The sequence below is a fragment of the Bradyrhizobium sp. HKCCYLS2038 genome (genome assembly GCF_051167655.1).
Classification (GTDB): Bacteria; Pseudomonadota; Alphaproteobacteria; order Rhizobiales; family Xanthobacteraceae; genus Bradyrhizobium.
This window is the reverse complement of record NZ_JBNPTM010000015.1, coordinates 1-55,865: the sequence shown is the minus strand read 5'-3', so window position 1 is coordinate 55,865 and position 55,865 is coordinate 1. Positions and strand designations below refer to the sequence as shown.

General features: G+C 60.9%; 55 protein-coding genes (1 of these 55 running past the window's edge). 40 read left to right on the top strand and 15 right to left on the bottom strand.

Going from position 1 to position 55,865, the window contains the following annotated elements; all coding sequences use genetic code 11:
• Positions 1-334, top strand: the 3' portion of a protein-coding gene (locus tag ACQR1I_RS35025; protein ID WP_434888878.1) for a hypothetical protein. It extends 131 nt beyond the left edge of the window; only the last 334 of its 465 coding nucleotides appear in the window; the start codon falls outside the window, past its left edge; the stop codon is at positions 332-334.
• A 142-nt stretch (positions 335-476) separates the two neighbouring features.
• Here ACQR1I_RS35025 and ACQR1I_RS35020 read toward each other — a convergent pair whose 3' ends face one another.
• Positions 477-3,206: a PAS domain-containing protein gene (locus tag ACQR1I_RS35020; protein WP_434888879.1), complete on the bottom strand. Its 2,730-nt coding sequence runs from the start codon at positions 3,204-3,206 to the stop codon at positions 477-479.
• 562 nt (positions 3,207-3,768) lie between these two features.
• Here ACQR1I_RS35020 and ACQR1I_RS35015 point away from each other — a divergent pair.
• On the top strand, positions 3,769-4,089 hold the full coding sequence (locus ACQR1I_RS35015) for a DUF736 domain-containing protein (RefSeq protein WP_434871242.1): 321 nt from the start codon (positions 3,769-3,771) through the stop codon (positions 4,087-4,089).
• A gap of 226 nt (positions 4,090-4,315) precedes the next feature.
• Here ACQR1I_RS35015 and ACQR1I_RS35010 read toward each other — a convergent pair whose 3' ends face one another.
• On the bottom strand, positions 4,316-4,513 hold the full coding sequence (locus tag ACQR1I_RS35010) for a hypothetical protein (protein ID WP_434871241.1): 198 nt from the start codon (positions 4,511-4,513) through the stop codon (positions 4,316-4,318).
• 274 nt (positions 4,514-4,787) lie between these two features.
• A complete protein-coding gene (locus ACQR1I_RS35005) occupies positions 4,788-5,429 on the bottom strand; it encodes a glutathione S-transferase family protein (RefSeq protein ID WP_434871240.1) in 642 nt (213 codons plus the stop codon).
• Between the two features lie 830 nt (positions 5,430-6,259).
• On the opposite strand from ACQR1I_RS35005, the gene bla reads away from it, so the two are divergent.
• Together bla and ACQR1I_RS34995 are read left to right on the top strand one after the other, a co-directional pair.
• Positions 6,260-7,207, top strand: coding sequence for a subclass B3 metallo-beta-lactamase (gene bla / locus ACQR1I_RS35000; RefSeq protein WP_434871239.1), 948 nt, complete (start codon positions 6,260-6,262; stop codon positions 7,205-7,207).
• A 12-nt stretch (positions 7,208-7,219) separates the two neighbouring features.
• Positions 7,220-8,245 carry a DUF1254 domain-containing protein gene (locus tag ACQR1I_RS34995; RefSeq protein WP_434871238.1) on the top strand — a complete coding sequence of 342 codons (1,026 nt, stop codon included), beginning with the start codon at positions 7,220-7,222 and terminating at the stop codon, positions 8,243-8,245.
• Between the two features lie 98 nt (positions 8,246-8,343).
• Here the strand turns inward: ACQR1I_RS34995 and ACQR1I_RS34990 are convergent, their stop codons facing one another.
• Entirely contained in the window at positions 8,344-9,075 is a 732-nt protein-coding gene (locus ACQR1I_RS34990; protein WP_434871237.1) for an SOS response-associated peptidase, read from the bottom strand.
• A gap of 717 nt (positions 9,076-9,792) precedes the next feature.
• The gene (locus ACQR1I_RS34985; RefSeq protein WP_434871245.1) at positions 9,793-10,050 is read right to left on the bottom strand and encodes a helix-turn-helix domain-containing protein; all 258 of its coding nucleotides are present in this window, start codon (positions 10,048-10,050) and stop codon (positions 9,793-9,795) included.
• 176 nt (positions 10,051-10,226) lie between these two features.
• Between ACQR1I_RS34985 and ACQR1I_RS34980 the strand changes: the two genes are divergently transcribed.
• From ACQR1I_RS34980 to ACQR1I_RS34950, 7 genes are all read left to right on the top strand, one after another.
• Positions 10,227-10,505: a DNA -binding domain-containing protein gene (locus tag ACQR1I_RS34980; protein WP_434871236.1), complete on the top strand. Its 279-nt coding sequence runs from the start codon at positions 10,227-10,229 to the stop codon at positions 10,503-10,505.
• Between the two features lie 167 nt (positions 10,506-10,672).
• Positions 10,673-10,861: a transcriptional regulator domain-containing protein gene (locus ACQR1I_RS34975; RefSeq protein ID WP_434871235.1), complete on the top strand. Its 189-nt coding sequence runs from the start codon at positions 10,673-10,675 to the stop codon at positions 10,859-10,861.
• A gap of 172 nt (positions 10,862-11,033) precedes the next feature.
• A complete protein-coding gene (locus ACQR1I_RS34970) occupies positions 11,034-11,441 on the top strand; it encodes a DUF2285 domain-containing protein (protein ID WP_434871234.1) in 408 nt (135 codons plus the stop codon).
• Positions 11,442-11,579: 138 nt separating this feature from the next.
• Positions 11,580-11,882 carry a helix-turn-helix transcriptional regulator gene (locus ACQR1I_RS34965; protein WP_434871233.1) on the top strand — a complete coding sequence of 101 codons (303 nt, stop codon included), beginning with the start codon at positions 11,580-11,582 and terminating at the stop codon, positions 11,880-11,882.
• Positions 11,883-11,884: 2 nt separating this feature from the next.
• Positions 11,885-12,766, top strand: coding sequence for a replication initiator protein A (locus ACQR1I_RS34960; RefSeq protein WP_434871232.1), 882 nt, complete (start codon positions 11,885-11,887; stop codon positions 12,764-12,766).
• Between the two features lie 292 nt (positions 12,767-13,058).
• The gene (locus tag ACQR1I_RS34955; protein ID WP_434871231.1) at positions 13,059-13,523 is read left to right on the top strand and encodes a DUF2840 domain-containing protein; all 465 of its coding nucleotides are present in this window, start codon (positions 13,059-13,061) and stop codon (positions 13,521-13,523) included.
• Positions 13,520-14,032, top strand: a complete 513-nt coding sequence (locus tag ACQR1I_RS34950; protein WP_434871230.1) for a S26 family signal peptidase — start codon at positions 13,520-13,522, stop codon at positions 14,030-14,032. Before ACQR1I_RS34955 ends, ACQR1I_RS34950 begins: the two co-directional genes overlap by 4 nt.
• 669 nt (positions 14,033-14,701) lie before the next feature.
• Here the strand turns inward: ACQR1I_RS34950 and tnpC are convergent.
• From tnpC to tnpA, 3 genes are all read right to left on the bottom strand, one after another.
• Complete coding sequence (gene tnpC, locus ACQR1I_RS34945) at positions 14,702-16,228, bottom strand: IS66 family transposase (protein WP_434871229.1); 1,527 nt, start codon at positions 16,226-16,228, stop codon at positions 14,702-14,704.
• 69 nt (positions 16,229-16,297) lie between these two features.
• Complete coding sequence (tnpB, locus tag ACQR1I_RS34940) at positions 16,298-16,651, bottom strand: IS66 family insertion sequence element accessory protein TnpB (RefSeq protein WP_315717967.1); 354 nt, start codon at positions 16,649-16,651, stop codon at positions 16,298-16,300.
• On the bottom strand, positions 16,648-17,544 hold the full coding sequence (tnpA, locus tag ACQR1I_RS34935) for an IS66 family insertion sequence element accessory protein TnpA (RefSeq protein WP_434871228.1): 897 nt from the start codon (positions 17,542-17,544) through the stop codon (positions 16,648-16,650). Before tnpA ends, tnpB begins: the two co-directional genes overlap by 4 nt.
• 259 nt (positions 17,545-17,803) lie before the next feature.
• On the opposite strand from tnpA, the gene ACQR1I_RS34930 reads away from it, so the two are divergent.
• The 5 genes from ACQR1I_RS34930 to ACQR1I_RS34910 all read left to right on the top strand — a co-directional run bounded on the left by ACQR1I_RS34930 (position 17,804) and on the right by ACQR1I_RS34910 (position 24,084).
• Positions 17,804-19,558, top strand: a complete 1,755-nt coding sequence (locus ACQR1I_RS34930; protein WP_434871060.1) for a relaxase/mobilization nuclease domain-containing protein — start codon at positions 17,804-17,806, stop codon at positions 19,556-19,558.
• 19 nt (positions 19,559-19,577) lie between these two features.
• Entirely contained in the window at positions 19,578-21,563 is a 1,986-nt protein-coding gene (locus tag ACQR1I_RS34925; protein ID WP_434871059.1) for a conjugal transfer protein TraG, read from the top strand.
• A 9-nt stretch (positions 21,564-21,572) separates the two neighbouring features.
• Positions 21,573-22,001, top strand: coding sequence for a CopG family transcriptional regulator (locus tag ACQR1I_RS34920; protein ID WP_434871058.1), 429 nt, complete (start codon positions 21,573-21,575; stop codon positions 21,999-22,001).
• A gap of 135 nt (positions 22,002-22,136) precedes the next feature.
• Positions 22,137-22,670, top strand: a complete 534-nt coding sequence (locus tag ACQR1I_RS34915; RefSeq protein ID WP_434871057.1) for a CopG family transcriptional regulator — start codon at positions 22,137-22,139, stop codon at positions 22,668-22,670.
• Positions 22,671-22,713: 43 nt separating this feature from the next.
• Entirely contained in the window at positions 22,714-24,084 is a 1,371-nt protein-coding gene (locus tag ACQR1I_RS34910; protein WP_434871066.1) for an MFS transporter, read from the top strand.
• Between the two features lie 55 nt (positions 24,085-24,139).
• Here the strand turns inward: ACQR1I_RS34910 and ACQR1I_RS34905 are convergent, their stop codons facing one another.
• Complete coding sequence (locus tag ACQR1I_RS34905; RefSeq protein WP_434871056.1) at positions 24,140-24,763, bottom strand: DsbA family oxidoreductase; 624 nt, start codon at positions 24,761-24,763, stop codon at positions 24,140-24,142.
• Between the two features lie 86 nt (positions 24,764-24,849).
• The gene (locus ACQR1I_RS34900) at positions 24,850-25,470 is read right to left on the bottom strand and encodes an FMN-dependent NADH-azoreductase (RefSeq protein ID WP_434871055.1); all 621 of its coding nucleotides are present in this window, start codon (positions 25,468-25,470) and stop codon (positions 24,850-24,852) included.
• A gap of 141 nt (positions 25,471-25,611) precedes the next feature.
• Between ACQR1I_RS34900 and ACQR1I_RS34895 the strand changes: the two genes are divergently transcribed.
• The 11 genes from ACQR1I_RS34895 (at position 25,612) to ACQR1I_RS34845 (ending at position 35,618) form a co-directional block, all read left to right on the top strand.
• Positions 25,612-25,935 carry a winged helix-turn-helix transcriptional regulator gene (locus tag ACQR1I_RS34895; protein ID WP_434871065.1) on the top strand — a complete coding sequence of 108 codons (324 nt, stop codon included), beginning with the start codon at positions 25,612-25,614 and terminating at the stop codon, positions 25,933-25,935.
• 649 nt (positions 25,936-26,584) lie between these two features.
• The gene (trbB, locus tag ACQR1I_RS34890) at positions 26,585-27,502 is read left to right on the top strand and encodes a P-type conjugative transfer ATPase TrbB (RefSeq protein ID WP_434871064.1); all 918 of its coding nucleotides are present in this window, start codon (positions 26,585-26,587) and stop codon (positions 27,500-27,502) included.
• Positions 27,502-27,828 (top strand): TrbC/VirB2 family protein, encoded by a 327-nt coding sequence (locus tag ACQR1I_RS34885; RefSeq protein ID WP_434871054.1) that lies wholly within the window; start codon positions 27,502-27,504, stop codon positions 27,826-27,828. Before trbB ends, ACQR1I_RS34885 begins: the two co-directional genes overlap by 1 nt.
• On the top strand, positions 27,828-28,091 hold the full coding sequence (locus ACQR1I_RS34880) for a VirB3 family type IV secretion system protein (RefSeq protein ID WP_434871053.1): 264 nt from the start codon (positions 27,828-27,830) through the stop codon (positions 28,089-28,091). The genes ACQR1I_RS34885 and ACQR1I_RS34880 overlap by 1 nt, the downstream gene beginning before the upstream one ends.
• An 8-nt stretch (positions 28,092-28,099) precedes the next feature.
• The gene (gene trbE, locus ACQR1I_RS34875; protein ID WP_434871052.1) at positions 28,100-30,541 is read left to right on the top strand and encodes a conjugal transfer protein TrbE; all 2,442 of its coding nucleotides are present in this window, start codon (positions 28,100-28,102) and stop codon (positions 30,539-30,541) included.
• Entirely contained in the window at positions 30,538-31,266 is a 729-nt protein-coding gene (gene trbJ, locus ACQR1I_RS34870; protein WP_434871051.1) for a P-type conjugative transfer protein TrbJ, read from the top strand. Before trbE ends, trbJ begins: the two co-directional genes overlap by 4 nt.
• Before the next feature lie 52 nt (positions 31,267-31,318).
• Entirely contained in the window at positions 31,319-32,542 is a 1,224-nt protein-coding gene (trbL, locus tag ACQR1I_RS34865; RefSeq protein WP_434871050.1) for a P-type conjugative transfer protein TrbL, read from the top strand.
• 1 nt (position 32,543) lies between these two features.
• On the top strand, positions 32,544-33,227 hold the full coding sequence (gene trbF / locus ACQR1I_RS34860) for a conjugal transfer protein TrbF (protein ID WP_434871049.1): 684 nt from the start codon (positions 32,544-32,546) through the stop codon (positions 33,225-33,227).
• 17 nt (positions 33,228-33,244) lie between these two features.
• Entirely contained in the window at positions 33,245-34,192 is a 948-nt protein-coding gene (trbG, locus tag ACQR1I_RS34855; protein ID WP_434871063.1) for a P-type conjugative transfer protein TrbG, read from the top strand.
• Positions 34,189-35,394: a TrbI/VirB10 family protein gene (locus ACQR1I_RS34850; protein WP_434871048.1), complete on the top strand. Its 1,206-nt coding sequence runs from the start codon at positions 34,189-34,191 to the stop codon at positions 35,392-35,394. Before trbG ends, ACQR1I_RS34850 begins: the two co-directional genes overlap by 4 nt.
• Positions 35,395-35,396: 2 nt before the next feature.
• Positions 35,397-35,618, top strand: coding sequence for a DUF2274 domain-containing protein (locus tag ACQR1I_RS34845; RefSeq protein ID WP_434871047.1), 222 nt, complete (start codon positions 35,397-35,399; stop codon positions 35,616-35,618).
• Between the two features lie 233 nt (positions 35,619-35,851).
• Here ACQR1I_RS34845 and ACQR1I_RS34840 read toward each other — a convergent pair whose 3' ends face one another.
• Positions 35,852-36,139: a DUF1330 domain-containing protein gene (locus tag ACQR1I_RS34840; RefSeq protein ID WP_434871046.1), complete on the bottom strand. Its 288-nt coding sequence runs from the start codon at positions 36,137-36,139 to the stop codon at positions 35,852-35,854.
• Between the two features lie 478 nt (positions 36,140-36,617).
• Here ACQR1I_RS34840 and ACQR1I_RS34835 point away from each other — a divergent pair, with 478 nt between their 5' ends.
• The 3 genes from ACQR1I_RS34835 to ACQR1I_RS34825 all read left to right on the top strand — a co-directional run bounded on the left by ACQR1I_RS34835 (position 36,618) and on the right by ACQR1I_RS34825 (position 40,340).
• The gene (locus tag ACQR1I_RS34835) at positions 36,618-37,796 is read left to right on the top strand and encodes a thiolase family protein (protein WP_434871045.1); all 1,179 of its coding nucleotides are present in this window, start codon (positions 36,618-36,620) and stop codon (positions 37,794-37,796) included.
• A gap of 69 nt (positions 37,797-37,865) precedes the next feature.
• Positions 37,866-39,053, top strand: coding sequence for an iron-containing alcohol dehydrogenase (locus ACQR1I_RS34830; RefSeq protein WP_434871044.1), 1,188 nt, complete (start codon positions 37,866-37,868; stop codon positions 39,051-39,053).
• Between the two features lie 75 nt (positions 39,054-39,128).
• Positions 39,129-40,340, top strand: a complete 1,212-nt coding sequence (locus ACQR1I_RS34825) for an ABC transporter substrate-binding protein (protein WP_434871043.1) — start codon at positions 39,129-39,131, stop codon at positions 40,338-40,340.
• A 714-nt stretch (positions 40,341-41,054) separates the two neighbouring features.
• Here ACQR1I_RS34825 and ACQR1I_RS34820 read toward each other — a convergent pair.
• Genes ACQR1I_RS34820 through ACQR1I_RS34810 form a run of 3 tightly spaced genes read right to left on the bottom strand, consistent with a single transcriptional unit; the run spans position 41,055 to position 44,655 of the window.
• Complete coding sequence (locus tag ACQR1I_RS34820; RefSeq protein ID WP_434871042.1) at positions 41,055-42,605, bottom strand: acyl-CoA synthetase; 1,551 nt, start codon at positions 42,603-42,605, stop codon at positions 41,055-41,057.
• Between the two features lie 58 nt (positions 42,606-42,663).
• Positions 42,664-43,752 (bottom strand): Zn-dependent alcohol dehydrogenase, encoded by a 1,089-nt coding sequence (locus ACQR1I_RS34815; RefSeq protein ID WP_434871041.1) that lies wholly within the window; start codon positions 43,750-43,752, stop codon positions 42,664-42,666.
• 57 nt (positions 43,753-43,809) lie between these two features.
• Positions 43,810-44,655 (bottom strand): MBL fold metallo-hydrolase, encoded by an 846-nt coding sequence (locus tag ACQR1I_RS34810; protein ID WP_434871040.1) that lies wholly within the window; start codon positions 44,653-44,655, stop codon positions 43,810-43,812.
• 574 nt (positions 44,656-45,229) lie between these two features.
• Here ACQR1I_RS34810 and ACQR1I_RS34805 point away from each other — a divergent pair.
• Both ACQR1I_RS34805 and ACQR1I_RS34800 read left to right on the top strand, forming a co-directional pair.
• Complete coding sequence (locus tag ACQR1I_RS34805; RefSeq protein ID WP_434871039.1) at positions 45,230-45,865, top strand: TetR/AcrR family transcriptional regulator; 636 nt, start codon at positions 45,230-45,232, stop codon at positions 45,863-45,865.
• The gene (locus ACQR1I_RS34800; protein ID WP_434871038.1) at positions 45,865-46,512 is read left to right on the top strand and encodes a TetR/AcrR family transcriptional regulator; all 648 of its coding nucleotides are present in this window, start codon (positions 45,865-45,867) and stop codon (positions 46,510-46,512) included. The genes ACQR1I_RS34805 and ACQR1I_RS34800 overlap by 1 nt, the downstream gene beginning before the upstream one ends.
• A gap of 158 nt (positions 46,513-46,670) precedes the next feature.
• On the opposite strand, the gene ACQR1I_RS34795 is transcribed toward ACQR1I_RS34800, so the two are convergent.
• Complete coding sequence (locus ACQR1I_RS34795) at positions 46,671-47,444, bottom strand: DUF2867 domain-containing protein (RefSeq protein WP_434871037.1); 774 nt, start codon at positions 47,442-47,444, stop codon at positions 46,671-46,673.
• On the opposite strand from ACQR1I_RS34795, the gene ACQR1I_RS34790 reads away from it, so the two are divergent.
• The 8 genes from ACQR1I_RS34790 to ACQR1I_RS34755 all read left to right on the top strand — a co-directional run bounded on the left by ACQR1I_RS34790 (position 47,410) and on the right by ACQR1I_RS34755 (position 55,533).
• A complete protein-coding gene (locus tag ACQR1I_RS34790) occupies positions 47,410-48,420 on the top strand; it encodes an NAD(P)H-dependent flavin oxidoreductase (RefSeq protein WP_434871036.1) in 1,011 nt (336 codons plus the stop codon). The genes ACQR1I_RS34795 and ACQR1I_RS34790 overlap by 35 nt on opposite strands.
• Positions 48,421-48,549: 129 nt before the next feature.
• Entirely contained in the window at positions 48,550-49,614 is a 1,065-nt protein-coding gene (locus ACQR1I_RS34785; RefSeq protein WP_434871035.1) for an acyl-CoA dehydrogenase family protein, read from the top strand.
• 16 nt (positions 49,615-49,630) lie between these two features.
• A complete protein-coding gene (locus ACQR1I_RS34780; protein WP_434871034.1) occupies positions 49,631-50,788 on the top strand; it encodes an acyl-CoA dehydrogenase family protein in 1,158 nt (385 codons plus the stop codon).
• A gap of 27 nt (positions 50,789-50,815) precedes the next feature.
• A complete protein-coding gene (locus ACQR1I_RS34775) occupies positions 50,816-51,592 on the top strand; it encodes an enoyl-CoA hydratase/isomerase family protein (RefSeq protein ID WP_434871033.1) in 777 nt (258 codons plus the stop codon).
• Between the two features lie 48 nt (positions 51,593-51,640).
• Positions 51,641-52,345: an NAD(P)H-dependent oxidoreductase gene (locus ACQR1I_RS34770; protein ID WP_434871032.1), complete on the top strand. Its 705-nt coding sequence runs from the start codon at positions 51,641-51,643 to the stop codon at positions 52,343-52,345.
• Between the two features lie 146 nt (positions 52,346-52,491).
• Entirely contained in the window at positions 52,492-53,283 is a 792-nt protein-coding gene (locus ACQR1I_RS34765) for an SDR family NAD(P)-dependent oxidoreductase (RefSeq protein WP_434871031.1), read from the top strand.
• Between the two features lie 73 nt (positions 53,284-53,356).
• Positions 53,357-54,592: an acyl-CoA dehydrogenase family protein gene (locus tag ACQR1I_RS34760; RefSeq protein WP_434871030.1), complete on the top strand. Its 1,236-nt coding sequence runs from the start codon at positions 53,357-53,359 to the stop codon at positions 54,590-54,592.
• A gap of 188 nt (positions 54,593-54,780) precedes the next feature.
• Complete coding sequence (locus tag ACQR1I_RS34755) at positions 54,781-55,533, top strand: SDR family NAD(P)-dependent oxidoreductase (RefSeq protein WP_434871062.1); 753 nt, start codon at positions 54,781-54,783, stop codon at positions 55,531-55,533.
• Positions 55,534-55,865 lie beyond the last annotated feature (332 nt).

The window sequence follows — 55,865 nt, the reverse complement described above, 5'->3', positions numbered from 1 at the left end:
TCTCGGCGTCGGCGCGGCATTCGCTGCCGGCATCACCGCCGCCGCTCTCACGTTGTCAATTGGCCGTCTTCTTTTCTCCGCTTCGAGATCATTTCTGCTCCGCGGGATCGTGGCAGCCGCCTTTCTCATCCCAGCAGCGGTTGCCGGTCATCAAGCCGCGTTGGGCGCTGCCTTGCTTGTCGGGCCTTCTCCGTTCTGGCGTGAGATCATTGGATGGTCAGGTGCGCTCCTGGTCGCTGGATATGCTCTGCAGCAGTTGCTCAGTCAGGATTTGCGAAGCCCTCCGCGGTCCAAGCGCGAAGGCGATTGGTCTCCTCACTCCTCGCGGCTATAGAGCTAGACTGGGACACCTAACCGGTCCCTTTGCCAAGCAGGACTCGACGAATTAGTCTGTTGTCGTATGAGTAAGAACGACTCGACGCTGCTTCAATTCAGGTGTGGAGCCAAGGCAGCTAGCGTCCCACATGGTCAAGATGTCATTGACCTAAGCTAGCCAGACTCGCAGCCAATTCCGTATTCCGAAAAGGTTTTGTCAGTCTTGGGAGATCAAGCGCAATACCGATCTCCTCGGCATAGCCTGACACGATCAGAACCTTCACGCCGGGACGCTCGGCCTGGATGTGCCGGGCCAGTTCTGTGCCAGACATTCCAGGCATCAGGTGATCCGTCACCACGACATCAGGCAAAAGGCCGCCATTCAGCAGCCGGAGCGCCTCTTCGGCCGAACCGGCTTCAACGACCTCGTGCCCGAGTTCGATCAGCATTTCGGCGGTGCTGAACCGAACGATGTCCTCGTCGTCGACGAGCAGCACGGTCCCGCGGCGCCAGGCAGCGAGCCTCGGCTCTCGATCAAGGGCAGATGGCGCCTCGGCTCGCGCGTTTCCCTGCGGCAGCCAGAGTTCGACGTTCGTGCCGATGCCCGGGGTGCTGTTGATGGTGAGAGCGCCGCCCAGCTGGGTCGCAAGGCCGTGCACCATGGACAGGCCGAGCCCTGTTCCCTTGCCAATTCCCTTCGTGGAGAAAAAGGGTTCGATCGCGCGGGAGAGCGTCAGCTCATCCATCCCGGAGCCGGTATCCGCGACTGAGAGATGCAGATAGGAGCCGGGCCTGAGGTTCGAGCGGTGCTGGCGACCGACCGTCGCGGCGCGCACCGAGATGCGCAGCGTCCCGCCGAGCGGCATCGCATCGCGCGCATTCACCGCGAGGTTCAACACCGCCATTTCGAGCTGGTTGGGATCGGCCTTGGCAGCCGGTAGGTCGGGTTCCGCATCGACGACCACCTTGATCTGCGGTCCTGTCGTGCTCGCCACCAGCTCGCCCATGCCGGCGACCAGCTGTCCGAGATCGACTGCGACCGGCTGGAGCGGCTGTCGGCGGGCGAAGGCGAGCAGGCGCTGGACCAGCGTTTTGGCTCGCTCTGCCGATTGAACCGCACCGGCGATGAGCCGCTGTTCACGCTCACCGCCGATACCTCTTCGCTGGAGCATGTCGAGTGCACCGACGATTGGGGTGAGCAGGTTGTTGAAGTCATGCGCGACGCCGCCGGTGAGCTGGCCCATCGCCTCCATCTTTCGGCTCTGGCGCAGCGCTTCATCCTGTTCGCGCTCCCTCGTGACATCGCGGCCGACGGCATAGAAGCGGTCGCCCTCCGGCACCGCGGCCCAGGCGATCCAGATCGTGTCGCCGCCGGCGGTGATCAGGCGGTTCTCGAACCGCTGCAATGGATCGCGCGCCTGGAGCGCGGCGATCACCTTGCCCACGGCGGCGAGGTCGTCGGGATGGATGACGGCTGTGAGCGGCCGTGCCAGCAGCTCAGCTCGGGAATACCCGAGCAGTCGCTCCCAGGCCGGATTGATCGTCTTGAGGAAGCCGTCGAACCCGACGACGGCGAAGAGGTCGTTACTGAGGTCGTAGATCCGGTTGCGCTCGCGTTCGCTTGCCTCGACCGCATTTTGCAGATCGCCGGCCAGCTCGCGCAGTCCTTCCTCGCGCCGGCGCTCGCCAGTCACGTCGACGTTCACGCCCACGATGCGGGTGGGCCGTCCCTGGTCATCGCGCACGGCCGCCCCGCGCGAACGCACCCACCGCAGTTCGCCCGTCTTCCCATGCGTGATCCTGAAGTCCATGCTGAAGGCTTCGCCATTCGACGCCGCAGCTCTCGCCGTCCGGTCGGCCAGGTCGCGGTCGTCGGGATGGAGAATGGCGAGCCACGCATCATAGGGCGATCCCGCATGCGTCGCCGGATCGAGCCCAAGGATGTCGTACATTTCCGGCGACCAGCTGATAGCGCCTGTGCCGACGTCCCAGTCCCACACGCCGATTCCGGCCGCCTGCTGAGCAAGCTTCAGCCGCGCTTCGCTGGCGCGGAGCGCGGCCTCGGCGCGAACGCGTTCGGTGACATCGTAGCCCTCGACGAATACGCCCGTCACGTCACCGGCCGCATCTCGGACCGGCTGATAGACGAAGTCGACCAAACGCTCACGGATCGGGTCACCGGGTGCAACCTGCATGGCATAAGGAGCGCTCGAGAAAATGAGCGCCTCTCCGGTGGCGAATGCCTTGTTCAAGTGCTCGACGTAACCCTGGGCCGCGGCGTCGGGCAGCGCCTCGGACACCGTCTTGCCGACCACGTCGCGATGGCCGATCAGCTGCTGGTACGCTGGGTTTGTGAGCGTGAAGCGATGCTCGGGCCCGCTCAACATTGCCATGAACCCCGGCGCCTGCTCGAACATTCGCTGCAGCCGCTCGCGTTCTTCCAGCGACCGACGCTCAGCAACGACCTTTGCTGTCGTCTCGTTACAGGCGCAGAACATTCCGGCGACACGGCCGGTTTCGTCCCGCACCGGCGAATAGCTGAAGGTGAACCAGGTCTGCTCCGCGAAGCCTTTGCGGTTCATGAGGAGCGGCAGATCCTCTCGATACGTCGCCTCGCCGGCCATGGCTGCGTCGATCAGAGGCTCGATGTCGGACCAGATCTCTGACCAGATGTCGAAAAAACGCCGACCCAGCGCCTTTGGATGCTTGCCACCGAGGACCTCTGCGTAGGAGTCGTTGTAGAGAAATCCCAATTCGGTTCCCCATGCAACGAACATCGGAAACTTCGAACCGAGCAGCAGCCCGACCACCGAGCGCAGGCTCTGAGGCCATCGGTCCGGCGAGCCCAACGGCGACGTCGACCAGTCGTGCGCCAGCATGAGGCGGCCCATCTCTCCGCCACCGGACAGGAAGTCGTATTGGGGCGTCCGGTCTGTTCTGTAGGCCACGCGAATTCCTCTAGCTCGAATACGCTCTTAAATGGGGAGCAACCGAAGCTTTGCCATCTTGGCGCATTGGTTTGACGGTCCGAGTGGGGCTCGCAAGCTAAGCTGTTTGGACCCATGTCATTCATCATACTGGAACGCAATCGATCAGATCACGCAACGCGCTATCCTTATCGGGGCCTTCTTATTCTTCGCCTGGTTTGGCGGACGTCTTGTATGCCGAGGTCCCCATGTCTCTCCTGAAGCTGATCGGCTCGCGACGCACCTTGCCTCTTATGGCTTGATCTGTCCGAAGACCGGCTGCGCCTCGATCGCCTGAGCGCAACGCCGCCGGCCAACTTTCTTCCCCTGTGCGAAGCCGCCCATTCCTCGCGGGACCAAGAAAGTTCGCCGCCGGCGTCCTCCGCTGCCGCTTCAGCCCTTCGGGTGCGCCGTCGATCGCCTTCGGCCCGACATGCGCCATCGAGGCCGCGGTGGTCGCGGCCCGAACCAGCCAAGGAGAGACAACATGGCTTCCATCGGTTCCTTCAAGAAGGTCGGCGACGATTTCCAGGGCGAGATCATCACCCTGAGCCTCAAGGCCAAGGGCGTGCGCATCGTCCCCGAAGCCACCCGCTCCAGCGACAACGCACCCAGCCACCGCGTCTACGCCGGCCGGGTCGAGATCGGCGCCGCCTGGGCACGCCGCTCCGAGGAGGGCCGCGACTATCTCTCGCTCAAGCTTGACGACCCCTCGTTCAACGCCCCGATCTACGCCAACCTGTTCGACGACGAAGGCGGCGAGGGCTACACGCTCCTCTGGTCGCGGCCGCGCAAGACGGCGGATTGAGGAAGCGATCGCGTCCCGCCCGGATCGACCGGGCGGGGCACGATCGAAGCGCGTCAAAATCGAGTTCGGACGAGATTCGCATAGTCATGCAAGGCTAGATTTGGAACCAAGTGAGTGAATGCTAGTACAGGGGCCAAGAGCAGACGTCGCCAGCTTCGGCATGAGAGTCCGCGATGGGCCAAGAGCCGAGCTCGTTAATAGTCTGCAAACCTTCCAATGATGGGAATCAGTCGGGCGGCTTTAACCCCGGAGAACGTAGCCACTCGCTCATGTGGGAGCCGGTTTCGGCTTGGCGGGCTCTGCGTAGCACCTCATCGCGTGCCGGCCCGTGGGGAAGTAGTTCGGCCTCGGCGCGAAGGCGCTTGGCTTCTTCGGCCAGGCGCTCTTCAAGAGAGTGCGTTTGCTTCACCCTACGGCGTTCCATGCTCCTCCTCCCGACGTCGTGGAACGGGATTCAGAACGTCGCAGCCAAGGGGCAGTTCCGGCCTTTGAACCAATCAGACGCTCCCAAAATCGGCAAGACATTGAGGCAAATACGGACAGCACCCACCCGCTGTATTTGAAGAATCGTGATGCCAGCACGGATTGAGAACGTTCAGCAGTTCCGTTCGGGTCAAGGTCGCAGGGGGATTGATCTATTTATCCTGTCAGCGCGGCGCCAATCCTGTGAATTCGATCGGCCTTACACGCAACGAGCCCTACAATCCAGGTGATCTCGCGGCCCAAGCCTTGGTCACCTGGCAGCTTTCCATCGCTTGGGCGTAGGCAGGGCGTGCTGTCGTGCGGGCGAGATAATCCCGCTCGACAGGACCGGGGACGTAGTTGCCAGTACGCAGGCCAAGCAGGAGTGCGTAGCTCACGGAGATGTCCGCAGCAGTGAACCGGTCGCCAGCGAGATAAGGATAATCTGCGAGGCGGCGGATGACCAATCCCAGCCGGCTCTCGAAGGTCTCTAGTGCCCAGCGGGTAGTTTGGGCATTTCGCTCAGCTTCGGGTGCCAGCTCGCGACCGACAAAGACGGCGTTCATCGGCCCGGCGAGCCCGGCCTCGCCCATGTGGAGGAATTGCAGATACGGCGCGAATGCGGGATCGTTTGGGGCAACGGCAAGCGAAGCTGAGCCGTGGCGGGCGAGCAGATACTGAAGAATCGCGATTGATTCGAGGATGATCGTCTCGCCGTCCTGGAGTGCGGGAATGAAACCGGCCGGGTTGATCGCAAGGAATTCGCGATCATTCTCGACGGTAAGCAGATCGACCGGGCGCAGCCGATAAGCCAACCCTAATTCCTCGAGCAGCCAAACAACGCGGAAGCCACGACCTTCGCCATAGACTGTAAACATACCCGTCACTCTCGCTCGCGAAAAGGTAGATGGATGTCCCGTTCAGCGATTGGCTTGCCGCCGTACAGCTCGCAGGTTTGAGACCTCACCGTCAGGGGCGACGCCACTGGCGGTCTCCATCCATTCCACGATGAAACCAACGATAGAACCCGCAGGTGATGTCGGCAATGGGTCAGAACAGGCTTGGTCGGGGCTGCCCGCTCGCGAGCCAGACGATAGGCCCGAGAAGGACGCATCGTAGCTCCGCGTGATTTAAGCGAAAGCGCGCGTCCAAGCAGGGGCGACCGCGCCTCTCACTCGGGCAAACCGGCCGGCCGTAAGCCGTTTGTGAGAATGGCCCGATGCTCCGGCCGCCGGATTGGTGTCAAGTCGTCAAGCTCGGAGATGCGAAACGCAGGATCGAGCCCGGGCAATTGGGTCGCTGCTTCCTAAGCCTTCTCCATTTGTCCGGAAAGCGCATGGCACGCGGCAAGGGCGAGCTCCGTGCAACTGGCGCGCTACATTGCGGTAGGTCCTTCCAAATCACAGTCGTTCCACTGGTCCACCCCGTCTGGGGCTTAGGGCTGCACGACCGCAGCGTATGCCGGCTTGAAGGTAAACGTCGCGGCGCCTAGCGTTTCGATGTTGCTTTGCCGGCTCGGGGAATTCACCAAATGAGCACGCTAATGACTTTGCTTCGTCAGATGTAGTTCCCAACCAGAAGTTCCTCTCTTGGAGTGTGCAGTGCAGCGCTCGCGATCCTATGGTCGGGTCTGGAAAAAACGCCAAGTAGGGCTGCCGGCGCGGGCAAATCGAGGTAGGGTGATCTTGCAGTGATGGAGAAGGCGATCATGTCCAATCCAATCCGTGCAATAGCTTTGACGCTCTTTTTCACGATCGTCGTTCCGGCCGCGGGACAGACGCTGCCGCCGAACGTGCCTTCGAAGGAGCAGCTCGCGAACGACAACAATCTCTTCGTTTCCTTGGCCAAGAAGACCTTGAAATGGGAAGAGCCGACTGAGCCCGTCAGGATCGTCGGGCCTATCTACTTCGTCGGCACCAAGGGATTGGGAGTATTCCTGTTCACGACGTCAGAGGGCCACGTCCTGATGAATACGGGCATGCCGTCCTCAGGCCCGATGATCGTAGACTCGATCCGCAAGCTTGGTTTCAAGCCCGAGGACATCAAGGTCATGATCAATGGCCACGCCCACATCGACCATGCCGGAGCCTTCGCGGCCCTGAAGCGGCAGTTCGGAGCTCAACTGGCGGTGATGAAGGACGATGTTGCTGCAATGGAGAGCGGTGACCGTGATGACTTCAAGTACGGAAACGATCTGACCTACGAAGGCGTCAAGGTCGACCGCGTTCTGCGCGACGGCGACACCGTCAAACTAGGCGATGTGCTTCTGACGGCCTACCACACTCCCGGCCACACGCGTGGGGCCACCACCTGGATCGCGAACCTCGTGGTCGATGGTAAGGCCTACGTGGTGGCCTTTCCGGACGGAGCCGGCTTCAATCCCGGGTATCGCTTGGCCAAGGGTCCTTCCTACCCTGGGATCGCTGAAGACTACCGCAACACACACCATGCGCTCGAGATGCTCAAGCCGGACATTTGGCTGGCACAGCACAACGAGTATTACGACCTCGAAGGCAAGCGGAAGCGGGCAGAGACGGAGGGCGTCAACGCCTGGGTCGATCCTGAGGGTTACAGACGCTTTATCGCCGGCAAGAAGCGTGCGTTCGAGGACGAGGTCGACGAGGAGCTCGGTGTTCCCCAGGCAGCGTCCAAGTAGGGAGCTTCAGCAATGAATTCTCCATCCCTTTCTACAGTTGCTCTCATGCTCCTGATGCCCGCTAGTGCCGTGATCGCTCAGGACGCCAGACCAAACCTGGTCAACGTCCACAATTTCGTTCGCGCGGAGACGGACCTCTACTTCCGCAAGGCGGCCGTCGGCGACGATTCGTTTGGCAAGCTCACGCACCGCCGCGAGATGGCGTCGATAGACAAGCAGGACGTGGTGCGCATGAACCGCGACACCCTGTACTCGCATGGGGTCTTCGACCTGGAAGCGGGACCGCTCACGATCACGCTGCCGGACGCGGGCAAGCGTTTCATGTCGATGCAGGTGATCTCGCAGGATCACTATACGACCGAGGTCGTCTACGGTCCTGGCAAGTTCGCCTATGATAAGGACAAGGTAGGTACCCGCTACGCCTACGTCATCATCCGCACGCTTGCCAATCCGGAAGACCCGCAGGACGTGAAAGCCGCGAACGCCGTGCAGGACGCGATCGAGGTACGACAGGCAGGCGTGGGAAAATTCGACGTGCCGGACTGGGATCAGTCTTCGCAGACCAAGGCCAGGGCCGCGCTCGAGAGCCTCGGGTCGCTCGGAGGTACAGTCGATCGCTTCGGCAGGAAGGATGAAGTCGATCCGATCGATCATCTCATTGGGACCGCGATCGGCTGGGGCGGCAACCCGCGTTATGCGGCAGATTACCAGAGTGTGTTCCCGGAAAGAAACGACGGCAAGACGGCTTATCGCTTGACGCTCAAGGATGTGCCGGTCGACGGGTTCTGGTCGATCAGCGTCTACAACGGACAAGGCTTCTTCGAGAAGAACGCGCTCGGGGCCTACTCGCTCAACAATCTCACAGCCAAACCGGACGCCATGGGCGCCTATGTGATTCAGTTCGGAGGTTGCAGCAAGAACACCCCGAACTGCCTGCCGATCGTGGAGGGCTGGAATTTCACGATGCGGCTTTACCGCCCTCGCAAGGAAATTCTTAACGGCTCCTGGAGGTTGCCCGAGCTTCAGCCGGCATCTTGATGGTCTGGCGAGTGGGCCAACGCCTCATTTTCAGCGTCTGAGAAGAGACCGCGGCCCCTCTTTGCGTTGGCCTCTAGCCGGTCTACTCGAAGGCCGGGCTACGCAAGCTCGGGATCTTCTCGTTCGCCTCGTGCGACGACACGCAGAGTTTCATCGGGGAGCGGTCGCTGCAGCGTTGCAGCCTCGTTCCAGGGGGTACGCAGCCAGACGTCGTGCTCTTCTTCGGTGGTCAGGATCACCGGCATTGCTTTCGGGTGGATCGGGGCGACCACCGCGTTTGGCTCAATGGTCAGGAAGCCAAAGAGATCACAGGTGACCTCGCCCTCCCTGATCTTGCGCACTGACGTCCAGTTGGTCCAAAGCCCAGCGAAACAGAGCAGGGGGCGGCTCTCGTCGGCAGCGAACCACACCGGCACTTTCTTGCCGTCGATGGTGTCGTACTCGCTGAACGATGTGAATGGCACCAGACAACGGTTCGCTGGCGTTAGCCAGCGCTTCCAATGGGCGCTTTTGACGTTGCGAATGTTGGCCGTGCCGCTATCCGGCTCCATCCGGAGCAACTGCTTGAAGTCGACCGTCTTGCCCTTCGCTTCGAGATTCTCGGCCCGGCGCTTCGTTGCATCCATCAGCGCCCTCTGCGACGAGGGCATGCCCCAGCGCGCCATCACCAGCTCGCGCGCAGCCTCGCCATTCCTGATAATCGGAGCGGGGTAGTCGGGGAAGATGCCGGGCGGGCTTGGCAGGTTGCCGGTGTGGTCGTCGGCCGGCGAGACACCAAAAAGCCGTCGGATCGCATCGGCGTTCTTGGTCATGGAGTAGAGATTGCACATCGGGATCTGTATCCGCGGTCCGCACTATCGCGGTGAGGTCATGTGGCTTGAGAAGATGTGGTGATCAGTTGTGCGCAAGTCGATCTCTGCGCCGCAGAAGCAGCGTGACCGGCCTGTGGAGCTCTGGGTCGGAAGGCGGCAGCCGGCGTCCCACATGGCGTATTTCCACCTGGTCCAATCCCGGTCGCGACGCCAAGCATCGAAATCGGACGGCGAGCGCCGGGCGACGAAGACGCCCCAAGCCGTCTGGAATTCAGATCGGGCTTTTTCGTACGACGCCGCCGTACCGAGGGTCTGCTCACCCGGGTGGCTGCCAGGGTAGAAACCGCAAAACCACTGCCAGGCCGGTGTTCCCGAAGGACCTGCCGTGCACTTCGCAATTGTGCCGGCTTGGACATCTCCGAAATAGATGCGCCAAGTCTCGTTCGAGGCTTGAGGATCGCGGCGGCGGGTGAGGGCGGTCATGCCTCATTGATTCCAGCCGACCTCGGTGAAGGGAAGCCGCTACGCCTTGGGGCGGCCGCCCCGTCTTGCCGCTACCCCTGGCGAGTCAGTACGGACCATCGATCCCTCGGGCGTCGGAACGGTCTGACGGCTGGCCAGAGGATCTGCTGGGCGGTCAGCAGGGAGCTGCCCTTGCTGCGACCGGATGAGCGCCCGTTGGCGCGATCAACGAACTTCCCTCGGCCAACGCCAAATTTTGAGCACGCTTTGGCATTACCGGTTTCTAATACGTCGCCCCTTCTTGTTGAGATCCACTGCCGGCGGCGTCGGCTTCAACAGGTCTGCCGGCTCGACGCCGAGGCCAGCCGCGAGAGCGGCGAGCACGTCGATCGAAACGGCATTGCGGCTTCTCTCAACCAAGCTGATATAGGTCCGATCGATATCGGCGCGGTGGGCGAGTTCTTCCTGCGAAACGCCTTTGGTTCGGCGCAAGCGCTTCAAGTTGGCGGCCAAGACGTCTCGGATGTTCATCTCCAAGACAGCACAGGCTTGTCGAGTATTTCACCACGGAGTATTTTCTACAAATCGGGACCAAGCGATTGATTACGTTGGCTAATGGTGCCTTGTCCCGGTCTGCTGTAGGGCTGCTCCCGTTTCTATCGTCGGCCAAGAGCGAGCGTTGTGTTTGACTTTGTAGGTTTTGACCAATGTCCTTTCCCCCGCTTGATCCTGATGTCGCCGATACGGCTCCGAGCGATCCTGTTCTGACCCGGTATGACGAGGAGCACCTCGTCACCTATCTCCGTCTTCTCGATGCCGAGAAGGCCGGCGCTGACTGGGAGGAGGTCGCGCAGATCGTTCTGCACATTGATCCGGTCCGCGAACCCGAACGCGCGCGCCGCGCATTCGACAGTCATCTGGCGCGTGCAAAGTGGCTGTCGGAGGAAGGTTACAAGGGCTTCCTACGTAGTCCCCCAGAGACCTGAAGTTGTGCAACCAGGACGGAACTCGATCGTCTCAAGCAATCGTGTAGTTGGGTTGGGCTGTAGCCCGCATCAATTTACCTATGCGAGTCGAGAATCTCTTCAACAATCTTAAATGGCGCCATCATTGGCCTATTGCGTTGCAGTCCTAACCTGATGAGGACAGCACGATGTCGGAATTCGATTGGCGCTCACCCAAGGCCTACGCGAACATTCATCGCGCGGACCGTCCAGGCTTTGCTTGGGAGGGTGTTCGCCGATCACCGAACTACTGTGCGCAGTTCTCAGCGATCGCCCATCCTGATCGCAATGCGCCTGCCAACTTCCGGAAGCATTGGGGGTTGATATTTCGCAGCTGATCCAGCGCTGCCTTTCGATGCCCAGTCGGTGTTCTGGGCGCCTGAGGAGCTGTCGACTGTCTTGGCGCTTGTCGAACTCGGCACGCGTGTGCCGGTTGTCGCGCCGATCGTAAAGCTTCCCTCGTTCACGCCGGATCAGCTCCGACGAGCGACGGACGGCTGGCATGTCGTCGTGCAGATCGGCACGAGCCAGCACCGTGTGTGGCTGCGCAGGAAGCCGTTGAGCACGGTGTCCTACGCGGTGCTGCTGCCGTACGATCGCGACTTCAAGATGCGTAACGAGGCCGCCGACCGTCTCTGGCGTGCTCTGCGCGCGCAGCCGCTTGGACCCGCCTCCGACGGCTTGACGCAGCAGCGCCGCACGCGCCTGGTGCTGATCTTGCGCGCGCTCGACGGTTGGCAGCAGGGCAATAGTCATCGGACGATTGCGGAAGTGCTGTTCGGCGCAGCGCGCATTCCCGCGCGCGCTTGGAAGACGAGCGATGTGCGCAGCCTTACCAGACGTCTGGTTGAGGACGGCCTGTCCTTGATCCGCGGGGGATATCGGCAACTCCTGCGACCGCCGCGCAAGGACGAATAGCTTCACGGAAATTGAGGAGGTGGCCGGAAACGGCCCCCTCGATCTGCGGCCTCCCCCTACGCTGGCTTACGCCTCCATGCTGACCGTCGACGCGCTGCACTACGCGCAGGCGCGCAGGTCTGTCCTGGAGGTTGCCAGATGTCCGATTCCTTGGCCGGTCTTCCGCCGCGCTTTCTTCGCACACCCGAGGCTGCGCGTTATCTCGGCCTGTCCGGCCGCACGCTCGAGAAGCATCGGACCTACGGCACTGGCCCGACCTATCGCAAGATCGGCGGCCGCGTCGTCTATGCGCTCGACGACCTCAAGTCTTGGGTCGATCGCGGCACCAAAACGTCGACCGCCGATCCCGGGCAGGGGACGGTTCTGCCGGCGAAGCGACATCCCGGCCTCGTTCCCTATGCGGGCAAAGAGCGCCGTACGCAGCGGGCTGTGCGGGCGTGAGCATGCGTCATTTGCGCACATCCGAGCGCGCGCAGCTCGATCTGTTTCGCGCGCTGCCGGGCGATCTCGCGCCACGCGATGCGCAGGATCTGATGGCTTATCCGTTCTTCTCGCTGGCAAAAGCCAAGCGCGTGGTCCCGATCGATTTCCGCGCAGGCACCGTCGCGATCCGTGTCGAGGCCGTCCCCGAGCATGGCATGGCGACCATCTGGGATGCGGATGTTCTGATCTGGGCAGCGTCGCAGATCGTCGAAGCGCGTGACGCCGGACTGAGGACGTCGCGCCTGATGGCGGCGACGCCGTATGAAATCCTGAACTTCGTCGGACGCGGCACAAGCGTGCGCGATTACGACCGTCTGAAAGCAGGTCTTGACCGTCTGCAATCGACGACCGTGCTGACCTCAATCCGCCAGCCGACGGAGCGGCGGCGGCATCGCTTCTCCTGGATCAACGAGTGGAAGGAGACCGCCGATGTGCATGGCAAGCCCTCCGGACTGCAGCTGATCCTGCCGGATTGGTTCTATTCGGGCGTCATTGACGATGCGCTCGTGCTGACGATCGACCGCCAATATTTTGCACTGACAGGCGGTCTGGAGCGCTGGCTGTATCGTCTCGTGCGCAAGCATGGCGGTCATCAGGACGGCGGCTGGAGCTTCGATCTCGGCTATCTCCACGCCAAGTCCGGCAGCCTCTCACCGCTCAAACATTTCGCCTATGACCTGCGCGAGATCGTCCGCCGCCAGGCTTTGCCGGGCTACGAGCTCGTGCTGACCCGCGATCCGAACGGAACCGAGCGGCTGAACTTCACGGCCGCCATGACGGATCCCGTCGCTCGGCGCTTCGCCAAGCATCACTCACCGAGCGCTGCGGGGGACAAGCTGTGAATTGTCTCGTGCTATCGGGGACCGCAAGGCTCGTGCTATCGGGGACCGGATCCTCGTGCTATCGGGGACCAAAATCGGCTTTAAGCCGCTCTGCCGGCTCAGCTTTTCGGCCCCTTAACTTACCTAACTGCAAAATCCTTCGGATTTTGTCTAACGGGCACCGTCAGCGCCGCGCCGGTGGACGCATGCCGCCTTTGTGTGAGCCGTCCTCAGGGGTGCTCGAGCAGCCCTCTGTGCGCTCGTGCCGGGCCCTCCAGCGCCTCCCAATCCTGTCCAATCGAGAGATGATCCGATGAGCGAGCTGACACGCGTGCAGCTGCTATGGCTGCAGGGCAAGATCGAGAACCGCATCCGTTTCGGCCGAACCGTTCAAGACCAGCGGCTCGATCACTATCGTCGCGTGGTCTCATTCACGCCGGGCAGCGTCTTTGCGTTCGTCCGCTGGTCGTCGAATGACTACGGCACGGTGCTGTCGCGGATCGACATTCTGCAGGCTGTCCGCGCCGGCGAGGCCTGCGCGACCGTGCCGTTCGTCGGACCAGGAGCCGCCATCCTGCTGCAAATATTCGGCTGGCCGAAGGTCGAACGCGTGTTGCAGCACATCGACGCGATCGAGGCGCTCGGCATCGATCCGGCGGATGTCGCACCGGATCATTGGCGGCACGTTCAAAACCGCTTCACGGCCAATGAACCGCCGCGGCCATACACGCTACTGCGGCACCGGGCATGGCTGCATCGCCGGAGCATCATGCCATGAGACGGCGCTTCTCCATTGCCGTGGCGATGCTTTCCGGCGTGTCACTTCTGCTCGGAACGAGTGCGCTCAATCCGCGGCCGCGCTTGATCTGGAATGCCTCTGAAAGCGTGCCAATCGGACTCTACGCGGTGCAGCAGGTCCGCGACTGGTACGTCACCGAGCTAGTCGTTGTGAGGCCTGATCAGCAGCTAGCGACGCTGCTCGCTGCCGGCGGTTACTTGCCGGTCGGCGTGCCGATTCTGAAGCGGATCCTTGCCCTTCCCGGCCAAACCGTCTGTCGCCACGAGCTTGCGATCATTGTTGATGATGTCGAGGTCGGAGCCGCGCAACAGACTGATCGGAGGGGCCATCCGCTGCCGGATTGGCAGGGCTGCCGCATCGTCGGCGACGGTCAGATCTTCCTGATGAACTGGCAGTCGGATGTCTCGCTGGATGGCCGATATTTCGGTTTGACGGCGATGTCGGACATCATCGGACGCGCAGTTCCTATGTGGACGAGGGAGCCGTGATGTTGCGCTCGATCTGCGCTCCGCGTGCAAAGCAACTGCAGGAACTCGTGGAGTCTTGCTGCGGTTCAGGCGCCCTTAGCAGCGCTGCTAGCACTAGTGCTAACGCCAATGTTGGCGTCCTGACCGGCAGGATTGAGACCGCCGGACGCCAGCTCACGGTGAACCTATCTCTGTGCCGACCGGCGGGGTGGAACGGCTCCGCAACGCACGGCGAGCCAATGTTCATTGTGGGCTTAGGCTGCAGAAATGGTCATTGTTCGACCACGGAACATTGCAGGTTTGAGCGCGCTTTCTGTCGCGAATATACCCCTCCGCAAGCATCTCCGGCGCGGCCCAATGTGCTCCGTTTGTCGCCTCGGGTGCTGCGGTTTCTGCAACTACTCTACGGACTTTGGTGCAGTTCTCCCGTCAAATGGATGCCGTTCATCGCCATCTCCGATGTGCGTCGGCCGATGATCCGGAAGGCTTCGGGCCCGACATCGGACGAACGGATCGGCCCAAATCGTGAGCCATTGGCGGTCGCGAGCGTTCTCGACTTGTTTCAAGATCGCCGTGTCTTCTCGGGACTATCCGAGAGTACGACACAAAGCGCGAACGCACGAACTAATAGGATCGCGAAGGTCAGGTCAGACTCGGGCGATCGTAAGCGTCCGGCCGTTGCACATGGCTTCAGGTCTTGACATGATCAGCCAGCTTCCAGCTCCACGGCAGCAATTCGTCGAGGCGGTTGGCGGGATGTCCGTCGATCATCCGCTGCAGGACGTCCCGGAGGTAAGCGTAGGGCTCGACGTCGTTCAGCTTGCACGTCGTGATCAGCGAACTGACCACTGCCCAACGATGTCCGCCACCATCGCTGCCAGCGAACAGGTGGTTCTTGCGGCCGAGGGTGATAGGACGGATCGCGCGTTCGACCGGATTGGTATCGAGCTCGACGCGGCCATCGTTCAGGAAGCGCGTCAGGCCGTGCCAGCGCGAGAGCGCGTAGCGGATCGCTTCAGCGAGCGTGCTGCGGCCGGAGACCAAGCGGAGCTGTGCATCGAGCCAGACGTTCAGAGCGTCGACGATCGGCTTGGAGAACGTCCTGCGCTCGGCAAGACGGTGGGCGGGAGATTGTCCGCGGACGCGAGCCTCGATCGCATAGAGCTCGCCGATCCGGCGCAAGGCTTCTGTGGCCACGGGCGATGCGGTGGCTTCGGCCACGTCGTAGAACTTGCGCCGCGTATGGCTCCAGCATGCGGCGAGCGTGATGTTGCTCTTGTCGGCCAGTTGCTCAAAGCCGGCGTATCCGTCGACATGCAGGATGCCCTTGAAGGCGGCAAGATGTGCGGCTGGACGTTCGGCTTTGCGGTCCGGCGCGAACAGATAGATGGCTGCCGGAGGTTCGGGTCCGCTCCATGGTCGCTGTTCGCGTGCGTAGACCCAGAGCCTTCCCGTCTTGGTTCGTCCACGGCCTGGATCGAGCACCGGGATCGGCGTGTCGTCAGCAAAGAGATGGTTGGAGGCGAACAGGTTCTTGCACAGTCGTTCGTGCAGAGCCTCGAGCCACCAGCATGCGCCGCCGACCCAGCCAGCGAGCGTCGAACGGCCGAGATCGATGCCGTAACGGTTGAAGATCTGCGACTGTCGATAGAGAGGAAGGTGGTCGCAATACTTGCTGATCAACACGTGCGCGAGCAGCGCGGGCGTGGCCAAACCACCTGCGATCAGCCTTTCCGGCGCGCCGGCTTGCACCACCGCGTTGCAGGTGCGGCAGGCGTATTTCGGACGCGTGGTGCGCACGACGCGAAGCTGAGCGGGCATCCAATCCAGCATCTCGCTGACGCTCTCGCCGATCAGATGAAGAGCACCTCCACAGCAGCTGCAGAGTCTGCTGTCGATGTCGAGAAGAACATCTTCTCTCTGCAGGTGATCTGGCAGCGCGCGACGTCGCGGTGGCGCTTTTGCTTCCGGAGTGACCTTCGGTTGCGCTTCCTCTACGCGGCCGATGTCGCTGTCGAGATCCTCCAAACCGAGTGCAAGCTGGTCGGGATCAATACGCTCGGAGCTGCGACCGAACTGCATCCGCTGCAGCTGTTTGATGATGGACTTGAGACGCTCAATCTCGGTGTCGCGATGATCAATCGCAGCAGCAATGTCGCGCACCAGGCGCTGCAGAAGCTCAGGATCGGAGGGGAGATTGGTGAGATCGATCTGCATGTCCGATGGTACTCGAACACGCTGATTCGAAGAAGAATCGCAACTCAGTTCAGCACCGGTTTTTGCAGATCATCCTGCAATCGCAGGCTTCCATACGCGTTCTGGCGCGCGCCAGTCGATGCCTTCGATCAGCATCGCGAGCTGCGCCGGCGTGAGCGTGATCGAGCCATCATAGCCCGCCATCACCGGCCACACGAAGCCGCCCTGGTCGATGCGTTTGGTGAACAGGCACAGCCCGTTCCCGTCCCAGAACAGGACCTTCAGGATCGATGCCTTCTTGCCGCGGAAGGCAAACAGATGACCGGAGAACGGATCCTTCTTCAGCGTGTCCTGCACCAGCATCGCGAGGCCATCCATGCCTTTCCGCATGTCGGTGTAGCCAAGCGCCAGGTGCACCTTCACGCCAGCCGGAACGAACATCATTGTGCGGCCTCTTTGATCTCGATCTGCGCTCGCACGGCATCCGGATCGCTGCCGGCGGGAGCGAAGACACGCCGTCCGTCAGCGAGGTCGACGGCCATCATGCCCTCCGGTGGACGCACGAGATCGAGCAGGGCGCGTGCGGCCGGTATGTCGTCAGGCAGCACGACACGGGCGAGCTTGGAGCGCTTCTTTTGCGCGATGCCGAACTGCGCGCGCCAGCGGAACAGCAGCCCGGTGACGATGCCGTGCTTGCGCGCGACGGCAGAGACCTTGGCGCCCGGCAGCTCGGTTTCCCTGGCAATCGCGAGCTTCTCCTCGTCGCTGAAGAAGCGCCTAGCTGGTGCCTTGGGCGCGGCCGGATCGCCGATTTCGACGGCTGTCAAGCGGCGTTCGGGCTGTGAGTTCCTAGCACTAGTGCTAACAACGGGACGGGCGGAGGGATGAAGATGGGCGCGCCAGTCGATCGTGACCTCGCCGGTGGCCAGTCGGTCGCGCCATTTGCGCAGCGAATGCGGCGACAGCTGCATCGCCGCAGCGTAGGCGCGGAGCTCCATTCCGCTCCAGTTCAGCGCCTCGACGTGCATCGCCCAGAACGCCTGAGACGCCCGATTGCGCACATCCGAAGTGACCGTGAACCTGCGCTGCTTCTGTTTTCGCAGCGCCTTTTCCCGCTCTTCCCGGGCGCGCTCGCGGCGCAATTCCGTCTGATATTTCTCGAGCTTAAGCGCTGTCTCGTTGCCGGCCAACCGCTTCAGCCAACGCCGCAGAGTGTTCTCGGTCAGACGTTGTTGCTGGCAGTATTTGCGGATCCCGAGACCGCTCCGACGCCATGCTTCGATGTGCAGCGACCACCATTCGCGGCGCGCTTTGTTCTCGAAATGTTTGGATCCCACCGGAGATTCTCCACAGCAGCAGAGAACCCGAAATGGAGCGACAACGTACTACCGAAAAGACGTGCAAGGTCCGGACGCTTACGGGCGATCTTCTAGGGCAAGATAAAAGCGGCTCGCCTGTTGAACGCCAAGCCATTGACATGGCTTGTGTTCAACCGTGCCGGTCGGTCGGAGCGCGTGCCGCGCTCGGGGTTTTTGGTAGCACGATCAATATTGTTTTCGGCACTATGGGTGGTTTTGCGGCTCAGAGGCGCTTTGCATGAGCACCAGTGAGCGCGAGTTCCGTATCCGGCCCGGGCGCATTCGCCACGGGCGAGGCACCAAGAGCTTCATCAATCGTGTGCTGCGGGCCGCCAATGCAGCCGGTCACGTCGCGCGCTTGCCGACGATCAATGGACGTCATGCGGTGCGGGCTCACTCGACCTTCGGGCGCGGCCGGCTCAGCTTCAGCCGCGAGCGTCTGTTTGCCCCCGTGCGTCGCGTCGCCGTGAAGGCGCGGATCGCGAGGCACACGGGGCGCGCGTTTCGGTCAGCGCCTCTTGCGACCCATCTTGCCTATCTCAAGCGCGACGGGGTGACCCGCAATGGTGAGCCGGCCACGATGTTCGATGCGGCTGGCGATCGGGCGGACGATGCGGGATTCGAAGCGAGGGGCAGGGGTGACCGGCATCATTTCCGCTTCATCGTCTCGCCCGAGGGCGCCGCCGACATGGTGGACCTCCGGGCCTTCACCCGGGATCTTATGCGACAGATGGAGGCCGATCTTTCGACGCGGCTGGAGTGGATCGCGGTCGATCACTGGAACACGGACAATCCGCACATCCATGTCCTCGTGCGTGGCGTCGACGAGAGCGGCGCGGACCTCGTCATCTCCCGCGACTACATCAGCCGCGGCCTGCGCTCGCGCGCCGAAGAGCTGGTCGCAATCGAACTTGGCCCGAAGCCGGAACATGAGATCCGTAACGCGCTCGAGAAGGAGATCACCGCTGATCGCTGGACGCGGCTCGATCGCGAGATCCGGATGGCGGCGGACGAGGTCGGCGCCATCGACCTTCGGCAGGACGCGGCGGGGCTTCCGGATCCCGCGGTGGCCCGGCTCATGCGTGGGCGCCTGCAATATCTGGAACGTTTGGGGCTAGCGAGCGCCGCCGGCCCCAACGAGTGGATGCTCGAGCTCGGTGCAGAGCGGAAGCTTCGCGAGCTCGGCTTGCGCGGGGACATCATCAAAACGATGCACCAAGCCTTCGCGGCGCGCGGGGAAGAGCGGTCGGTTGCGGATTACGCGATTGAGGGATCGGATGCTCGGTCGCCGATCATCGGCCGGCTGGTCGACCGCGGGCTGCAGGATGAACTGACCGGCGAGGCCTACGCCGTGATCGATGGCGTCGACGGCCGGGCGCATCATGTCCGGTTCCGTGGGGCCGAGGCCTTCGCCCAGGCGCCGCCGGTTGGTGGCGTCGTCGAGGTCAGGCGATTTGGTGGGCCGGACGAGGCGCGGCCGACCCTGCTGCTCGCGACGCGTTCCGATCTCGGTCTCGCCGAGCAGATCACTGCGGAGGGCGCGACCTGGCTCGATCATCGCCTCGTCGAGCGCGATCCGATGCCGCTGGCGCTTGGTGGGTTCGGCGCCGAGGCCCGGGATGCTCTCCGTGCGCGGGCCGAGTATCTCGCGGACCAGGGTCTGGCGCGGCGCCAAGGCCAGCGGATCATCGTGCAGCGCGATCTCTTGAAGACCTTGCGACAGCGCGAGCTTGACGCAGTCGGTGCGCGGTTGTCGGCCCAGTTCAATCTGCCGCCTCTACCGGTGTCGCCAGGCGCACCAGTCGCCGGAACCTATCGCCAGCGCCTCGCGCTTGCCTCCGGGCGCTTCGCGATGATCGACAATGGGCTCGGCTTCTACCTGGTCCCGTGGTCGCGCGAGCTCGACAGCCGGCTCGGCAAGACCGTCACCGGCCTCGCCAAGGCCAGCGGCATCGAATGGCAACTCGGTCGCAAGCGCGACCTCAGCCTCTGATCAAATCAGGAGAGCATCCATGCCGGCGACCCGAATCCTCTGGGGCCAAATCCTTGCGGTGTCACTGATCGTGTTGATTGCGCTCTGGGGCGCGACGGAATGGACGGCCTGGCGACTGGCGTTCCAGCCGCGATTGGGACCACCCTGGTTTTGGCTTGCAGGATGGCCGGTCTATTGGCCGCCGGCATTCTTCTGGTGGTGGTTCGTCTACGATGCCTATGCGCCTCGCGTGTTCACCGAGGGCGCGGCCATCGCGGCGCTCGGCAGTCTCTTGGCCGTTGTTGCCGCGATCGGCATGTCGCTCTGGCGGGCCCGGGAAGCGAGGATCGTTGCGACCTACGGATCTGCGCGCTGGGCCGAGCCTGGTGAGGTCGAGAAAGCCGGGCTGCTCGGCGAGGACGGTGTCGTGCTGGGCCGGCTGGGGCCGCGCTATCTCCGCCACGACGGACCCGAGCACGTCCTTTGCTTTGCGCCGACGCGGTCGGGCAAGGGTGTGGGTCTCGTCGTGCCTTCGCTGCTGACCTGGTCGGGGTCGGCCATCGTTCACGACATCAAGGGCGAGAACTGGCAACTGACAGCCGGCTTCCGGGCGCGGCACGGCCGGGTCCTGCTGTTCGATCCGACCAACCCGAAGGCCTCGGCCTACAACCCGCTGCTCGAGGTCAGGCGCGGAGCGTTCGAGGTCCGGGACGTCCAGAACGTCGCCGACGTCCTGGTCGACCCCGAAGGCTCGCTCGACAAGCGCAACCATTGGGAAAAGACCAGTCATTCGCTACTGGTCGGCGCCATCCTGCACGTCCTCTACGCGGAGGTGGACAAGACCTTGGCTGGTGTTGCGGCCTTCCTGTCCGATCCCAGGCGGCCGATCGAGACGACGCTGATGGCCATGATGGCAACGCCGCATCTGGGCGAGGCGGGCCCGCATCCCGTCATCGCATCGACCGCGCGCGAGCTTCTGAACAAATCCGAGAACGAACGGTCAGGCGTGCTTTCGACGGCGATGTCGTTCCTTGGACTCTACCGCGATCCCGTCGTGGCCGAGGTCACAGGCCGCTGCGACTGGCGTATCGCGGACCTGATTGCGGGTGACGAGCCGGCGACGCTGTATCTGGTCGTGCCGCCTTCAGACATCTCGAGGACCAAGCCGCTCATTCGGCTTGTGCTGAACCAGATCGGCCGGCGGCTGACCGAGGATCTACAAGCGCGAGAGCGCCGGCATCGCGTGCTGATGATGCTGGACGAATTCCCAGCACTCGGGCGGCTCGACTTCTTCGAGTCTGCGCTGGCCTTCATGGCTGGCTACGGAATCAAGAGCTTTCTGATCGCCCAATCGCTCAATCAAATCGAGAAAGCCTATGGGCCGAACAATGCGATCCTCGACAATTGCCACGTCCGCGTGAGTTTCGCGACAAACGACGAGCGGACCGCCAAACGTGTGTCCGACGCGCTCGGCACTGCCACCGAGATGCGTGCGATGAAGAACTATGCCGGCCATCGGCTTGCGCCTTGGCTTGGACATCTCATGGTCTCGCGCCAGGAAACGCCGCGGGCGCTCCTGACGCCGGGCGAGGTGATGCAGCTGCCGGCAGCGGATGAGATCGTGATGGTCGCTGGCGCGCCGCCGATCCGGGCGAAGAAAGTCCGCTACTTCGAAGACCCAAGACTGATCGCGCGTGTTCTGCCGCCCCCAGACATCGCGAGGTCCGTTCTGACGCGAGGAGCGGATGTATGGTCGGCGCTGGCGCCGATATTCCCGGCTCTGTCCAAATCCGAAGATCCATCGCCCGCTCGCGAAGATCAGGCCAATGGCGGTTTGCGCCGGGAGCCCGAGCTGCCGGAGCACGTCGCGATCGCGAGTGAGGCCACCATCGTCGAGCCAGCAGACGAGTTCTCGCTGATGCTCGACGATGATCAGGCGACGCTCCCGAATAACGCGCGCGATCCGACCATGACGGGTGTCGCGCGCCAGGCGGCGCTCGATCCAGGCGACGACATGGGTCTGTGAGGACGGTCGATGCGTGATCGCATGAATGTCTATTTTCCGCCGGAGCTCCTGAAGCAGATCACGGAGCTCGCGGATCGCAAGAAGCTGTCGCGCTCGGCGATCGTGGAGGCGGCAGTTCTGTCGTTCCTGTCGCCTGATGGCGCCGACCGGCGCGAGGCCGCGTTCACCCGAAGACTCGACAGGCTATCTCGCCAGATGCAGCGGCTGGAGCGGGATGTCGGAATTCTCGCGGAGACGTTGGCGCTGTTCGTCCGCTTCTGGCTGACCGTTACGCCGCCGCTTCCAAACGAGGCTCAGTCGGCGGCGCAGATCAAGGGACGCGAGAGGTTCGAGGGCTTCGTCGAGGCACTCGGGCGGCGTCTCCAGAAGGGCCAGAGCTTTCTACGCGAGATCCCGGAGGATTTCGTGCGGAAGGAGCCGGAGGAGCCAAGCAGCTGATAGGCGGCTTCGATTGTCGCCAAGCAGGCGTCTACGCCAGAGCTTCTTTTTCTGCGCCTGACCGCGAATGCCAGGTCGCCATGGATGCCTTCCAGCGGAGGGTCGCTTATCGACGGACCAAATAGGGTCCGTACGATGAAGAAAAAGATCACGCTGCAGCTTTCCGACGAGATCCTCGGTCGCTTGAAGAGGGCGACTGAGGAGCGATGTGTCAACCGCGCCGTTCTGATCGAAAAAGCCTTGGAGCGCTTTCTCGCCGAGCCCACGGAATCTGTGCCGCAGCAGGATCGCCTTGGTGGCTTGGCGCGGCAACTCGAGAGCATCAAGTGCGATCTCAGGGCGCTCAATGACACCGTCGCTCTCCATGCTCGCTATCATCTGGCGTTGACGTCGCTCGGCCGAGATGGCGGTGCTGGAGTGAGCTCCGCCGCGCCCGTCGACGGCTGTCAGACGCGTCACGACGGCGAAGATGAGACCCGCGAGCAGGCGAGGGTTGCAGGTTCTGGAGGTCAACATCAGCAAGACGAGGACTTGCCGTTCGGAGCTCCAGCCCGCCATACACGATCGGCTCTAGGAGCTGCTCCGACCACAGAAGTGTCCTGGGGGATGCCGGCCGCCCAGGAGGGCGGCGAGGATCCCTTTCGCCTTGCGTCTGAAGGGATGCGCTGAGCAATCCAGGACCATCGATCCGGGTCGTCCCGTGCCGGACTTCATGTTCGGTCGGAAGGCTGCCGAAGCGAGGACGGGCAGCTCTGCTGGGATTCCCGGTTGGCTCGTTGTTGCTCTCGTGTTCATGCCGTTCGCAGCGGGCTATTTCCTGTCTTACCTGTTCCGGACGATCAATGGCGTGGTCTCCGAACGCCTGGCCGCCGAGCTTAGCCTGAATGCCGCAGACCTCGGTCTGATCACAGCGGTCTATTTCCTGGTGCTTGCGGCCGTCCAAATTCCGGTCGGGATGATGCTCGATCGTTACGGACCGCGGCGCGTTCAGAGTGCGCTGCTCGTGGTCGCAACATTGGGTGCGGCCGGGTTCGCGCGGTCGACGGGACCAATCTCGTTGATGACATCGCGCGCCGTGATTGGGCTGGGCGTCGCGGCAGCGCTGACCGCTGGGCTGAAGGCCATCGTTCTCTGGTTTCCGCGCGAGCGCGTGGCCCTCGTCAACGGCTACATGGTCATGCTCGGTGCGCTCGGCGCCGTCGCTGCGACCTTGCCGGCAGAAGCGGTTCTGGCTCGGACCGGATGGCGCGATATGTTCGACATCCTGGCGGTCGCCACGGCAGGCACTGCTGTCCTGATTTACTTCCTGGTCCCCGAACGCGAAAACGATGCAGCTTCCGCACCGGCTGGAGGTGGCCTGCGGAGTATCTTGACCGACCGACGCTTCTGGAAGGTCGCGCCGTTGTCGGGAGCATGCATTGGATCGGCCTGGTCGATGCAAGGGCTCTGGGCGCCGGCGTGGTTGACCGAAGTGGAGGGCATGACCCGAAGCCAAGTGGTGACGGCGCTCTGTGCCACGGCGATCATGCTCAGCCTCGGCGCGTGGTTGCTCGGCACCCTGGCCAATTGGACACGCAAGAAGGGGATCAGGTCCGAGACATTGCTGGCAATCGTAGGCGGACTGTTCATCCTGGCTCAGCTGGCTTTGGTCTTCCGGCTACCCGTGCCTCCGATTGTTCCCTGGTTGATGATCGCGATCGTGGGCGCAGCGACCGTGCTGAGCTTTGCGATCATCTCAGACTACTTTCCGAAGGAGATGGCCGGGCGCGCCAACGGCGTATTGAACGTCGTGCACTTTGGATGGGGGTTTCTGGCCCAATATGGGACCGGCCTGTTGCTGGCGCAGTGGGCGCAGCATGACGGTCACTATCCAATCTTCGCATATCAGGTGGCTTTCGGTGTGAACGTCGCGCTGCAGTTCGCGGCACTGGTTTGGTTCGCAAGTTCGCGTGGGAAGCGAGCGGTGGAGCCGTCCAGCCTGCAGCTCGGTCTGGATGGTAACGAGCTAAGCGGACCCGACGCCGCGTCTTTCCAGGAGCATCCAATTCTGATCAGCGATCACGCCACGTCGGGTGCATGGTAGACTGAGAATCTACGTGTTTTGTTGTGATGGCGAGCCCATAGCCGGACGCGCCGGGTCAAGCAGCCTGACGGATGGCCGATCCAATCTCGTCTTCGCTGCGTCCCCCGTTTATGGCGATGCGCCCGCCGAAGACGAAGTGAGGAACTGATCTGACCCCGGCCGCCGTCGATCGGGCCGCCTCCTGCTCGACACGTCCGTGTTGCTCCGGATCGAGCGCGATCGCGCGGGCTTCTTCGCGTTCGAACCCATAGGCTACTGCGATATCCGCGAGGACATCGATGTCTGAGATGTTCTTAGCTTGCAGAAAATGGGCATCGGTGATCGCGACCGCGAGCTGATGCTGCGTACCCCGTGCTCGCGCCGCAAGGATCAACCCGTGCGCCGGCTGCGTCCTGTAAGTCCACAGCTGGCGGCTCAGGTCCAGGTCAAGGCCGGACGCTCGCGCTTCCGCCTCAGGCCGGGCGAACGACCCCTTAGGGTCCGTCACGCCGTAACGTGAGAGGAGAAGATCGGGAATATAGAGGCCCTCAGCCGGCGCATCGGGAAGCAAAAGGACCGGATGTTGGCGGATATCTACGTCCAGCAGAGGGAAACGTTCAGCCAGGACCTTGTCGAGACGGTGATGCCCGATAATGCACCAGGGACAGGTGATCTCGGTGTAGAGATCAATTTGCAACATTTTGTTATCCCTCTGATTGTTGAGCCGACGACCTTGGGACTTTGAGTACATTCGCGCTCGCATCTTGCGCAGTCGGTCGGCTGCCTTTAGGCGGCCTTTTCCAAGACCGAGCGAACCTGGGCTTCGGTGGCGGCGATGGCGGCCTTGGCAGCCTCAGGCCCGAAGACGGTACCTTCCACGCGGACAATTTCGATGTCGGTCAGGCCGATGAAGCCCAAAAGGTGGCGCAGATAGCCCGTCTGGAAATCAAAGGCAGCCCAGTCGCCGTCCGAGAAGACACCGCCTGCGGCAGTGACGAGATAGACCTTCTTGCCGTTCAGTAATCCTTGCGGGCGGCCCGCTTCGCTGTAACCAAAAGTCACGCCCGGCCAAGTGATATGATCGAACCAGGCCTTGAGCTGCGACGACGGGCCGAAATTGATCATGCCCGAACCCAAGACGATCACGTCGGCCGTCTTCACCTCATCGACGAGCTTCTGGGCAAGGCCGACCGCCTTGACCTGCTCGGGCGTGCGCGCCTCGGGAGCAATAACGCGGCCGAGGATGTAGGCCTGCGCGATATGCGGCAGCGGGTTGGCCGCCAGATCGCGCGTCAAAAGGGTACCGCCCAAGCGATCCTTCAAGCCTTCAGCGATCTCGGTCGCGAAGCGGGTGGAAAGGCTCTCGGCGCCACGAGGGCTCGATGTAACGAGAAGAATTTGGGTCATGACTGCTCCGACGTAAATTGGGTAGTAACATCTTGTTACCAACCCTATTAAGGTGACCGCCCAGTCCCTCGCAAGAAGGCACTCGAATGACACTCGGTGACATTGATTTTCCTACCCCCGGGCAAAGGTGATGACTGCCGGATGGTCCGTGAAATCCTGGATCTCGTCGGCGACAAATGGAGCCTGTACGTCATCGCAACGCTCAAAGAGGGACCAGTTCGGTTCAACGAGCTGCGGCGTCAGATCGACGGCATTTCACAGCGCATGCTGACGATCACCTTGCGCGGACTGGAACGGGACGGTTTGGTGAAACGGACATTGTTTCCCACGATCCCGCCACGCGTCGATTACGAGCTGACGGAGGTAGGACGCACGCTTCTTGCGCCCGTCATGGCGCTCGTGACGTGGGCGAACACCAATCAGGAGAACATCCAAGAGGCTCGCGTCCGCTATGATGCAAGCTAGTGTTTGCCGCGAGCCAGGGTGGGCACGCAATTAGATGACCCGAAATAGCCCTTATCTTCAAGGGTGTCATGCCGCGTGATATCGGGTCCGGTTTCGAGCGGGGTGTCGAATACGTGAACCCGAGAGTTGGCCGTCGGGTCGATCGGACGCGATTACATCGCCGGATTTTCCGCGTTCGCTTGATACGGTTGTCAACGCGCTACTCAAGCGTCTGAGTGCCGACTCTTGTTGCCCCGTTCGCCTGCTACCGAACGATGAGACCACGAGCGATGATGGAATCGAACATCGGATGAGCCTGGGCGACGAGCCCATTGCCATGAGCGAATGAAGAAAGCTTCGAAGACCTGGGCCTTGCTCGACTGAACGAAACCTTTCCAGCCGGCTTTCGATGCCCGAAGCGCACCTGCGCGAATTCGTCCCTGCGACGAAGCCAGACTCGACCATCCACACGATCATGCGTCGGCGTGGAGCTATGGGAATCTACGCTTTCCTACGCCAGAACACGAACGGAACGCAGCGGTCCTTGCTCCATACTTGCTTCCGCATTCTTTGATCATCCGGTCACGCAGAGCCGATATTCGCGCTCTCAGGATCGGAGAACGGGGTGGTCGAAGGTCTTCAGACGCAGTTGGTCTCGCGCGGCACGCGCATGCTGCGGACGGCTTTGGGATCGGCCATCGCGCAGCTTCTCGATGATCAGAGTGTCGTCGAGGTGATGCTCAATCCGGACGGCAGGCTTTGGGCCGATCGTCTCGCGTCTGGGTTGGCGGACACAGGTGAAACGCTTCCGGCAGCTGACGGCGAGCGGATCATCCGCCTTGTCGCGCACCATGTCGGGCTAGAAGTCCATGCAGGTGCGCCTCGCGTCTCCGCCGAATTGCCCGGGACGGGAGAACGCTTCGAGGGCTTGCTGCCGCCCGTCGTCTCCGCCCCGACCTTTGCGATCCGCAAACCTGCCGTCGCGGTGTTCACGCTCGACGATTACGTTGCCTCTGGAATCATGAATCCAGCGCAAGCTAGCAGCTTGCGGCAAGCGGTGCTCGATCGCTGCAACATCTTGGTGGCCGGCGGCACGTCGACCGGCAAGACCACACTGACCAACGCACTGCTAGCCGTTGTCGCCGAAACCTCAGACCGCGTCGTTTTGATCGAGGACACCCGCGAACTGCAGTGCCGCGCACCCAATCTCGTGGCGCTTCGAACCAAGGATGGCGTTGCGTCCCTATCCGACCTGGTCCGATCGTCGCTCCGGCTGCGTCCCGATCGCATTCCGATCGGCGAGGTGCGCGGCCCTGAAGCGCTCGATCTTCTGAAGGCCTGGGGCACCGGCCATCCCGGTGGCATCGGCACGATCCATGCGGGGTCGGCACTCGGCGCGCTCCGGCGGCTTGAGCAGTTGATTCAGGAGGCGGTCGTGACGGTGCCGCGCGCTCTGATCGCGGAGACCATTGATGTCATCGCTGTACTCACAGGACGCGGCCAGGAACGACGCTTGAGCGAGCTTGTCCGCGTCGAAGGGCTCGCGTCGGTCGAAGACTACCTTCTCGTGCCCTTGGAGGATCAGTGATGGTGAAGTGGACGGAACGGCATCTTGCTGGAGCGAACTGGGTGACCTTAGCGGCCCCGATTCTACTGGCGTCTCCTGCCTGGGCCGCGGGTTCGAACATGCCCTGGGAGCAACCCCTCAATCAGATTCTGCTCTCCGTCGAGGGGCCGGTCGCCAAGATCATTGCGGTGATCATCATCATCACGACCGGGCTCTCTTTGGCTTTCGGTGAAACTTCGGGCGGCTTCCGGCGGCTGATCCAGATCGTGTTCGGCCTGTCCATCGCCTTTGCGGCGTCGAGCTTCTTCCTGTCGTTCTTCGCCTTCGGTGGCGGGGTGGTGATCTGATGGATGAAGACGTGAAAGGCTTCGTCGCTCCGGTTCACCGCTCCCTGACCGAGCCTATCCTGCTCGGCGGCGCGCCGCGCTCGGTTGCAATCGTCAATGGCACGTTGTCGGCCGCGCTCGGGCTGGGGCTCCGGCTCTGGTTCTTCGGCCTGCTGCTCTGGTTCGTCGGCCACATGATCGCGGTCTGGGCCACGAAGCGTGATCCGTCCTTCATCGAAGTCGTGCGCCGTCACCTGCGTATTCCCGGTCATCTCGGTCAGTGAGTAGAGCTATGTTCAATCTCGCCGAATATCGCCGCACCAACATCCGGCTTGCAGATTTCCTGCCCTGGGCCGCGCTGGTTGACGAAGGTGTCGTCCTCAACAAGGACGGCTCGCTGCAACGGACGGCGCGCTTCCGGGGACCTGATCTGGAGAGCTCCGTGGCCTCCGAACTCGTTGCTGTGGCGGCTCGTCTTAACAACGCGCTGCGGCGGCTCGGATCGGGCTGGGCGATCTTCGTCGAGGCACAGCGGCATTCGGCGGGAGCTTATCCGCCTTGCATGTTTCCGGACGCGGCGTCCGCGTTGGTGGATGCCGAACGCAAGGCGCAGTTCGAGGAGGAGGGCGCTCATTACGAGTCGAGCTACTACCTGACCTTTCTGTTCCTGCCGCCACGGGAAGACGTCGCTCGTTCCGAGCGCGTGATTTACGAGGGCAGATCGCAATCGGACGGCGTCAACGGCCGGGAGATCCTGCGTAGCTTCATCGACCGTACCGACCGCATCATCCAGCTGATTGCCAGCTTCATGCCCGAATGCGGTTGGCTCGGTGACGAGGCGGTGCTGAGCTATCTGCATTCGACGATTTCGACGCAGCGTCAGCGGGTCCGGGTTCCAGAAATCCCGATGCATCTGGATGGGCTGCTCGCAGACCAGCCGCTGACCTGCGGCCTTGAGCCTATGCTCGGATCGGTCCATCTGCGGATCCTCACCATCATCGGTTTCCCGTCGGCGACCACGCCGGGGATTCTCGACGATCTGAACAGGCTTGCCCTTCCCTACCGCTGGTCGACGCGCGCGATCATGCTGGACAAGCGGGATGCCGTGAAGCTCATCACGCGCATTCGCCGACAATGGTTCGCCAAGCGCAAATCGCTCGCGGCGATCCTGAAGGAGGTCATGACCAACGAGGCGGCGAGCCTCGTCGACACGGATGCGCACAACAAGGCAGTCGATGCCGATGCAGCGCTGCAGAACTTGGGATCCGACGACGTTGGCCAAGCCTATGTCACGGCGACGGTGACCGTCTGGGATGCCGATCCGGGACGGGCGGACGACAAGCTGCGGCAGGTCGAGAAGGTCATCCAGGGCCGCGACTTCACCTGCCTGGCGGAGAGCGTGAACGCCGTCGAAGCCTGGCTGGGGGGCCTCCCAGGCCATGTTTATGCCAATGTCCGACAGCCGCCGCTGTCGACGTTGAACCTGGTCCATATGATCCCTCTATCTGCGGTCTGGGCCGGCGAGACGCGCGATCATCATCTCAAGGCGCCGCCGCTGTTGTTCGGCCGGACGGAAGGCGCGACGCCGTTCCGGTTCTCGCTGCATGTCGGTGACGTCGGCCATACGCTGGTGGTGGGCCCGACCGGGGCGGGCAAGTCGGTGCTGCTGGCGTTGATGGCCCTGCAGTTTCGTCGCTATCCCAGTGCACAGATCTTCGCGTTCGACTTCGGTGGCTCCATGCGGGTCGCGACGCTCGCTATGGGCGGGGATTGGCACGATCTCGGTGGTGCGCTGTCGGCGGAGACGGAGGCCGCCGTCGCGCTGCAGCCCTTGGCGGGCATCGACGACATCGGGGAGCGCGCCTGGTCCGTCGATTGGATCACGAGCATCCTGGTGCACGAGAAGATTGTCGTGACGCCGGAGGCCAAGGAGCATCTCTGGTCCGCCCTGACCTCGTTGGCATCGGCGCCGGTGGCGGAACGTACGCTCACCGGGCTTTCAGTGTTGCTGCAGTCCAACAGCCTGAAGCGTGCGCTCAAGCCGTATTGTCTCGATGGCGCACATGGCCGTCTGCTGGATGCCGATCACGAGGCGCTCGGCGACGGATCGGTGCAGGCCTTCGAAACCGAGGGGGTGATCGGGACAGCCGCAGCGCCCGCGGTGCTGGCTTATCTCTTCCATCGGATCGCCCAGCGCCTCGACGGCCGTCCAACGCTGCTGATCATCGACGAGGGCTGGCTGGCGCTGGATGATGCCGACTTCGCTGGCCAGTTGCGGGAATGGCTGAAGACCCTGCGCAAGAAGAACGCCTCGGTCGTTTTCGCGACCCAGTCTCTGTCCGACATCAATGGTTCGCCGATCGCGCCTGCCATCATCGAGAGCTGCCCGACACGGATCCTGCTTCCCAATGAGAGGGCCATCGAGCCGCAGATCACAGCGATCTATCGCCGCTTCGGGCTGAACGATCGCCAGATCGAGCTGTTGAGCCGCGCCGTGCCGAAGCGTGACTATTACTGCCAGTCGCGCCGCGGCAATCGCATGTTCGAGCTTGGGCTGGGGGAAGTCGGGCTTGCGTTTGCTGCCGTCTCGTCAAAGGCCGATCAGGCCGCCGTTGCGGAAGTGTTTGCGGCAGCCGGGAAGGAGGGATTTGTCGCGGCGTGGCTCCGCCACCGCAATGTCGGCTGGGCCGCCGACCTCATTCCGAGCCTTGAGAACTTGGAGACCCGGCCATGAGGCGGATGTATCGTGTGGTGGCGTCCGCAGTGGCCGTTGTTCTGGCAATTGCGGCGCCGGCGCGAGCGCAACTCGTGGTCTTCGATCCGAACAATTACGCCCAGAACGTCCTGACAGCCGCGCGCGAGTTGCAGCAGATCAACAATCAGATCCTGTCGCTGCAGAACCAGGCACAGATGCTGATCAACCAGGCGAAGAACTTGGCGAGCCTGCCCTATTCCTCGCTGGCGCAGTTGCAGCAGTCGATCCAGCGTACCCAGGATCTCCTCAGGCGGGCTCAGCGGCTGGCCTATGACGTCCAGCAGATCGACCGCGCATTCTCGACGACTTACGCGCCAGCGACCGGCAACACGTCCAATCAGGATCTCGTCGGCAATGCGCAGGCGCGCTGGCAGACGTCGGTCGCCGCCTTGCAGGATGCGCTTAAGGTTCAGGCCGGCGTGGTTGGCAACCTCGATGCGGTCAAGAGCCAGTCGGCGGCACTGGTCGCGGCCAGTCAGGGCGCGAGCGGCGCGCTGCAGGTGACCCAGGCCGGGAATCAGATCCTGGCGCTGCACGCGCAGCAGCTTGCCGATCTCACGGCCGCGGTGGCCGCGCAGGGGCGGGCCCAGAGCCTCGATACCGCACAGCGCGCGGCGGCCCAGGACCAGGGCCGCGAGCAGCTCCGGCGCTTCCTCGCGCCGGGACAGGGCTACCAGCCCTCCAGCGTGCAGATGTTCCACTGAGGATGAAGCTCTGATCTGCGGGAGCTCGGCTGTCGCTTGAGGGAGATTGGCCATGGCCGGAACCGGTATCATCGATCAGTTCCTGGAAGCCTTTACGCGATCGATCGATAGCGGCTTCGGGCTGCTCGGCGGCGAGGTCGGCTATCTCGCGACGACGCTGGTCGCGATCGACGTGACCCTGGCAGCGCTGTTCTGGGCCTGGGGCAGCGAGGACGACATCATTGCGCGCCTCGTGCGAAAGACCCTGTTCGTCGGTGTCTTCGCCTATCTCATCGGCAACTGGAATAGCCTGGCGCGTATCGTCTTCGAGAGCTTCGCTGCCCTTGGCTTGAAAGCCTCTGGGTCTGCGCTGTCGACTACCGACTTTCTGCGGCCGGGGAAAATCGCGCAAGTCGGCCTCGATGCCGGGCGGCCGCTGCTGCAGGCGATATCGAGCCTGATGGGCTATGTCGGCTTCTTCGAGAACTTCGTGCAGATCGCGGTTCTCCTGTTTGCCTGGCTGGTAGTGTTGCTGGCCTTCTTCATCCTCGCCATCCAGCTCTTCGTGACCCTGATCGAGTTCAAGCTGACGACGCTCGCAGGCTTCGTGCTGATCCCGTTCGGTCTGTTCGGCAAGACAGCCTTCGCGGCCGAGCGGGTGCTTGGGAATGTCATCTCCTCCGGCATCAAGGTGCTGGTGCTCGCGGTCATCTCCGGCGTCGGCTCCACGCTCTTTGCGCAGCTGACGCAAGCGGGCGGAGGCGATCCGCCGACCATCGACAGCGCGATGGCGCTGGTGCTGGGATCACTGTCGCTGCTTGGTTTGGGGCTGTTCGGGCCAGGCATTGCGAATGGCTTGGTGTCCGGCGGCCCGCAGCTCGGCGCCGGCAGCGCGGTCGGTGCGTCCTTGGCGGCCGGTGGTCTCGCTGTGGCAGGCGTTGGGCTTGCCGCGGGAGCCGCAGGCTTCGCCGGCGGCGCCATCTCCGGCTCAACGCGAGCCGCGGCATCGCTTCGTGACGGCGCGTCCAGTGTCTTACGCCGTGGCGCAGCTGGAGCTGACGAGGCGAGTGGGACCGCAAGTCCATTGCGCGAGAGGGGCTCTGCACAGAACGGCCAAGCAGATCCCTCTCCGCCGGTCGAGGGGAATGGCTCAGCCGCTGCCTCTCCCCGCTGGGCACAACGCATCAAGGCGGCGCGTGCCGTTCACCAGGGGGCGTCCACAACCACGCAAGCGGTGCGCAATGCCGAGCAGGGCGGCCACGGCAGCTCCGTCGATCTCTCCGAGGGGAAATCCTGACATGTTCAAGCGTCCATCCGTCCACTATGGCCGCACACCCGAGCCGGTCACGCCCTATCAGAAGGCAGCGCAAGTCTGGGAAGAGCGCATTGGCTCGGCCCGCGTGCAGGCCAAGAACTGGCGGCTGATGGCGTTGGGCTGCCTGGGCCTCGCCGCAGGTCTTGCGTCCGCGTTGATCTGGCAGTCTACGCGCGGAACGGTGACGCCCTGGGTGGTCGAGGTCGGTCATCTCGGCGAGGTCCAACGAGTCGCGCCAGCGATCGCCGATTACAAGCCGACTGACCCGCAGGTCGCGTTTCATCTCGCCCGCTTCATCGAAGATGTTAGAGGGCTGCCAGCGGACGGGATCGTCCTGCGCCAGAACTGGCTGCGTGCGTATGATTTCACGACCGATCGCGGCGCCGCTGCGCTCAACGACTACGCCCGCTCAAATGATCCGTTCACGAAGCTCGGCAAATCCCAGGTTTCCATCGAGGTATCCAGCGTCATCCGGGCCTCGCCAGATAGTTTCCGGGTCGCCTGGGTGGAACGCCGGTACGAGAACGGCGCGCTAAGCGCAACGGAGCGCTGGACTGCGATCCTGACGATCGTGCTCGCGATGCCCGACAACGCCGATCGGCTGCGCAAGAACCCGCTCGGTGTCTACGTCCAAGCCATCAACTGGTCGAAGGAGTTGTCGCAGTGAATAGGCAGATCGCTGGGTTGTCGCGCGCGCGATGGACGATCGTGCTTGCGACTATTGTTCCGCTTGCCGGCTGCGTGACGACTGCGCCGCCCAAAATCAGCTATGACAGCGACGTACCGCCGTTGCCGGCACCGGCTCCGGCCATGGATGACAGGCCCAAACCGCTTCATCTGCCGCCGCCATGGAAGGTGTCTCTGGGTGGCCGAACGGGCGCCAAGGAGGACTCGGACCCGCTCGATCGCGTCGAGACAGCCAACAGCGCTGCAAGGGTCGAGCCGCGGAAGCGGGGGTACTTCAATGCGGCGCAGATCTATGCCTACAGTCCGGGCGCGCTGTACCAGGTCTACGCGGCGCCTGGGCAGATCACCGACATCATGCTCGAGGGGGGCGAGCAGCTTACGGGCTCCGGTCCGGTCTCGGCCGGCGACACCGTCCGCTGGGTGGTCGGTGATACCGAGAGCGGAGTGGGTGAGACGCGACGCGTCCACATCCTCGTCAAGCCGACGCGGGCTGCAATCGAGACCAATCTCGTCGTCAATACTGACCGGCGGACCTATCTGATCGAGCTGCGATCTCGCGAGAAGCCGTATATGCCGGCCGTCGCCTGGTACTATCCGCAGAATGCCGAAACGCGGGCCCGGCAAGCGGTGCTGAGGCCGGAGCTGCCTGAGCCGTCGCAGCGGCGCCTGCGATATCGGATCGAGGGTGACGATCCGCCGTGGAAGCCGGTCAATGCCTATGACGACGGGCGAAAGGTCTACATCGAGTTCGCTCGCGGCATCGTTCAGGGTGAATTGCCGCCGCTGTTCGTCATCGGCCCGGATGGTGCGCCGGAGATCGTCAACTACCGGACCTTCCGCAATTTGATCATCGTCGATCGCCTGTTTGCCGCTGCAGAATTGCGCTTGGGCGGTGAACAGCAGCAGAAGGTCCGGATCATCCGAACCGATGGAGCGACCCCATGACGGGCGCGGATGACACGGCTTCGGTTAAGCAGGAAACGTCCGCTGCCGATCAGCGCACCAAGGAGCTGCGACTCAAGGGTGATCCGCCACAGATCACGCGGCTGTCCCGTAAGGTCCTGGCGGGCGGGAGCGCGCTGGCGCTCCTCGTGATCGGCGGCACCTTCATCTGGGCGCTGCAGGCCAACAAGCCGCGCCAATCCAGGGCGGACGAGCTCTACAGCACCGATCACCACGACGTGGCCGATGGCGTGTCTGCGCTGCCGCGCGATTATGCGAGCTTGGGCAAGGACACCCCTGTTCTCGGCCCACCGCTGCCAGGCGATCTCGGCCGGCCGATCCTGGCGTCGCAAGGTCAGGCAACGCCCGTCACACCGGATCCGGATCAGCAGCGCCGAGAGCAGGAGACGGAAGCTGCGCGTGTCAGCCGGCTGTTTGCCACGACCAATGCGCGCGACAGCCAGCCGCCGGCCAGTACAGTTCAGGGCGGCGACCGGCCTGGGATGACGCCAAATCCGGATGAGTTCCTCACCCAGAATGGTCAGGAGCGCAAGCTCGCCTTCGTCAACGCTCCGGTTGATCGCCGTACCACCAGTCCGGACCGGGTCACGCGGCCAGCGTCTCCATTCGTTGTCCAAGCCGGCACCGTCTTACCCGGCGCTTTGATCACGGGGATTCGCTCAGACCTACCTGGACAGATCACGGCTCAGGTGACCGAGAACGTCTTCGACACTCCTTCGGGACGCACTTTGCTAGTTCCGCAGGGAGCTCGCCTCATCGGTACGTACGATAGCCAGGTGACGACCGGCCAAACGCGTGTGCTCCTGGTCTGGACGAGACTGATCATGCCCAATGGCCGCTCGATCGTTCTCGAGCGGCAGCAGGGCGCCGATGCAGGCGGCTATTCCGGGCTCTCTGACGAGGTCGACAATCACTGGAAGCAACTCATCGGCTCCGCATTGCTCTCGAGCCTGCTGTCGCTGGGCAGTGAAGTCAATGCTGGAGCGAATGCAAACACGAACAATGCAGGTATCATCCAGGCGTTGCGGCAGGGCTTTGGTAACGCGATGAGCCAGACCGGCCAGCAGCTCGTGCGCCAGCAGATGAACATTCAGCCGACATTGACGGTGAGGCCTGGGTTTCCGGTGCGGGTGATCGTCACTCGCGACCTCGTGCTTGAGCCGTATCGTGGATCGGATCAATAGCAATGAAGCTAAAAATTACGGCTTTGCCCGACGAAAAGCCAATAAAGCTGACAATTGAATTTCCCGCGGCTGTGTACCGCGACTTGAAAGTCTACGCAGAGATCGTTGCCCGCGAGTCCGGTCAAGTTTCGGGAAACCTGGAAGCGCTCGTTGTCGCGATGGTGGCCCGCTTTATGGCAACTGACCGTGCATTTCTAGGACGTAAAAGAAAACACGTCAGCTGAAGCGGCCGCGCATCTAGCACGGGAAAGAAATCCGAACGGATAGCTAACGTCTGATTTTGATAGACGGCCAGAATGTGCCACACCCACAATGCAGTTTGAGATCGGGTTCAAGAACTCGATCTCGCGAAGCGATTCAGAAGCGCCTCAGGATTGGCGCAGAGCCGAGGCAATCGATGAGCAAATTGCCTCGGTCGCTTCATCTTCGGGCTAGAGTGGCGAGCCAAAATTGCAGGCTATACGCCCGGAAATGCCCAGACATTCATGGTCGCAATTCCTTCGCGGAGCTTTTTGACGGGCACATACTCCGGCGAATTCCACAGAGCTTGGATCGCTTGCATATCAGGAAATTGAAACATGACGACGGGTCGTTGATCTGGCTCACCCTCCAAAACCTCGACTTTGGCCCCTCTTGCGGCGAGGGTTCCGCCAAAGCGATCGAAAAGCGGCACAACCGCCTGCACGTACTTTTGGAACTGGGCTGCGTCCTTAACGGTGCTCTGGGCGACGAAGTAGGCAGGCATGATCGAACCTCTCAAGCGCTAACGATGGAAGCGGTACTGGAAAGCCGATGGGCTTTTGAGCATCACCGGGGCTCCTTTGGAAGGAATACAAAGCGTGGGCCGACTTCTTACAGCCATCCGCCAACGCTTGTAAGTCAATAAGCAAGTAGCCACCGTATTGGCAATCAAAAATTTTTGGCGGGGGAAACGAATTTTAGCTAAAAACTTGCTTTACAATAAACAAGTATTATGATCGAGTACCTGTGCAGTTGTTCCTGTCATTTGGGTGCTGTCGGCAATCGAGATCGATGGCTCGGAGAGGCTTTGCCCCTATCTCGCCGACCATCTCTAAGGCTGCGGATCGTGGACCGACCGATCCCGCGTGAAAATTCGCTCGCAAGGTAGGCGAGACCAGAGGCGAGATGTGATCGCACTCGATCTGCAGCGACCCAGCGCCGTCGGCGATAGGCTGTCAAACCGAGAATTAGTGGAGTGTCGATTGACCCGAAATGCCGTGATTGTAGACGCCGTCCGCAGTCCAATGGGGCGAGGGAAGCTAGGTGGTGCGTTGTCTGGAGTGCACCCCGTGGATCTGCTTGCTCACCTCCTAAGGGGAATAGTCGACCGAAATCGGATTGATCCCGGATCGGTCGAGGACGTTATTGTCGGCTGCGTGACTCAGTCGGGTGAACAAGCCAATATTGGCCGGATGGCTGTGTTATCGGCTGGATTTCCGGTGCATGTACCGGCGGCGAACATTGACCGCAAGTGCGGTTCAAGCCAGCAAGCCATTCACTTCGCGGCCCAAGGCGTGATCGCCGGGGCTTACGACGTCGTGATAGCCGGCGGCGTGGAGTCCATGAGTAGGGTTCAGATGGGCTCCAATAGAATGGGCAAGGATGACTTAGGCCCGAGGGTGCGTGAACGATTTTCGCCGGGGTTGGTATCACAGGGAATCGCGGCGGAAATGGTGGCTGCAGCGTGGAATATTTCGCGGGAGGAGCTTGATAGCTACGCTGTGCGGTCTCATCAACTTGCCGCCGATGCTCAGAGGCGAGAGGCATTCGCAGGCGAAATCATTCCCGTTAGCTTGAACGACAAGAGTTTCGATCTCGACGAGACGATTCGCCCTGCCACGACTTTGGAAGCGCTTTCCGGACTGAAGTCGGCCTTTCGTAACGAAGAGCTCGCCCAGCAATATCCAGATCTGTCTTGGGGCGTAACAGCTGGTAATTCCTCCCAGATTACGGACGGTGCGTCGGCGTTATTGATCATGGAGGAGAGCGTAGCAATTCTCATGGGTCTTAGACCGCGCGCGCGCTTCGTCGCATTTGATGTGATTGCGGACGATCCGGTGTTGATGTTGACGGCGCCAATACCTGCGACACGCAGGGTCTTGACCAAAGCGTCGATGAGCGTGGAGAAAATAGACCACTTCGAGATCAATGAAGCGTTCGCCAGCGTTCCTCTTGCATGGAATCGTGAATTGAAAGCAGATCCTTCCCGCGTAAACCCGCGAGGAGGCGCTATTGCGCTCGGACATCCGCTCGGGGGGTCGGGGGCGCGGCTCATGACGACCATGCTCAATGCGCTTGAGCAGACCAAGGGGCGCTTTGGTCTCCAGAGCATGTGCGAGGCCGGCGGTATGGCAAACGCGACCATCATAGAGCGTCTCTGAGCCGCACTTAGCTCACGCCAACAGCGAATTTGCTCCCGTGATGTGGGGCTTCCGACCCAAGGACAAGCAATGACCGAAAGCAGTCTCCAAAATCTCATGCCCGGCACCCAGCGAAACTATTTGCAGGAACGTGTCGTGCACGGCCAGCCGGCGGCCGAGGCGATTGTTGAGGAAACTCGAAAACTAGGAAAGTCGCGTGTGTTCATCACGACAAGCCCGTCTCTCAGTCGGGAAGATGGTTTGCCGAGGCAGGTCGCGCAGGCTCTCGGAGAGCGCTTTGCCGGGCTATACTCCGGAATCACCGCTCATTCTCCGCGTCGGTGCGTCATCGATGGTGCGGCCGCCGCTCGCGAAGCGAACGCTGACATCATGGTTGCCATCGGCGGCGGATCGGTCATCGATGCGACCAAGGTCATGCTGATCTGCCTCTGGCACGGACTCAAGGATCCCAGCGAGCTGGACGCGTATATTGGGGGTTTGGATGCCGATCCTAGCCGTTGGCCGGCCGACGGCGCCAGTCGGGTTCGAATGATTGCTGTTCCCACCATGTTTTCTGCAGCAGAGTTTACTTGGTTCGCAGGCGTATTTAACCCCAATCGCCAGGCGAAGGATGCTTTCGCTCACCCTCTGATTGTTCCGCAAGTGGTGGTACTTGATCCGGCCGCAACGCTGCCGACTCCTCTACCAATTCTTTATGCGACAGGGATGAAGGCGATCGATCACGCCGTCGAACGGCTCTGTGGCCTCCATGTCCCGCCGCTTGCCGAGGCCGTTTCCAAGGAAGCCTTGCGGCTCCTTTACACGTCGCTGCCGCAAATGGGTGGGCCCGCCGATAACTTAGGGTGTCGGATGTCGGGCCAGTTCGGAATGTGGCTGTCAATCTCCGGCGGAACAGGCGGGGTTCCTGTCGGCGCTAGTCACGCGCTCGGACATGTAATCGGTGGATATGGTGTACCCCACGGCGAAACGACAGGCGTCTGTTTGCCCTCGGTGCTGCGTTGGAACCTGAGCGCCAATTCTGCTCGGCAAGATGCGACCGGGGAAGTTATTGGCGTCAAAGGTCCGGATTTGGCTGATGCCATTGAGACGTTCGTGTCAAAGCTGGGTTTGCCGACGCGAATGCGGGACGTGGGGATCAAACGGGAGCAGTTCTCTGAAATCGCAACAAGAACGCTTCATGACTGGTCGAGCAAAACCAATCCTAGGCCGCTTACGACCGAGAGCCAGGTGATCGAAATCCTTGATTTGGCTTGGTGACGGGCTGCCGCATATCGCCAATCAATAGCACAGATGGCGCGTCGGGAACGAAGAAGGCTTTTGAGGGGGCCAGGAATGAACCGGATTGGGATTTCGGCTATCGTCGTAGCGGCAGGCGCTTGGCTCTGTGGACCAGCTCTGGCCCAGAAATATTCTGGACCCGGCGTGACCGAGAGCGAGATCAAGATCGGCTCGCTCGCTCCATATAGTGGCCCAGCGTCAGCCTACGGGACGATCGGTAAGGCCTATGCCAGCTATTTCAAAAAGATCAATGATGAGGGCGGAATCAACAGCCGGAAGATAAACTTCATTTCTTATGACGATGCCTACAGTCCACCTAAGAGTGTTGAACAGACACGTAAGCTCCTGGAAAGCGACGAAGTCTTGCTTGTCTTTGGTTCAGTAGGGACACCGACTAACGCTGCAACACAGAAGTATCTGAACTCTCACAAAGTGCCGCAGCTCTTCGTCGCGTCTGGGGCTTCGCGTTGGGACGATCCTTCGAATTTTCCGTGGACTATGGGGTGGTTTCCCACCTATCAGTCTGAAGGAAGAATTTTCGGCAAATACATTCTGTCAAGATATCCAAACAGCAAGATCGCGGCCATATGGCAGAACGACGATGCTGGTAAGGACATCATGAAGGGCTTCAAGGAGGCCCTTGGAAGCAAGAGCAACATGATCGTCGCAGAGAAGACCTACGAGTCGACCGATCCGACGGTTGATTCACAGGTCGTTGCCTTGCGTGACTCTGGCGCCGATATCCTGGCGTCGTTCACGACGCCGAAGCCCGCGGCCCAGACGATCAGGAAGACGGCCGAATTGGGCTGGAAGCCGGTTTTTCTGCTGACTAACGTTTCCGCGTCAATCCCGTCGGTGTTGCGACCAGCCGGCCTTGAGAATTCCAAGGGAATTATATCGACCGTCTTTCTCAAAGACCCGAACGACCCGAGCTGGATTGATGATCCCGCCGTCATCGGCTGGCGGGCTTTCATGGATCAATACTATCCGCAAGGAGATAAAGGAGACATCAACAATGTTCTGGCCTTCGTTCAGGCGGAAGCGTTGGTTCATGTCCTCAAGCTGTGTGGCGAGGATCTCAGCCGGGCAAACGTCATGAAGCAAGCCGCGAGCTTAAAGGATTATCGATCTGATCTCCTACTTCCGGGAATCCATGCAAACACGAGTCCGACCGATTTTCTTCCGCTAGATCAGCTTCAGATCATGCAGTTCGACGGAAGAACTTGGCAACGTCTCGGCGAGACGATCGACGCCGCACTTCAGTGACTGATTCCGCTTGGCGAACACCGGGGACCGCTCCGTCCTGCTCGATCGCTAATCGGCCGAGCTAGACACGCTGCAGCCTCCACGGCCTACCAAGACTGGGGAGGTCGCATTGGAGCCGGGCCGTCAATTTGACGCCTGATGTCCTTGGGGCACATGATCTGATTTGAAATGCGTCAAAAAGCAGTCTGCGCCAATTTGTACGTCGCTTCGCGACGAGTCAGCGTTTCAGGTCTTCAACTCTCTTGCTGAGCCCGCACTGTGTCAGCCGATAGGCCAGCCGAACTCCTGTGAGAACGAACGATCTCGCCGCTGCAGCAACATTCCCGCGTGCCGCTTCGAGTGCCGATATATAGATTTACGTCGGGTGATCGGGCAGCGAGAACGGCTGATCCGCGGAACTCACCAACGCAATTTCTTCGGTAATGGAACTCAAGTAATTTGTGCAGCTCGAGGCGGTCAGCCATGCTCAGCGACATCCCGCGGGATCGCGATTTCGCTTCTCCCAAAGCAAAGGTTCGACACGCTTATCGATAGGGAGTTGTGGCGCGGCGCCAAGCATCCGTCCAAACGAATAAAATGGTGAGCCGGCGCAATTCTATGCCGCCATCACGGGAAATGTTGGACTCCGATTGGCAGGTACCATCGTTGCGGCACAAAGGACCGCCCGCACAAGCCAGCGGTTATTGGCGCGGGAGCTCCTCTAGCTGTAGGACACTAGATTCTGCGGCCCGCGTCTACCCAGTACGGATCGCGCAGACGCCGCTTGAAGATCTTGCCGGAGTCTTCACGCGGCAGTTCCGGTCGGATCTCGATGTGCTTTGGAACTTTGTAGTCGGCGAGAGAGGCTTTCAAATGAGCTCTGATCGCGGTCGGATCGATCTTGTCTCCCACCACGGGCTCAACGACCGCCATGAGCGCTTCCCCAAATTCCGGATCAGGAATTCCGAATACAGCGCAATCTTGTACTCCCTTCATCGTGTGCAAGACTGCTTCGATTTCGGCCGGATAAATATTCACTCCGCCGGAGATGACCATGTCTCGCTTACGATCGCAGATGAATACGTAGCCATCCTCATCGAGGTAACCCACGTCGCCAGACGTTACGAAGCCGTCTCGATCGACCTCCTTACGCTTGCCGGGTTGATTGTGATAGGCGAAATCTGCGGTGCCCGCTATGCGTGTATAGATCTCCCCGACATGGCCAGGCGACAGGATGTTGCCGTTGTCGTCGATGAAGCGGAGTTCGGCCCAAGGCATCACCTTGCCCACGGTCCCCGGCTTCTTGAGGGCGTCCTCGGAACTTGCCAGCGTGACCGGGCCTGATTCGGTTGACCCGTAAAACTCGTAGATGATCGGGCCCCACCACTCGATCATTGCGCGCTTTACTTCGGCCGGACAGGGGGCTGCAGCGTGGACCACACGCTTCAGAGAGGAGATATCGTATCGGCGGCGGATGCCCTCGGGGAGCTTCAGGAGCCTAACGAACATCGTAGGAACCATGAATGTCATTTCGATGCGATCGCGCTCTACCGAAGCCAGAAATTCCTCGGCATCGAAGCGAGGCATTATGGTGAGAACGCCTCCCAGTCTGCCCGCTCGGAGCGCGAAGCCGTTCGGGGCGGAATGATAGAGCGGGCCCGGCATGAGCACTCTCGATCCCTCTGTAAGCCCAGAGATGATCGTCCGTAGGCGGTCGGAGTGTGCTTGCTGTTCCGGCGTTGGCGCCTCGCGACGGACTCCTTTCGGATGTCCTGTCGTTCCAGACGTATAGATCATGCTTTGCGGCTGGGGCCGAATCGGCCCGTCGTACGGAGCCTGTTTCGTTAGCCACGTCTCGTAGTCAATCGTGGATTCGGGTTTAAGAAGGCGATCGGGTTGTATGGAATAGGTGTCCAGAACTGCTGACGGTGTGTTCAGGCAGATGACAGTGATTGTTTGCGGGATGCAGTCACGTACTTCATGAAGAAGGTCAACGTGCGCGATCAGTACCGTGGCTTTCGAATCCAGAAGTATGTAGCGGAGCTCGTCGGGCTTGAAGTGCCAGTTCAATGGAACGGCATACGCACCGAGCCGCATCGTCGCATAGGAGACTTCGAGAAAGGAAATGTCATTTCGCATTAATATGCATACGCTGTCTCCCTGCTTTACACCGAGACGACTCAAGCCGCCGGCAAGTCGCGCGACACGGAATGAAATCTCCTCGTGCGTGCGGCGCTCCCGACCACAAACAATGCCGCGGTAGAGCTGGTCAGGTGAGTTGGTCATAGTGTGATCCGCTGCTAAAACGTAGGAGGCAGGCAAATGCGATTTGATCCAGGCGAACCTAGTTGAACTCGATCAGATTTCGTAGGACGGTGCCTGACTTCATGCTCGCGAAGCCGTCATTGACGTCCTGCAATCGTATCCGCGACGTCACCCACTCATCGAGCTGCAGCTGGCCGGAAAGATAGAAATCGACCAAGCGCGGCATGTCGACACGAATGTGACTTGATCCCATATAGGAACCTTGGATACGACGTTCGCGTATGAAATCGATCCCATGTAGCTCAAAAGTCGTTCCGAGCGGCATGATGCCAACGATGGTTGATGCCCCGCCGGGAGCCAGCATCGCGAACGACTGTTCGGCAGTTTTTCGAGACCCAATCATTTCAAAAGAGTGTGGAACGCCCGCCCCATCGGTAAGGTCCTTGACCTGCGCAACAGGGTCGACCTCATTGGCATTGATGAGATCGGTGGCACCGAGTTTCGCGGCGATACGAAGTTTGACGGGGTTGGTATCAATCGCGATGATACGGCTGGCGCCGGCAATCTTGGCGGCGTTGATCGCTGCCATCCCGACGCCGCCGCAGCCGATCACTGCAATCACTTCTCCAGGTCGGACGTTTGCAGTGTTGACGACCGCGCCATAGCCCGTGACAATCGCACATCCAATGAGCGCTGCGAGCGCCAGAGGCATATCCTTTCGGATCTTCACGACTGCATTCTCGTGGACGAGCATCTGTTCCGCGAATGCAGATACGTTGATGAACTGGTTGAGCTTTTCTTTGTGGCTCCAGTCGAACCGATCGGCGGCTCCTGGCGGGAGCCTCACGTCACTCGAGGAGCAGAGGACAGGGCGTCCTGTCGTGCACATTGCACAGCAGCCGCAAAACGCCGTCAAACAGGTGATCACGTGATCGCCTGGTTTGACGTAGGTGACCTCGGCTCCCACCTCCTCGACCACGCCGGACGCTTCGTGCCCGGGAATAGTAGGAAGAGGCCACGGAAATGCGCCTTCCATCATATGCAGGTCGGAATGACATAGGCCGGCAGCTTTGGTTCGGATCAGCACCTCGCGGGATCCGGGTCGTTTGACCCGGACATCCTCGATCGAGAGTGGCTTGCCCACCTCGTAAAGAACGGCTGCCTTCATCCCTCGCTCCTTCCTGCCCGGGTCACAAATCTAGAGCCGCAGTGGCCGTGAACGGCGTTAGGCAAGCTCGTAGCGGAACGCGTCGCCGCTGCGCTTGATATAGCCACCGTCAAAATGGCCGCCGATGATGAGTACCGGACGGTCTGCGAAGCGGGAAAAGAGCTCCCAACGCGTTCGAGCCGATTGCTCCCCATCCGTATCAACCCGAGACGACCATCCGACGTAGTGCATCTGTATGGGGTGGTGCGCCACGTCGCCGAGAAGGAGACATTCCTCTCCAGCGGATCTGATATGAATGCTCATATGACCCGGGCTGTGCCCCGGGCTTGGGATCATGGTGATCTCGTCGGTCAACCTGTAGTCGCCGGGCACGAGGTCGGCCAAGCCGGCTTCGGCGATCGGCCCTACGGAGTCTCCAAAGACGGCAGCGTCCATCGGGGTTCGACGAGCGTGTTTCCAAAAGTCGAACTCGTGCTTGCCGAAAACATACCGAGCGTTAGGGAACGTCGGGATCCACTTGCCGTTCACGAGGCGAGTGTTCCAGCCTACGTGATCGACATGAAGGTGCGTACAGACGACTGTGTCGATGCTGTCGGGAGGAAAGCCAGCCCTTGTCAGGTCATCGAGAAACGAGGTCTGCAGACCGTTCCATGCATCGACGATCCGCCCCTGCTTGTCGTTTCCCAGTCCCGTGTCGACGACAATTCGGCGGTCGCCCACTTCGAGAACGAGCGAATGGATGGTGGTCTTCAGCATGCCGTCGGACTGCGCAAAGTCTGGCACCATCCACCCGACCTTACGGACCTCCTCGTCAGTGGCTTGAGGAAGTACGACGCTAATTCCGCCAGTGCCCTTGACTTCGACGATCTTGGTGATTCTCACCTGTCCGACGTTCCAGCTCACGTGCGTTCCCTTTCATCGACATTTCGGAAGTGGAGCTGCGCTGGTGCAGAACGGGCCGGGCAGTTCCGAGGCTAAAAAAGGCGTGGTCGGCTCCGCCCCAGGGGACGGCCGTGCTGCAAGGATGCTACTAGGTGCAGTTGAAGACCGTGTGTGCCGGCATCGGCCCGTGGATCGATGGCTTGTGCGTTCGCATCCTGCGCCCCATCAGTTCGCATCCCCCATGGTGGTCAAGCCTCTCGCTGGCTCCGACCCGCCGCAACCGCGGTCGTCTTTGTCATACTTGCTGAATGTTTAGCAAGTAATATAGTCTGTGGCAAGCCGTCGGTTGGGAGGCTCAAGGGGGCGGTCTTCGCGGGCCGGGAGGAGCGATCCATGAAAGTGTCGTTCGTGTTAGGGCTGCTTTGGCTGAGCATAGCTGTCGGCTTTTTACTGATTCGAGACCAGCAATCCGACGACCGCTGAGCCGGTTCAGCTGTCCTCGAATTGTACGGTGCCGGTGGGTTGGTCGAACTCGGGCTTGCGTGGCGAGGGGCTTCGCACTTATTGTAAGGTCAGCAAGCATTTCGAGGAAGGTATGGCGTCGACACACGAGGTACAGCGACGTCCACGTAGGACCCAAGCTCATCGGCGGGAGGCGGCTGAGGCCGCCCTTTTGGATGCTGCGCTATCGCTTATTTCTGTCCGGGGCGTCAAGGGGACGACGTTGGCGGAGGTTGGGGAGGCCGCTGGCTACAGTAAGGGAATTGCGGCGCACTACTTCAAGACCAAAGACCGTATGCTTCAGGCCACTGCCGAGTACGTGAATGAGGTGTATGCGCAGCTTTTGGATGAGGGGTCGTCCAAGCCGGGTCTCGAGACCCTGATGCGGTTTGTCGAGATGTCGTGTACACCCCGGCGGCTCGAGCTCTCCCGTGCAATATACCTGATGCAAAAGGAGGCTTTCTTCGACACGTGGGGCCTGGCCGAGGTCTTCAAGAAGTACAATAAGAGGGCGTTGAAACGTCTTGAGAGCGAGATACGGGCAGGAATCTTGGAAGGGGAGATCCGGAAGGATGCGGATCCCAAGTCCGAGGCGATCTTGCTTCTGGCGCTAACGCGCGGCCTTCGTTCGCAGTGGATCTTGAATCCCGACAAGCTGAATCTTCTCAAGATGAAGGATGAAATGGCGGAGTTCGTTCGGAGCAATCTCTCTACAAGAAGGGGGCGCTGATGGCCGGGCGGATCACCGTGCGCAAGGCCAAGCCTGCAACGCCTCCGGAGCCTGGTACGCACGCGGAACGTCGCGATGAGGCGGAGCGGAGACTTCTGGCTGCCGCTGCTGAGATCATCGCCGAGCGTGGTGTCGAGGGGATGACGTTGGCTGATGTCGGCATTGCTGCGGGGTATAGTCGAGGTCTGCCGGCGCACTACTACGGCAATAAGAACGGTCTGCTCGAGGCAGTGGCGGGCTATATTGCGGAAGGGTTCGCGAATCGATTGGATCAGGGAGGGCGCTTTGAGCCTGGCTTGCCCACCCTCTTGGGTGCTGTGGAAAGCTATTTGACGGCAACGCCGCGGAGCCGAAAAAACACCGTCACCCTCCAATCACTCATAGCCGAATCGCTGACCGAGCAGGCGTTGAGGGGGGCGGTGTCCCAAGTGAATGATCGGTCATTGCAGCGGCTTGCAGCCATGATACGGACGGGGATTGATCGGGGGGAGGTCCGTCCGGACGTCAATCCCGATCGCGAGGCTGTTATCATACTCGGAGCTCTTCGGGCTCTAATTGCGATGTGGCTGATCGATCCTCGCGATGTAAATTTGGAGGTCGTTCGAAAAGCATTCGCTGGCTCTGTCCGGCGAGCGTTGACGCTTTAGCGCAGCAGGCGTGTCGTCACTAACGTTCGGGGCGTGCCGAAATCGGCCTTGAGTTCCGCCGGGGAAGGGCCTCTTGGTGCGCGAACCGACGCAGAGATATCGGTTGTGATCGGGGCGAGCGAACGTCGGCGCCGATGGAGTAATTGTGCTGCAGGCGTTTACGCCTTTGCGACGGCCCCATCGTTAATCTTCCATGCATTGCTTGCGGCTCGGGCTAGATTTGCGCGCACGATCAGCCGATGGAATGGCGCAATGGCCCACAGGTAGGCTCGACCGATCGAATGCCGGCAGTGAACGGCGGTCGTGGCTACCAATTCGGGGGAGCCGTTAGGTGCGGCTCGGAGCATCACCGACGCACGAAAATCCAGGTGCCAATCGTCTTCACCCAAGATCATTTCCCTTTCTGACCGCGACCGGATGCGAAAGAAGCCGATGTAATCCGCTGGCGCCACCGCGGCTCTATGACGAAGTCGAGCGGACGTCTTGATGCCCAAGCCCGCCACGAGAAAGTCTCGAATGGCCAGGAGCATGCGCACCCAAGGATACGGCTCGTCCATCACGCATCGCGCAAGATGTTCGATCCCTTTGGCGGCATCCGTGGGAGCGAGGTTGACCGAAAAGGCGTCAGCCAAGTCGGCGCGGTGGTACCATCCGGCGATACCGCTATCGGTAGGTGGTGTTACCGGTCTGATGCTAGAAATCCTCAAGGTTGTCCGCTTTGACATGTTTTCATCCAATCCATTCAAGGGCTCATAAGCCATTCCTAGTCCTGGCCCAGCCGTAAAGATCCGTTGTGCGACGCACAGGCAAATATGAACTTGCTTAATGACCAGCAAGTAATACTGTGCGATTTTATGGGGGCGGCGGGTGAGGCGAATTGCGCCGGGGAAGGAAACGATGAGGACGAGGATTACCGAGCTTTTCGGCATCATGCACCCGATCGTTCAGGGTGGGATGCACTACGTGGGTTTCGCTGAGCTTGCTTCGGCTGTGTCGAATGCTGGTGGTCTCGGGATCATCACGGGCCTCACCCAAAGGACCCCGGAACTGCTCGCGAGGGAAATCGCAAGGTGCAGGGAGATGACCGACAAGCCGTTTGGCGTCAACATGTCCTTCTTGCCCTCATTCAATCCCCCTCCGTATATGGAGTACATCGCCGCGATCGTCGATGGCGGCGTCAGGATCGTCGAGACGGCAGGCAGCAATCCCGAGCGCTATATTCCCGTCTTTAAAGCGGCCAACGTTACTGTCATCCACAAATGCACTTCCGTGAGGCATTCTCTTAAAGCCGAAAAGCTCGGCTGTGATGCGGTGAGCGTTGACGGCTTCGAGTGCGGCGGTCACCCTGGAGAAGACGACATCCCAAACATGATCTTGCTACCTCGGGCGGCTGATGAACTGACGATTCCGTTCATTGCCTCTGGTGGAATGGCGGACGCTCGAAGTCTTATAGCGGCTCTGGCTTTAGGGGCGGACGGAATCAACATGGGGACGCGATTTATCGCGACGAAGGAAGCGCCGGTTCACGACAATGTCAAACAAGCTCTGCTTGCCGCGACAGAGCTTGATACGCGGCTCGTCATGCGCCCCTTGAGGAATACGGTGCGCGTGTTGAAGAACGAAGCCGCGGAGAAGGTTCTTGAGATCGAGAGGACGAAGGGAGGAGCCGTCACGATCGACGAGCTTCATGAGCACGTCGGCGGTGTCTATCCCAAGGTGATGCTGGACGGACTTGTCGACCGTGGTGTCTGGAGCTGCGGCATGGTTGCGGGGCTGATTCATGACATCCCGACCGTGCGGGAATTGATAGACCGGATCATGGATGAAGCCGAGCGGATCGTACATCAACGGCTCGGAGGATATCTCAAAGGAACGGCAGTATCAGAGGGGCACTCCAAGCGGGTGTGATGTTGACCTACGTGAGCCGACCATGGACTCCGACGCAAGCCAGCGGGGATAGCCAAAAGGCAATCATCACGACCGGGTGTCCAGCATCGATCAATGATCGTCCGGGCGCCACGATAAGCGGGATATGCAATGTCCGAATCCGAAAGTTTTATTGTTGCGACTGCTGAGCGTGTGTTTGCCGATTTGGCAGATCCTAGTGCGATCTTACGAAGCCGCAGTCGCGGCTGGCGCGATGCTGCATGGGCTGCGTTGCAGGAAACCGGTCTCACCTTCATCTGGGTGCCGGAGATCTATGGTGGCGCCGAGGTGCCCTTCGAGGAAGGCTTTGAGGTGCTCCGTGCTGCGGGCCGAGCTGCGCTGGCTCTGCCTCTCGCGGAAACCATGCTGGGGTCGTGGCTGCTTTCTCGGGCCGCTATCGCTCCGCCAAGTGGGTCTATCAGTATTGGTCCGGTCCGGCCGACCGATAAGCTGAGGGTGGGCAGCGATGGTCGGCTATCGGGCCGACTCACACGGGTTCCGTTTGCAAGGGATGTCGACCACTTGGTCTTGCTCGTCCAATCCGATGAAGCAAGCCAAGTCGCCCTCGTACGGAGAAGTGATTGTCGCATCGAACACAGCGAGAATCTCGCCGGAGAGCCCAGTGACCTGGTAGATTGCGGCGGCGTTCTCCCACTTGCGCTCGAGGTGGCTCCTCAGGGTATAGGCGAGGCGGAGCTGCTGACGATCGGCGCTGTGGTACGAACGCAGCAGATTGCTGGCGCGCTTGAAAAGATGCTGGATCTTTCGGTCAGATACGCGACCGAGCGAGTCGCTTTCGAACGGCCGATTGGAAAGTTTCAAGCCGTGCAGCACAGTCTCGCGAGATTTGGGGGCGAAGTGGCGGCAGCGGTTGCTGCTGCCGGCTCCGCTGCCGATACCATCGTGCGCGATCTAACGGCCAGTGACTCCTGTTTGCTGGAAGTCGCGGCGGCGAAAATCCGCTGCGGTGAAGCCGCAGAGGTTGGCGCTGCAATTGCCCATCAAGTCCACGGTGCAATTGGCTTCACCGATGAGCACGTGCTTCACATGTATACCCTGCGGGCAATGGGTTGGAGGGATGACTTCGGTAGCGAGGTCTTCTGGAGCGGGAAGCTCGGGTCGCTAGTTTCACGTATTGGCGCGCGAGGGCTCTGGCCCTTGCTCGCGTCGCGATGAGTTGGGAGACGAAAACATGAGCGGCTTGCGCTTTGATCCAATTCGTCTGCCGGCGCGCTGCCAGGAGTTGCGTCGTGAAGTTCGCGAGTTTCTGTCGGCTGAAACCCGCGCAGGAACGTTTGACCCGCGTGATCCGGAAAGCGGCTCGTCCACCGCTCGCGAATTCAGCAAGCGAGTAGGCGAGCGGGGCTGGATCGGAATGACGTGGCCGAAGAAGTACGGCGGTCAGGAGCGGAGCTTTCTCGATCGCTATGTTGTTACCGAAGAAATGCGGGTGGCGAATGCTCCGACCCGTCACTTCTTCGTTGCAGATAGGCAGAGCGGCCCAACGCTGATTCGCTATGCCAACGAGGCCATCAAGGATCGAATTCTTCCCGCCATTGTCCGTGGCGAGCTTTGTTTCTGTATCGGAATGAGCGAGCCGAATTCCGGTTCTGACCTGTTCGCAGCGAGCACAAAAGCGACGCGCTGCGATGGAGGCTGGACGATCAATGGCAGCAAAATCTGGACGAGTAACGCCCAGAACGCCGACTATATGATCGGCCTATTCCGGACCTCGCCCTCGTCGAAGGAAAATCGCCGCCACGGGCTGACGTCGTTCTTGGTCGACATGAGGGCGCCTGGAGTCAGATGCAATCCGATCGGCCAGATGAGTGGGCAGCGAGAGTTCAATGAGGTTGTTTTCGAGGACGTCTACATCCCTACGGACCATGTCATCGGTGAGGTCGACGGCGCATGGAAGCAGGCGACGAGCGAACTCGCTTACGAGCGGAGTGGTCCCGAGCGGTTCCTTGAGACCTATGGCGCGCTCGTCGAGCTGATTGATTTCGTTGGTGAGACGTCGCATCCGGCTGTCATCTCAGGACTCGGTCGAATGGTCGCGGAACTACATACTTTGCGTCGTATGTCGGTTTCAGTGGCCGGGATGCTGGAAGCGGGTCATGAGCCCGTTGTCGAGGCCGCCATTGTAAAGGACGTTGGGACAGTCTGGGAACAGGGGCTTCCGCATCGTGCGCGCGATCTGGCCGGCTTCGCCGAGACGATTGAGCGTCCGTATCATATTTTCGAAGAAAAGCTCGGCTTCTATCTCAAGATCGCCCCGAAGGTCACGATCCAGGGGGGGACGACGGAGATCCTCAGAGGAATCATAGCGCGCGGGCTCGGCTTGCGATAGCGCGGACAACAAATCGGGAGATAGAGGTTGAGCGGAGATATCGATGTTTCTCAAGCCGGGCACGTCGCGATTATCGAGATCCGGCGTCCCCCGTTGAACTATTTCGACCTCAAGCTGATCCGCAGCATTGCGGATGCGCTCGACCGGATTGATTCAGATATCGAGGTGCGCTGCGTGGTGCTCGCAGCCCAGGGCAAGGCGTTCTGCGCGGGAGCCGACTTTCGCGCGGTCGACGTGGAATCCGAGGAGCGCCGCTCGTCTCGACAGGCCGGTCATCTTTATATCGAGGCAATTCGTATATTCCGTAACAAGAAGCCAATCGTCGCCGCGGTTCACGGCGCCGCGATCGGCGGCGGCCTTGGACTGGCGATGTCGGCGGATTTCCGAGTGACCTGTGCAGAGGCACGGTTCTCGGCCAATTTTACGAAGTTGGGTTTCCATCCTGGGTTCGGGCTTACCGTCACTCTCCCCGAGGTGATCGGAAGAACGAAGGCCGCAATGATGTTCTACACCAGCCGTCGGCTGAATGGCCAGGAAGCCTACGAGATCGGACTTGCGGATATGCTCGTACCGCAAGGTCAAGTTCGGGAGTCTGCGATTAATTTTGCCCATGAGATCGCAGAGTGCTCTCCGCTGGGCCTGCTCGCTACGCGCGCGACAATGCGTGAGGGACTGGCGCAGCGGGTCCAGAAGGCCACCGATCACGAATTGGCTGAGCAGAATAGGCTCCGTCAGACGGAGGATTTTGACGAAGGCGTGAGGGCTACGGCCGAACGAAGGGTCCCGGTCTTCCGCGGCCGTTGAAAGGGCCGCAGAAGGGGGAGGGCGTTGAGGTAGGGGCGGAGAAGGTCCATGAACGTACTTATTGTATTTGCTCATCAGGAGCCGCGTTCGTTCAATGGAGCGCTACGCGATATCGCCGTGCAAACTCTTTCGCGGCAGGGGTTCACGGTTGAGGTCAGCGATCTCTACGCAGAAGAATTCGAGGCGCGGGCGACTGCAAGGGACTTTGGCAAACGTGCGGATAACCGCTTCTTTAAATACCAAGCTGAGCAGAGGGCAGCGGCCTCCGGAGGCGATCACTCTTTTGCGGCGGATATCGCACGTGAACAAGAGCGATTGACCCGCGCTGATCTGGTCATATTTCAGTTTCCTCTCTATTGGTTTTCTGTGCCGGCGATCCTCAAAGGCTGGTTCGATCGTGTTTTGGCGACGGGCTTCGCATATGGGGGAGGTCGCTTTTTCGAAACAGCACCGCTGTATGGCAAGCGGGCTCTGCTATCGATCTCGATGGGCGCCGGTGAAGATCGCTTCGGTCCGTCTGCGCTTTATGGCGACATGAACTGGATACTTCATCCGATCCGGGTCGGGACGCTCAACTTTTGTGGATTCGAGGTCCTCGATCATCATATCGTGCATGGGCCAGCGTCTATGACGCCCGGCGAACGTGAACATGTTCTCAAGCGTTGGCAGGACAGGCTGATTTCATTGAGCAACGAGAAGCCGTTGCCGTTTGCCCGTGCGTCCGACTTCGAAGCCGCCAGCCAGCGGACATAGACAACTTGTTAATTGACAAGCAAATCTACGCGAGACTACAACTTTAGCGCAGAAGTCGGTGACGTCGCGTTTCGCGGAGAACGGGTGGCAATCTGGTCTCGACGATAAGAAGACGTTCGCCAACGAAAAAGGAGAGGGAGAAGCCCGTGAACGATGTACTGGACTTGAGCGGTCGCGTTGCCTTCGTGACGGGTGCGGGACAAAACGTCGGCCGGCGCATTGCGCTACACTTCGCCGCTCACAATGCCGGCGGCGTTGCTGTGAACGACTTTCACCTGGATCGAGCCGAAGCAGTTGTCGAGGAGATTCGATCTGCGGGGGGCAAGGCAATCGCGGTCCAGGCCGACGTCACCGATCTCAGCAGCGTCAAAGAGGCAGTGGCGCGGACCGAGAAGGAATTTGGCCGGATCGGGATTCTGGTGAACAATGCAGGCAATGCGGGAGCAAATCCGACTGCTGATTTGAAGAAGCCGTTTTGGGAAGTCGGCCCGGAGAGTTGGAACAAATTCATAGGTGTGAATCTCTACGGCGTTATCAACTGCACGTCTGCGGTCATTCCAAGCCTGATTGCGAGGCAGGCACCTGGACGCATCATTACCATAATTTCCGACGCGAGCCGCTGGGGAGATCCTGGTCTTGAGATCTATGCCGGAGCCAAGGCCGGAGCGGCAGGCTTCATGCGAGCAGTTGCGCGCAGTCTCGGGCGCCATCAGGTCACCGCTAACTCAATAGCAATTGCCGCAATTTCAACCGAGACGAACGCTCGTGTAAATCCCAATCCGGAAGTCGAGAAGCGCATCCTTGAGAAGTACATCATTCGCCGGCGCGGCGATCCCGTCGATGTTGCGAACATGGTTCTCTTTCTTGCGTCGGATGCGAGCCCCTGGATCACCGGCCAGACCTATCCAGTCAATGGCGGATTCACGCTGGCACTTTAGCCGACAAGTGCTCCTGACTGACCATGGGCCAGTCAGGATGATGTGACCAACGCGATGATTGCGGGAGCGGTGCATGGATTTCGAGCTGTCAGAGCGTCAGCGTGAATGGGGGCATCGGGTGGCGACCTTTCTTAACCGCCATGTTCAACCCGCCCAGCCAACCTATCGCAGACAGCAGTCCGAGGGCGACCGTTGGAAGGTGATCCCGGTCATCGAGGAGCTCAAGGTCCAAGCCCGGGTCGAGGGGCTCTGGAACCTGTTCATGCCGCCAAATGAGCACGAAGATGAGGAGTTTCGTGGAGCGGGCTTGAGCAATCTTGAATATGCACCGCTTGCTGAAGAGATGGGAAAAATCGAGTGGTCGTCGGAGGTCTTCAACTGCTCGGCGCCAGATACCGGCAACATGGAAGTGCTCATCCGATACGGAACCAAGGAGCAGAAGCGCAAGTGGTTGCGACCACTCATGGACGGTGAGATCCGGTCGGCTTTCCTGATGACTGAACCGGCTGTCGCATCCTCAGATGCCACAAATATCGAGACTAGCATCGAACGACGCGGCGATCACTACGTGGTCAATGGAACAAAGTGGTTCTCTTCGGGGGCCCCTGATCCGCGTTGCAAGTTGGGGCTTCTCATGGGGAAGACGGACCCCTCGGCTCCCCCTCATCAGCAGCAATCGCAGCTGTTGGTTCCCTTGGATAGCCCAGGCATTCGAACCGAACGAATCTTGACCGTATTCGGCTACGACCATGCTCCGCATGGGCATGCCCAGATCGTCTTGGAGAATGTGAAGGTACCCGCGGAGAATCTCATCTTGGGCGAGGGGCGGGGCTTTGAAATCGCCCAAGGAAGGCTCGGTCCAGGCCGCATACATCACTGTATGAGGACGATCGGCGTAGCAGAATTCGCTCTGCAGAAGATGGTCGAGCGCCTCACCGAGCGAACTGCATTTGGCAAACGCATTGTCGAGCATTCGGTGTGGGAGCAGCGAATCGCCGAGGCTCGGATCGATATCGAGCGCACAAGGCTGCTGACCTTGAAGGCTGCAGATATGATGGACAAGGTCGGCAACAAGGCGGCGCAACTCGAAATCGCAATGATCAAGGTGGCGGCACCCAACATGGCGATCAGAATTATCGACGATGCGATTCAGGCCTGGGGCGCCGCCGGTGTGACCGAGGACCCTGGCCTGGCAAGCGCCTACGCATCGATTCGGTCCCTGCGCTTTGCCGATGGCCCGGACGAAGTGCATAACCGCGCGATCGCGCGGATGGAACTCAGGCGGCAGCGGCATGGCATAGCGCGGTGATAACGACCGTCTTCGGCTGTCGAGTGCGGAAAATGACCTTCTGCGATGCAGCAAATGTCAGCGCAGTTATCGACTGGACGACTTGCCGTTCCATGGCCCAGGAGCCGAGCTGTTCGGTAAGGACATCGTTGTGAGTATTGCAGCGTGTGAAGATCTCTTAGGAGCCTTGCTTGGAAAATCTGTTTGATATGTCCGGAAAGGTCGCAGTGATCACAGGATCATCGCGAGGGATTGGACGCGCGATTGCCGAGCGGCTCGCCCAGCACGGTTCGAAGGTCGTCATCTCGTCCCGAAATGCGACGTCCTGTGATCAGGTGGCGGATACGATCAACGCCCGCCATGGTGCTGGTACAGCCTTATCAATACCGGCAAATATCTCGTTGAAGAGCGATCTGCAGCATCTGATTGAAGAGGCGACGCGGAGGCTCGGAAAGATCGACGCGCTCGTCTGCAATGCGGCCAGCAATCCCTATCATGGACCAATGTCCGGGCTGCCTGACGCGGCATTTCGTAAGGTTCTTGAGAACAATATTGTGGCCAACCATTGGCTGGTTACGATGGTGACGCCGCAGATGATCGAACGTAGGGATGGAGCGATCATCGTTGTATCCTCGATCGGAGGGTTCAAGGGAAGTGACGTTCTAGGAGCCTATAGCATCTCAAAGGCGGCCGACGTTCAGTTGGCGCGAAATTTGGCCGTCGAATTGGGCAAGTACAACATCCGGAGCAACTGCATTGCACCGGGCTTGATCAAAACGGATTTTGCACGGGCTCTTTGGGAAGATCAGGAGAATCTCAAGCGGACTGAAGAACGCAATCCGATGGGGCGTATCGGAGAGCCCGATGAAATCGCGGGCGCTGCGGTGTTCTTGGCGTCGCGGGCCGGATCCTACGTCAACGGGCAGACCATCATTGTTGATGGCGGCACATTGGCTGTCTAGCCCAGAGCCTTGCAGGCAACAGACATCCGAACGTCTTTCAGGCGGCGGTGGGTTTGTCTACGAGCACACAACGAGGCTTAGATTCGGCAGTTCTCCTTGACCGTCTAAATTAGTCGTCGAACCATTTCACCGACTGGCTGATCGGGGCGCGAGTGGTTCGTTGCCGATTGGCGGTATGCCGGGAGTCTTCGTACCCGAAGGCAATCCCACAAAGGATAAATTGATCCGAAGGAAGCGCGAACTGTTCACGCCAAAGATCGTGTCCCGTGTCGTGGTGTAGCTCGCGGTGGGTGACCGCGTTCGCCGGCGAGAGCCGGGCTGGTCAGCTGGCG

Coding starts and splice junctions, on each gene's coding strand:
- ACQR1I_RS35020 (WP_434888879.1), bottom strand. CDS start 3,206: ATGGGCCGCCTCATGCTGGCGCACGACTGGTCGACGTCGCCGTTGGGC.
- ACQR1I_RS35015 (WP_434871242.1), top strand. CDS start 3,769: ATGGCTTCCATCGGTTCCTTCAAGAAGGTCGGCGACGATTTCCAGGGC.
- ACQR1I_RS35010 (WP_434871241.1), bottom strand. CDS start 4,513: ATGGAACGCCGTAGGGTGAAGCAAACGCACTCTCTTGAAGAGCGCCTG.
- ACQR1I_RS35005 (WP_434871240.1), bottom strand. CDS start 5,429: ATGTTTACAGTCTATGGCGAAGGTCGTGGCTTCCGCGTTGTTTGGCTG.
- bla (WP_434871239.1), top strand. CDS start 6,260: ATGTCCAATCCAATCCGTGCAATAGCTTTGACGCTCTTTTTCACGATC.
- ACQR1I_RS34995 (WP_434871238.1), top strand. CDS start 7,220: ATGAATTCTCCATCCCTTTCTACAGTTGCTCTCATGCTCCTGATGCCC.
- ACQR1I_RS34990 (WP_434871237.1), bottom strand. CDS start 9,075: ATGTGCAATCTCTACTCCATGACCAAGAACGCCGATGCGATCCGACGG.
- ACQR1I_RS34985 (WP_434871245.1), bottom strand. CDS start 10,050: ATGAACATCCGAGACGTCTTGGCCGCCAACTTGAAGCGCTTGCGCCGA.
- ACQR1I_RS34980 (WP_434871236.1), top strand. CDS start 10,227: ATGTCCTTTCCCCCGCTTGATCCTGATGTCGCCGATACGGCTCCGAGC.
- ACQR1I_RS34975 (WP_434871235.1), top strand. CDS start 10,673: ATGTCGGAATTCGATTGGCGCTCACCCAAGGCCTACGCGAACATTCAT.
- ACQR1I_RS34965 (WP_434871233.1), top strand. CDS start 11,580: ATGTCCGATTCCTTGGCCGGTCTTCCGCCGCGCTTTCTTCGCACACCC.
- ACQR1I_RS34960 (WP_434871232.1), top strand. CDS start 11,885: ATGCGTCATTTGCGCACATCCGAGCGCGCGCAGCTCGATCTGTTTCGC.
- ACQR1I_RS34955 (WP_434871231.1), top strand. CDS start 13,059: ATGAGCGAGCTGACACGCGTGCAGCTGCTATGGCTGCAGGGCAAGATC.
- ACQR1I_RS34950 (WP_434871230.1), top strand. CDS start 13,520: ATGAGACGGCGCTTCTCCATTGCCGTGGCGATGCTTTCCGGCGTGTCA.
- tnpC (WP_434871229.1), bottom strand. CDS start 16,228: ATGCAGATCGATCTCACCAATCTCCCCTCCGATCCTGAGCTTCTGCAG.
- tnpB (WP_315717967.1), bottom strand. CDS start 16,651: ATGATGTTCGTTCCGGCTGGCGTGAAGGTGCACCTGGCGCTTGGCTAC.
- ACQR1I_RS34930 (WP_434871060.1), top strand. CDS start 17,804: ATGAGCACCAGTGAGCGCGAGTTCCGTATCCGGCCCGGGCGCATTCGC.
- ACQR1I_RS34925 (WP_434871059.1), top strand. CDS start 19,578: ATGCCGGCGACCCGAATCCTCTGGGGCCAAATCCTTGCGGTGTCACTG.
- ACQR1I_RS34920 (WP_434871058.1), top strand. CDS start 21,573: ATGCGTGATCGCATGAATGTCTATTTTCCGCCGGAGCTCCTGAAGCAG.
- ACQR1I_RS34915 (WP_434871057.1), top strand. CDS start 22,137: ATGAAGAAAAAGATCACGCTGCAGCTTTCCGACGAGATCCTCGGTCGC.
- ACQR1I_RS34910 (WP_434871066.1), top strand. CDS start 22,714: ATGTTCGGTCGGAAGGCTGCCGAAGCGAGGACGGGCAGCTCTGCTGGG.
- ACQR1I_RS34905 (WP_434871056.1), bottom strand. CDS start 24,763: ATGTTGCAAATTGATCTCTACACCGAGATCACCTGTCCCTGGTGCATT.
- ACQR1I_RS34900 (WP_434871055.1), bottom strand. CDS start 25,470: ATGACCCAAATTCTTCTCGTTACATCGAGCCCTCGTGGCGCCGAGAGC.
- ACQR1I_RS34895 (WP_434871065.1), top strand. CDS start 25,612: ATGGTCCGTGAAATCCTGGATCTCGTCGGCGACAAATGGAGCCTGTAC.
- trbB (WP_434871064.1), top strand. CDS start 26,585: ATGCTGCGGACGGCTTTGGGATCGGCCATCGCGCAGCTTCTCGATGAT.
- ACQR1I_RS34885 (WP_434871054.1), top strand. CDS start 27,502: ATGGTGAAGTGGACGGAACGGCATCTTGCTGGAGCGAACTGGGTGACC.
- ACQR1I_RS34880 (WP_434871053.1), top strand. CDS start 27,828: ATGGATGAAGACGTGAAAGGCTTCGTCGCTCCGGTTCACCGCTCCCTG.
- trbE (WP_434871052.1), top strand. CDS start 28,100: ATGTTCAATCTCGCCGAATATCGCCGCACCAACATCCGGCTTGCAGAT.
- trbJ (WP_434871051.1), top strand. CDS start 30,538: ATGAGGCGGATGTATCGTGTGGTGGCGTCCGCAGTGGCCGTTGTTCTG.
- trbL (WP_434871050.1), top strand. CDS start 31,319: ATGGCCGGAACCGGTATCATCGATCAGTTCCTGGAAGCCTTTACGCGA.
- trbF (WP_434871049.1), top strand. CDS start 32,544: ATGTTCAAGCGTCCATCCGTCCACTATGGCCGCACACCCGAGCCGGTC.
- ACQR1I_RS34850 (WP_434871048.1), top strand. CDS start 34,189: ATGACGGGCGCGGATGACACGGCTTCGGTTAAGCAGGAAACGTCCGCT.
- ACQR1I_RS34845 (WP_434871047.1), top strand. CDS start 35,397: ATGAAGCTAAAAATTACGGCTTTGCCCGACGAAAAGCCAATAAAGCTG.
- ACQR1I_RS34840 (WP_434871046.1), bottom strand. CDS start 36,139: ATGCCTGCCTACTTCGTCGCCCAGAGCACCGTTAAGGACGCAGCCCAG.
- ACQR1I_RS34830 (WP_434871044.1), top strand. CDS start 37,866: ATGACCGAAAGCAGTCTCCAAAATCTCATGCCCGGCACCCAGCGAAAC.
- ACQR1I_RS34825 (WP_434871043.1), top strand. CDS start 39,129: ATGAACCGGATTGGGATTTCGGCTATCGTCGTAGCGGCAGGCGCTTGG.
- ACQR1I_RS34820 (WP_434871042.1), bottom strand. CDS start 42,605: ATGACCAACTCACCTGACCAGCTCTACCGCGGCATTGTTTGTGGTCGG.
- ACQR1I_RS34815 (WP_434871041.1), bottom strand. CDS start 43,752: ATGAAGGCAGCCGTTCTTTACGAGGTGGGCAAGCCACTCTCGATCGAG.
- ACQR1I_RS34805 (WP_434871039.1), top strand. CDS start 45,230: ATGGCGTCGACACACGAGGTACAGCGACGTCCACGTAGGACCCAAGCT.
- ACQR1I_RS34800 (WP_434871038.1), top strand. CDS start 45,865: ATGGCCGGGCGGATCACCGTGCGCAAGGCCAAGCCTGCAACGCCTCCG.
- ACQR1I_RS34790 (WP_434871036.1), top strand. CDS start 47,410: ATGAGGACGAGGATTACCGAGCTTTTCGGCATCATGCACCCGATCGTT.
- ACQR1I_RS34795 (WP_434871037.1), bottom strand. CDS start 47,444: ATGATGCCGAAAAGCTCGGTAATCCTCGTCCTCATCGTTTCCTTCCCC.
- ACQR1I_RS34785 (WP_434871035.1), top strand. CDS start 48,550: ATGTCCGAATCCGAAAGTTTTATTGTTGCGACTGCTGAGCGTGTGTTT.
- ACQR1I_RS34780 (WP_434871034.1), top strand. CDS start 49,631: ATGAGCGGCTTGCGCTTTGATCCAATTCGTCTGCCGGCGCGCTGCCAG.
- ACQR1I_RS34770 (WP_434871032.1), top strand. CDS start 51,641: ATGAACGTACTTATTGTATTTGCTCATCAGGAGCCGCGTTCGTTCAAT.
- ACQR1I_RS34760 (WP_434871030.1), top strand. CDS start 53,357: ATGGATTTCGAGCTGTCAGAGCGTCAGCGTGAATGGGGGCATCGGGTG.
- ACQR1I_RS34755 (WP_434871062.1), top strand. CDS start 54,781: ATGTCCGGAAAGGTCGCAGTGATCACAGGATCATCGCGAGGGATTGGA.